We start from the raw sequence: 57,442 nt of genomic DNA on the forward strand, positions 1-57,442 counted from the left end.
GCGGCGAAGTGCGGGTTGTCGGTGAGGAAGTCCGTCATGGACACGGCCAGTGCCCCGATGAGGAGGTAGTAGGCGCCGACACCGGCCGACCAGGCGGCAAGTGGCCGCACGAGCCGCCGTACCGCGAACGCCTGGACCGAGCCAAGCAGCCTCATGCGCGGGGCCCGGCCGGAGGGAGCGCGCAGGTATCCGTCTCGGATGTCGCGCCGCCCGGCCGTAGCCGTGGCTGCGGTGGCGAGAACCAGGCCTGCGGCGAACAAGGCCAGCAGGGGCCAGATCCGGTTTCCGTCGTAGGGGCGTGCCAGGGCCGTCAGGCCGAACGGCGAGAGCCAGCGCAGCCACCCCAGGGCGGCGACACCGTCGCCGACCATCCGCAGCAGCATGCTGATGCCGAGCACTGCCACCGCCGCGCCGCTGGCTGACGCCCGGGTCGCGAACACCTGGGCCGTCATGGTGCCCACCGCGGCGAAGAACACCCCGCACAACGCCAGCCCGGCACTGTGCACGGCGGCGCCGCCCGCGGCGGCACCCGCTGCGGTCAGGCCCGCGAATGCCGCAGTGCCCGCGAGGAGCGACGCCGCGATCAGGACGGCGAGGTGGCGTGCCACCACGGTGGTGACCGGCAGCCGCCCCGCGAGCAGGACATCCCACCGCCCTGCGTCCTCCTCGCCCCGGGTGATCCGCGTTGCGGCGAGCGTCGCCCATACCGCCAGCACGACTGCCAGTGCCGTCCCGGTGCGCCACACGGCGAACCCGCCGGCGTCGTAAAGCGCGAGCGGTTCGCCGAACAGGGTGCGGATCGCCGGGTTGCCCGCCAGCGCCTCAAGGGCTGCGGCATCCGCAGGGTCCTTGACGGTGCTGCGGTGGGCGGCGACCGCCACCACCGACATCCCGGCCACCACAGCGGTCACGACGAGCGCGCCGCGTCTGGTCTGGCGCAGAGCCAGAGCCGTCACAGCCCGGCCCGCCACTTGACCGGTGCCTGTGTGCTCGGCCGGTGGAGAGCTGGGGGTCACCGCTGCGGCCCGCCGTAGTAGCCGAGGAAGATTTCCTCCAGCGAGGGTTCGCGCACCGCCAGGCTGACCACGTCCGCCTCCGCCAGCCTTTGCAGCGCGGGCCCCGGCGGGCCGGTGAGGGTGAACCTCACCGAGGCCGCGCCGGTCACCTCTACCTCGTCCACGCCGGGCACGCGGTCCAGGTCCGGTGGTGTGCCGGTGAAGCTCACCGTCACTTCGGTGCGGTGCAGCCGTCGCAGTTCCGGCACGGCCGCGACGTCCACGAGTTGGCCGGTGCGCAGGATCGCCACCTTGTCGCAGACGGCCTCGACCTCGGCGAGCTGGTGGGAGCTGAGAAACACGGTCTGGCCGTTGTCCCGGGCCTCGCGGACCGCGTGGCGGAACTCGCGTTCCATCAGCGGGTCCAGGCCGCTGGTCGGCTCGTCCAGTACGAGCAGGGGTGCCCGGGTGGCGAAGGCGGCCACCAGTGCCGCCTTCTGCCGGTTACCCGTCGAGTAGGCCCGGCCCGGCTTGGACAGGTCGAGGTCGAACCGCTCTACCAGCTCATCCCGGTAGGGCCGGTCGGTTCCGGGGCCCGTGCGGGCCAGCAGCTCCAGCATCTCGGCGCCGGTCAGTTGGGGCCACAGCGCCACGTCGGCCGGTACGTACGCCAGGCGCCGGTGCGTCATGGCGACGTCGGCCGCGTCGGTGCCGAAGATCGATGCTTGGCCGCTGGTGGGGCGGGCCAGGCCCAGCAGCAGCCGGATGGTGGTGGACTTGCCGGCGCCATTGGGGCCGAGGAAGCCGAACACCTCGCCGGCGGGAACACTCAGATCCAGCCCGTCCAACGCCAGGACACGGCCGTAGCGTTTGGTCAGGGATTGCGTACGGAGGGCGGGCGCGACCATGAGGGTCTCCAAAGACGGCGCGGCGGGCACAGGGCCCCTAATCGCCGACCAGACTTCCCGGCACTCCGCTGGTGAACATACTCGCGCGGGATCACGCCGGACAAGGCATAGGACCAAACGGCTCCGCCGCCGTCCGCCCTGCGGGGCGGACAGCGTTTCGTGGCCGCTAGCGCGGCGTCCGACCACCCGACCGAGCCGTCCACCGTCTCCGTATCCAGTCACCGGCCTCGCCGACCGCGACCAGGACAGCGGCGGATGCGGCGCACCCGGCAAGTGGTGCGGGGTACCCAAGAGCAGTGCCGGCAAGCCACAACAGACCGGTGAGGACCGCCCACCAGCCGATGACGGACCAGGCGACAACCCGCCCGCGCGGCTTCGGTGTCATCGGGCGCCGCTGTTCAGGGTGCGGAGGCGGGCCAGGCCGGCCAGCAGGCATCCGGCCGCCCCGATGATCCCGCCGGCAGCGGTCAGGGCCAGGCTCACCTCCAAAGAGGCCCCGGCGAGGCGCGGGATCGAGTTCAGGGGTGCTACGGCGTAGATGGCCAGGAGCGCCCAGCCGTGGGCCCGCACCGGCGCGAGCCGGGCCCGCAGACGGGCCGGTGCCCGGCCCGCGGCCATCGCCAGCCCAGCGGGCAGCAAGGTGATGGAGAAGATCGTCAATCCGATCCAATGCCAGATCATCGGCGTCGTTTCCTGTCGGGTGCTAGCGGCGGGCGGACGCGGCCATGACGAGGCCGGTGACGAGCAGGGCCAGCCCGATGACGAACACGGGAAATCCAGGGCCCGGCAGGAAGTACATCGCCACCCCGGCCAAAGTCACAGGCGCACCGACGGCGACCATCACCCAGGCGACCTGTCGCTCAGACAAAGGCTGCTCCTTGTTCGGCACAACGGGGGATGCGGCGGCGGGGGTTTCGCGGCCAGTGAGGAATGCGGTGAGCGCCCCGATGAGCAGCGCCCAGGCCGCCGCCGCCCAGCCGAACCTCGCACCGCCGATCAGGACCGTGGCGGCGGCGGCCGTCGCACCGGCCGCCATGGCCTTGGGGTTGGTGGCGAACGCCCACTGGCGACGGGCGCTGCCCGGGTGCTGCAGCTCCGTGAGCGCGGTCCGGACGACCAGGGCGGCGAGGATGATCATGGGGGCCAGCAGAGAGGTATCGCCGCCGGTCATCAGATGCGCTTCCCGTCCGCACGGGCCACGCCGCTCTCGGTGTCCGGCATGGAGTCGAGGACAGCCGCACCGAGGAGGACCGGACAGCCGACGGTCTCGGTGCGCAGGGCCCGGGTGATCGCCTGCCGCTCGGGAAGCGGCAACAGACCGAGGAAGGGGGGACGCGAGTGGGCGCCGGCCATGGCAGTGGGCCTCCGGGTGTGTCAGCGGCAAGAGGGCACACTGCCCCCAGGACGCCGACCAGACTTCCCGGCACACCGCGCGCCCGTTCTTGACGCGTTCTTTACACCGTATCCACCAGGCGGGCCGCTGTCTGCCCTCAGCCCTGCGCATGATCACATCGGTGTCAGGTCGTAATCATCCTTGACGGGAAGCACACCACCAGGCGGCGACGGCCGCCAGGATCAGGGCTGCGGCCGCGATCAGCTCCGGCCGCTCACCCGGCATGGCGTAGAGAGCGGCGCCTGCGATCGTGAGGACCGCGCCCATCACGAGCAGGGGCGAGGCCGGACAGCGAGCTGCACGGCGGGGCACCGCGGTCAGGACCCGGCCGGTGCTGCCTGGCCAAGGCGGGTGCGGAGGGTGGCGGCAAAGTCCTCGGCGCGGGCCAGCTGGACTCGGAGTTTGTCGACCTGCTCGCTGGCGGACTGCTCGTACTCGCGCACGCGCTTCAGCAGGTCCTCGCGCTCGCCGGCGTCGAGGCTGGTCTCGTTGTCGAGGCGGTCGGTGGCGTCGAGGAGGTCGCGCATCTGGTCGAGGGTGAAGCCGAGCGGCTTCATCCGGCGGATGACCATGAGGCGGGCGACATCGCTCTCGGTGTAGAGGCGGAAGCCGCCCTGGGAGCGGGCCGAGGGGGCGACCAGGCCGGTCTCCTCGTAGTGCCGGATGGTGCGCAGGGACAGCTCGGTCCGCGCTGCGACTTCACCGATCTGCATGTGCTTGTCGTCCACGCCCGCGGTCCTGGCCCTTCTCGTCGTGGCGGGCCGCTTCCTGAGCAGGCCCACCGATCTCTACTCTAACGTTAAGGTAGAGTTGCTGTTGTGCGGCGGCCTGCGGCCTTTCGCACGGCTGCCGTGTCGGGGCCGATGGTGCCCCCGGCGAAGACCCGATTCTTGCAGGAGCCAAGCGTGCGCGAGCCCATGACGCCCAGCGCCGCCGCCTGCCCGCCGTGACGCTTCGCCCCGGATGCGAGCTGCCCGGCCGCGTACTGCGCAGGCCCGCCGCATCCTCCCTCCCGATCTTCCGGCCCGCCTGATTCGGGCCGACCGCGGAGTGCCGACCCGGCCCCTCCGCGCTCTCCCGCACACCCCGGCCCTGCCCAGAGCAGGTGTGCCCGAGCACGACAGGTACCCGATCCCTTGTCTTCTGCTTCCCTGACGTCCCCCGTCGCGCGCCTGCGCAGCCTGCGCCCCGACTGGCTGAACAACCCGAAGGTCTGGCGCACGGAGGTCCTCGCGGGCCTGGTTGTCGCGCTCGCGCTGATCCCGGAGGCGATCTCGTTCTCGATCATCGCCGGGGTCGATCCGGCGGTCGGCCTGTTCGCCTCGTTCACCATGGCCGTGGTCATCTCGATCGTGGGCGGGCGGCGGGCGATGATCTCGGCGGCCACCGGCGCCGTCGCCCTGGTGATTGCCCCGCTCAACCGTGAGCACGGCTTCGGCTACCTCGTCGCCGCCGTCATCCTGGCCGGCGTCATCCAGGTGGCGCTCGGCGCGCTCGGCGTCGCAAAGCTCATGCGGTTCGTTCCGCGATCGGTGATGGTCGGCTTCGTCAACGCCCTCGCCATCCTGATCTTCATGGCCCAGGTCCCCGAGATGACGGACGTTCCCTGGCCGGTCTACCCGCTGATCATCGGCGGCCTGGCCCTGATGGTGTTCTTCCCGAAGGTCACCACCGTGATCCCGGCGCCGTTGGTCTCCATCGTCATCCTGACCGCCATCACGATCGCGGCCGCGATCGCCGTGCCGACCGTCGGCGACAAGGGAGCCCTGCCGTCCTCACTGCCCGTCCCGGGCCTGCCCGACGTGCCGTTCACCCTCGACACCATGACCACCATCGCCCCGTACGCCTTCGCCATGGCGCTGGTCGGCCTGATGGAGTCCCTGATGACGGCCAAGCTGGTCGACGAGATCACCGACACCCACTCCTCCAAGACCCGCGAGTCGATCGGCCAGGGCATCGCGAACATCGTCACCGGCTTCTTCGGCGGGATGGGCGGCTGCGCCATGATCGGCCAGACGATGATCAATGTGAAGGTGTCCGGCGCCCGCACCCGCCTGTCCACCTTCCTGGCCGGCGCGTTCCTGATGGTGCTGTGCATCGTCTTCGGCCCGGTCGTCTCCACCATCCCCATGGCCGCCCTGGTCGCCGTCATGGTCATGGTCTCGTTCGCGACCTTCGACTGGCATTCCATCGCCCCCAAGACCCTCAAGCGGATGCCCGCCGGCGAGATCGCCGTCATGGTCATCACCGTGGTCTGCGTGGTCGCCACCGACAACCTCGCCATCGGTGTCGTCGTCGGCTCCGTCACCGCGATGGTCATCTTCGCCAAGCGCGTCGCCCACCTCGCCAACGTCACCGCCGTCACCGACCCCGACGGAACCACCGTCGTGTACGCCGTGACCGGTGAGCTGTTCTTCGCCTCCTCCAACGACCTCGTCGGCCAGTTCAACTACGCCACCGACCCCGACAAGGTCGTCATCGACCTCTCCGCCGCCCACATCTGGGACGCCTCCTCGGTCGCCGCCCTGGACGCCATCGAGACCAAGTACGCCCAACGCGGCAAGAGCGTCGAGATCATCGGCCTGAACGACCCCAGCGCCGACCTCCACGGCAAACTCACCGGCGAACTCACCAGCCACTGACCCAGCCGCCGCGAAACCGAAGGACCCCAGAGCCACGGCCGGGGTCCTTCGTCTTCTCACAAACGACGGCCGTCTGAGACCTGCGCACGTCACGCGGCCCTGATCCCCGCGCAGCCCATCCGGGCATGCCGTCCCGCCGCCGTCACTTGATGATGGGGAAATGGATGTCACCGAGGTTCTGCTGCCCGGTGTGGGTCTGCGTTACGAGTTCACCAATCACCGCGGTGACCGGGTCGGGGTGGTGGCCAGGCGCACGGGCGAATTCGACCTGGTCCTTTACGGGGAGGAGGACCCGGACGAGGGAAGGCCGGTGCTGCAGCTCAACGGTGAGGAGGCGGACACGGTCGCGGAGATTCTTGGGGCTCCGCGGATCGCGGAGCGGTTCGCCGACCTGACGAAGGAAGTCCCGGGGCTGATGTCCGGGCAGGTCGAGGTACGGGCGGGCAGCGTGTACGACGGCCGGCCTCTGGGAGACACACGAGCGCGGACGCGGACCGGCGCGTCGATCGTCGCGGTTGTCCGGGGTGAGGAAGTGATCGCCTCGCCCACACCTCAGGAGCCTCTTCGCGGCGGGGACGTGCTGGTGGTGATCGGGACCCACGAGGGCATCGCGGGTGTGGAACAGATCATCCGGGGCTGAGCCCCGTGCGGACGCCGGTCGCGCTGCTGCTCGAGCTCGGCATCATCCTGGCCGCCCTGAGCGTGCTGGGGACGCTGGCGCGGCGCTTCACGCTCTCGCCGATTCCGCTCTACCTGCTGGCAGGCCTCGCGGTCGGCAAGGGCGGCATCGCGCCCGTGCCTGCCGCCGGCGAGTTCGTCGAGACGGGCGCGGCCATCGGAGTGGTCCTCCTCCTGCTCGCCCTGGGGCTGGAGTTCTCGCTGCCCGAGTTCGCGGTCGGCATGCGGCGGCACGTGCCGTCGGCCCTGGTGGACCTGGGGCTGAACGCCGCACCCGGGGCGGTCGCCGGATGGCTGCTGGGAATGGACGGCGTCGGGATCTTCGCCCTGGCCGGCGCCACGTACATCTCCTCTTCCGGCATCGTTGCCCGCCTTTTGGAGGACTTGCGGCGACTGGGTAACCGGGAGACACCGGCGGTTCTGTCGGTGCTCGTCATGGAGGACTGCGCCATGGCCCTGTACCTGCCGGTGCTCGCCGTGCTGGCGTCGGGCGGCCAGTGGTGGCAAGCGGTCCTTGGTGTACTTGCGGCCGTGGGCGCCGTCATCGCCGCCTTCACCGTCTCCTACCGGTGGGGCCACCATGTAGGCCGTCTCGTCTCCCACCCGGACGCCGAACAGTTGCTGCTGCGGGTGCTGGGCTTGACCTTGATCGTCGCCGCCCTCGCCGAGGCCGTCCATGCGTCGGCCGCAGTGGGTGCCTTCCTCGTCGGCCTCACCCTCACCGGAGAGACCGCGACCCGTACCCGCGCGGTGCTCAGTCCGTTGCGCGACCTCTTCGCGGCGGTGTTCTTCCTGGCCATCGGGCTGTCTGTCGACCCCGCCGACCTTGTGCCCGTTCTGCCGGCGGCCCTGGCGCTCGCGGCGGTCACCGCCTTCACCAAGGTGGCCACTGGACGGTTCGCCGCCGCGCGCGACCACGTGGGCCGGCGTGGTCGACTGCGCGCCGGGACCGTGCTCATCGCCCGGGGCGAGTTCTCTCTGGTGATCGTCGGGCTCGTCGGAACGATGCACGGCTCGCTCGGCCCCCTGGTGACCGCATACGTCTTCATTCTGGCTTTCGCCTGCCCGCTCCTGACCCGCCTCGCCGGCACCATCCCTCTCGGCAAGCCCCGTCCACCCGGTGCGAAAGACAGCGCAGCATGACCGCAATGCAGACGCTCACGACCTCCACGCCAGGCAGACGACGCTCACCGGCGACAACGTGATGACCAGGGTGAGTGTCACAGCGCTGGAGGAGGTTCGCCTTGCGGTGTCCCGCTTCCATCCCCGGTCGCGGAGCAGGAGGCGTGGCCGTCGCTCATGGGCGGCCGACGGTTCCGGAGTCGTCCATTGCATCCCTCGCTTGTGGCTGGGCCGGAATCCGGCCCGTATGCAGCATCTCGGGCATCTGCGGCTTGCGGCCGCGTCCGGTGAGGTAGGTCGCGATCGGTTCGGTGTAGCGGGCGGTCAGCGGGCCGACGATGACCAGGACCAGAACATAGGCGGTGGCCAGGGGCCCGAGGGAGGGCTCGATGCCGGCGGTGACGGCGAGGCCGGCGATCACGATGGAGAACTCGCCGCGCGCCACCAGGGTCCCGCCGGCGCGCCACCGGCCCTTGACGGAGATCCCGGCGCGGCGTGCGGCCCAGTAGCCGGTGGCGATCTTCGTACCCGCCGTGACGACGGCCAAGGCGAGCGCGGGCAGGATGACCGGGGGGATGCTGGCGGGGTCGGTGTGCAGGCCGAAGAAGACGAAGAACACCGCGGCGAACAGGTCCCGCAAAGGGCTCAGCAGACTGTGGGCGCCCTCCGCGACCTCCCCCGAGAGGGCGATGCCGACGAGGAACGCGCCGACGGCGGCGGAGACCTGGAGCTGCTGGGCGATGCCCGCGACCAGCAGTGTCAGGCCGAGGACGACCAAGAGGAGCTTCTCGGGGTCGTCGCTGGAGACGAAGCGGGAGATGACCCTTCCGAAGCGGACGGCCAGGAAGAGGACCAGCCCGGCCACGCCGAGGGCGATGGCGAGGGTGGCGCTGCCGGCGGCCAGGCTCACTCCCGCGAGCAGGGCGGTGATGATCGGCAGGTAGACGGCCATCGCGAGGTCTTCGAGGACCAGGATGCTCAGGATGACCGGGGTCTCGCGGTTGCCGAGGCGCCCGAGGTCGCCCATCACCTTGGCGATGACGCCGGACGAGGAGATCCAGGTGACACCGGCCAGGACGACCGCGGCGACCGGGCCCCATCCGAGCAGGAAGGCCATGCCGGCGCCGGGCAGGGCGTTGAGGGCGAAGTCGACGAGACCGGCGGGGTACTGGGTCTTGAGGTTGGAGACCAGGTCGCTCGCCGTGTACTCCAGGCCGAGCATGAGCAGGAGCAGGATGACGCCGATCTCGGCCCCGATGGCGACGAACTCCTCGCTCGTGCCCAGTGGCAGAAGTCCGCCCTTGCCGAAGGCGAGGCCCGCCAGCAGGTAGAGGGGTATGGGGGAGAACTGGAACCGTCCGGCGAAGCGGCCCAGCAGGCCCAGGGCGAGGATGATCGCGCCGAACTCGATCAGGAAGACAGCGGAGGAGTGCATACGCTCACTCCCGCCCGAGAATCGCGGCGGCGGCGTCGACGCCCTCTCGGGTGCCGATCACTATGAGGGTGTCTCCGCCGGCCAGCCGGAAGTCGGGCCCAGGGGACGGTATCGCCCCGGCCCGGCGCAGCACAGCCACGATGGACACGCCAGTCTCCGTTCGCATGCGGGTGTCACCCAGCACCCGCCCGTTCCAGTGGGAGATGGAGGACAGCTCGATCCGCTCCGCCACCAACCCGAGGTCGGTCGTGGAGAGCAGGTTCGGGCTGTGGTGCGAGGGCATCAACGCGTCGATCAGCGCCTCCGTCTCGCCGCCGGTCAGCTTCACCGTCAGCGCGCACTCGTCCGGGTCGTCCCGCCGGTAGGCGTTCAGCGTTCGGGCACCGTCCCGGTGGGCGATCACCGACAGGCGGCGATGCTCACGAGTGGTGAGGTCGTAACGGACCCCTATGCCCGGCAGCGGAGTACGGCTCACGCGAGGAACAGGCACGGCAAACCCCCAGGTTTCTGCTGTTGTCGGCGGAAGATGGAGGTGGACAGTGCACCTCATGTCGTCACCCTATCCCTGCGCTGGTCAGCCGAATCGGTGAAAAATGCGCGCTTGATGGAATTTGCCACGGCTCCTCTTGAGGAGGGGGTGCGGCGGGAAGTTTGACGCCGAGTCAGGCCACCCGCCGTTGGCTGATTTCTGGCCCGTGCCCGTTCCCCCCGGTTCGGGCATCATGGCGGAGGCCTCCAATCGGCGGAGGCCGCGGCGAGGGAGGAATCGCGTGGTGCGGTGGAGGCGTCTGAGTTCAGGTGCCCGCCCTGTGCCCCACCCCGTCGCACCCCCTCGGTGTGGGCAGCCTCAGGTGTCGCGGCCCTCGTCGTGGTCACCGCCCTCAACCACCTGAACGGCCACGGCGACCCCACGATCGATCTTCTCCTTCTGTCCGCACTGTGTGCCGTACTGAGCACCGGAGCCCGGCTCATCGCCGCACCGGGCACAGCCCTGGTCTCCTGGCTCGCCCTCAACGGCTTCGCCACACCACCCATGGGCGAACTGACCTGGTCCGCCGGCTACGACCTGGGCCGCCTCGGATGCCTCCTGGCCGCGGCGGGCACCGGAACCGCCATCTCCCGCATCGCCAGCGCCCGCGCCGCCTACCGCCGCCTGACCCTCCACAACCCCACGGGTTCCTGAGGACCGCGGGTGCCGCAGGATGACCTGCCCTGATCCTGCACGGTATGCACCGAGAGCACACTGCCGGAGACCGGCAGTCTTTATGCCCTCTTAACGCCGGTGGGTAGGCCTGAAGGGCGGTGCTATCCCGGCATCAAGAGAGCTTTCAGGGACGGAGCCGTGACCAGGTGGCGTGGCAGACCGAGCATCACTGGAGCGGTGCCATGAGGTCGCGGGCGAACTCGGCGACGGGGCGCGGGTCGTGCCCGGTCAGCTGGCGCACGGAGTCGGTGGTGTCGGCATTGGTGCCTTCCCCGAGGAGCGGGAAGGTGCCTACCACCCCCTCGGCGAGCCGCGGCGGCATACCCGCCCCGCACACCTGAGCAGCCACGGTGGGGCCCTTCAGTGGTCAGACGATGACTGGATGAGGAGGAGGGCGATGTCGTCGTGGCGGGGTGCGGACGCTATGGCGTAAGCGATGAGGGCGTCGGCGACGTCGTCCATGGTGCGGCCTTCGAGGTGTGAGAGCTGGCGGGCGAGGGCGGCTGTGGTGTCCTCGATGTCGGTGCCGGGGATTTCTACGAGCCCGTCGGTGTACAGGGCGAGCATGCTGCCGGGCGGCAGGGGGATCTCGGTGGTCGGGTAGCTCGCGTCGGGGTCGATGCCGAGCAGCAGGCCCGGCGGTACGTTGAGGATTTCGGTGCGCCCGCCGACGTGGCGCAGGATCGGCGGTGGGTGCCCGGCGGTGGCGAGATACGCCCGGTGCTGCGCGAGATTGATGTGGGCGATCAGGCAGCTGGTGAACAGCCCTGGATCGAGGTCGATCAGGAGGCGGTTGGTGCGGGCGAGTACGTCACCGGGGGGCGTCCCGATGGTGGCGTGCGCGTGAACGGCCGTGCGGACCTGCCCCATCAGGGCGGCGGCGGTGATGCTGTGGCCCTGGACGTCGCCGATCGCGACCGTGACCGTGGTGTCGTCGCGACGGATGAGGTCGTAGAAGTCTCCGCCGATGTCCATGCCGCGGCCGGCGGGCAGGTAGCGGACAGCCACATCGAAGCCCTGGACGCGGGGCAAGGTGTGGGGGAGCAGGACCGATTGCAGGGTGTGGGCGAGCTCGTGCTTGGTGTCGTAGAGCCGGGCCCGGTCCAAGGCTTGGGCGACTAGGCCGGCCAGTGAGGTCAGTACGGCGCGTTCTGCCGGCGCGAAGGGATTGCGCTCGGCGTAGGCGAGGACGAGGGAACCCACGACGCGGTCGGAGGCGATCAGGGGCAGAAAGGCCCAGGAGGCCATGTCGTCCAGATGCATGGCTGCGGGGTACTCGCGCTGCAGTTCGGCGAAGGTGGCGAAGAAACAGGGCGCACCGGTACTCAGGACCCGTGCAGTTGGGGTGTGGGCGGTCAGCGGCTGGGCATCGAGGAGGTCCATGAGCTCGGCCGTGTATCCGCGGTAGCCGATGTGGCGTAGCCGGCCTTCTTCCGCTGTCAGTATGGCCATGGCTTGGGGGCCGAAGGCGGGCACGATCTGGTCCGCGACGAGATCGACGACTTCCTGCACTCCGACGGCTTCGGTCAGGGCCGCGGCCAGGTGCATCAGGTGGTAAAGGGACGTCACGCTGGTCAGCTCCGCGGTAGGTAGCGGATCGCGTCGTACGTGTGACCCCTCAGGGCCTGTGGCAGGGGTGATGTGGACGCTGATACCGGAAGCGTCGGGGTAGAGCTGGAACGAGAGCCATGTGTCCGGAGGGCGCAGCGCGGTGAAGGACGTGGGCTGGCGGCTGACCACCGCGGCCCGGTAGTGGTCTTCGAAGACGGGCTCGCGCATCCACAGCAGCGCCTCCCAGGGTCGGGCTCCCCGAAGGGCTGCGGCACCGGCGCCGACGAGGTCGGTGGCTGCGGAGTTGATGAACGTGATGCGTCCGTCGAGGTCCATGGCGCAGCAGCCCACCGGCAGGCGCTCGGCGAAACTGACCCCGGCCAGCGCCTCATCCCGGTCCGGGATACGGGCGGTTGGCGGGGCCAGCATCCGTGGCGTGTCCGCCGGCAGGACAAGGTGCCCATGGTCGGCGGCCTGCTGCAGCTCCACCCACGCCGCGCGGCAGAAGGCGTCGATCGCCGCGCGTTCGGCCGGGCTCAGCTCCGGTGGGCGAAAGACGGGCCAGAGCAGCACGAGGCCGCCGACGGCGGTGCCGTTGCTGATCGGGGCGGCGGCGAGCATGAAGTCATAGGGCAGCACGAGCCCGAGCCTGGGATAGCGTCGCGCGACCTCCTCCCGACCGGCCAGCCACACCAGGCTCCCGCCCCGTACGGCATCCGCCACCGGGACCGGTGCACCAACGTCGATGCGGGCCCACGGAGCGGTGATGTGCCCCGGAGCTCCCGAGACCACCGCCAAGTGCAGGACGCGCTCACCTGGCGGAAGGAGATAGACGAGAGCCACGGAAGCCCCAGTCGCCTGGACCACTTCTGCTACGGCGGCATCAAGCTGCTCCAGGACGGCTTCCGCGCCGGAGCCTGCCCGCGGCATGTCTTCACCGCCCATCGCCTGTGGTCGGCGCGGGCCCGGGGCGCCCGAAGCGGCTGCGGGCCGCCTCGTCGCTGATACCCCAGCCGGCACCGATCTGCGCCCAGCTGGCACCGGCCTCCCGGTCCGCCATCAACGCCGAGCGCACCAAGTGCCCGGCCAGCTCCGACACCGATGCGACGGCAGCGCTATGGCACCGCCCGGCGAGGGCTGGCGCGATAGCATGCTGTGCCTGACTTTGCAAGTCTTGAATGTGCCGCATCAGGTTCGAGTCTGCTGCCACCATGGTTCGCCGCGAAGCAGCGCCCTGCCGCCATCTGCGCCGGGCACGCCAGGCCGCCTGTCGATGCGCGGCCCGGCAATACAGCCGGCCCGCCGCCCACGCAGGCTCCAGTATCCGAGCGTCGCACCAGTCACACCGGCCGTCACCCATATTTCAACGATATGCCCGCTGTGCGATGACAGGCATCCGTACGTCCAGGGTGGCGGCGCTCCGGGGGACAAGCTCGGGGCTCGGCTCAGCCGTAACGGCGGGCGGCGCACCAGAAGCCGGCCCCGCCTGCCAGAAGGAAGGTGTAGACGGCCAATACCCAGGTGTTCTCGGTCTCGAGCAGGTAGAGAGCGGCGCCGCCGGTCGTGAGGACGCCCGCGAAGGCGAACAGCGGCGTCGGTCCTGCGTCGCGCCAGAGGCTCACCGCAGCGCTCCGGGCGAGGCTCGGTGCACGGAAGAAGGCGGCATCGGGGACTCCTGGCGGACGGGGCGAGCTGCCCCAGGGCCCCATGCCCAGTGGCCTGCAGGAAGACGCCCCGCGGGTCAGTCCTATGTGCTACCCGAGCTATCGCCCTCCGGCTCCGGCCGTGGGCAGCACGAGTGGTCACGGAAACCTGGACACGCCCACCAGGATGGTTCCGGTGAGCAAGAGCCCAAAGCCCACTGCCATCAGGGAAAGGAGTACGTCCCCTGTCGGCGAGAAGGCGAACACCCCGAAAATGAAGCAGAGGCCGCTTCCCGTCAGCGTCTGACCGAGGCCATGAGGCACTGGACGGACGACCCGAGCGCGTTCCCACGGGTGGATCCACCCGGTGAGAAGCTCGACCACACCGCATATCGCTATGGCCAGAGCGAACGCGGTGAGCGCGCCCAGCCAGACGTACTGCATCTTGCCTCCTCGGTGACCGTCGTGGACAACACGCAGACCGGACAGGCATGTCCGTCATGCACCTGTCACCGGGCTGCTGCGAGGTCCGAGGAGTTCCGCGAGACCACGTCGGGTGGCCGCGATCACCACTCGGTCCTGAGCCTTGAAGACGTAGCCTGGGTGGAGGTTCCAGACGAGGCCCGGGAAGGAGTCGCGGTCGCCGTCCGGCGTCGACGCCAGGTCCGGGCGGCGTTCCTCAGGGGCCGCGGTGTCGAGGGCGATGACGCGCCAGGCCCCGGGTCGGAAGGATTCCGCGACGGTCCTTCCTTCCAGCTCGGGGTGACCGGCCACTTCTACCGCCGCGAACAGCAGGACACGGCGCTCCACGGGTATGGCCCCCAGGATCTGCCTGCCCATCATCGCTCCGGCGAAGGCGGGTGCCGCGAGGTGGGTGACGCTGCGGCTGCGGGTGAGGGCATCGGGGTGCGCGGTGCGAAGGGTGCGGTAGACGGCGGTGGCGAAGGCGTCGTCGTACAGGCGCAGAGCGACGCGTACGTCGGACCTGACGGTCCGGGCGTACAGCGCGGCTTCGAGGTTGGTGGTGTCGGAACTGGTCAGGGCGAGCAGAGCCCCGGCCTTGTGGATACGGGCACTCTCCAGGACCCCTTCCTCGGTGACGTCGCCCAGGACGACCGGGACACGCAGGGCTCGGGCGAGGGCGACTCCGCGTGCGTCCGGGTCAGCTTCCACGCACACCACCGGGATGTGCAGTTCGCGCAGCCGGGACAGGACCCGCGTCCCGATCTTGCCCAGCCCGAGGAGGACAACGTGCCCCGTCAGGCCCCGTGGCGGACGCCGGAGCGCGCCCGCGCTGCGGAAGGAGCCCAGTGCCTCCAGCGCTGCCGCCACCAGGACCGGCAGGAGCAGCATTCCGGTCAGTCCGGCGAGGAGTTGGAGGATCTGCCTTCCGGTGTGGTCGTCGACGGCGGGATCGTTGATCGCGAAGATGTCCAGCAGGATCATGTAGGCGGCGTGCACGAGATGGTCTCCGGTGACCCACCACGCCGCGACGGTCAGGACGCCGACGGCGGCCACCAGTCCGGCCAGCGACCAGCGAAGCCGCTTGGAGAAGATCGATCCCATGGGAGGCGCCGTCGTTCTCAGCCGGCGCGCGTTCGGCACGGGTCCCTCGTGGGTGACGGTCTCCAGCGCGATGATGCCGCGGCCGGTCGCCGCGGCCACCGCGCTGTCGTCGGGGAGCAGCTGGGGCCCTTCGCTCCCGCTGGCCTCCGAGCCTTCGCTGCCCGCAGGGTCGCTCGCGGTGGAGGACAGCAACGCAAGGGTGCACAGGCCGGGATCAGCGACCTCTCCCGGGCGGGGCGGTGTGCGTTCCGCGGCACGTAGCAGCAGTCCGTCGGCCTGCACCACCTTGCTGGTCCCCGCGACGGCGGTCGCGGCCAGGGCGGGTGCGGCCGTGTCGGCGTCCGACAGGACCGTGGTCGACGAGTCCAGTTCCCGCAGGTCGATACCGGGCTCCGCGACGATTGCCGCCTGGTCCAGGAGCTGTTCCAGATGCTGGCCGAGCTTGCGGTTGTACAGCCGGATCACCAGCCGCAGCCTGGGGTTGAGCCGACGGGCCACCAGTGCGGCTCGCACGTTGGTCTCGTCGTCCCCGTAGGTGAGTGCGAGGGCGGCGGCGCTCACCACGCCGGCCGCGGTCAGTGTTTCTTCGTCCGGTTCGGTCGCCTCGAAGAGCCGTACGCGCTGCGCGGCCGGGGGGTTGCCCGGGGACGGGACGGGTCGGCTGCGGGCTGCTGGTACCCGGCCGAGGAAGCGCCGGGCGAACTCTCGCTCTTCTCCGTTGCCGGGGCCGGCCTGCGGGGCACTGCTCGGCGGGGCCACGAGGGTCACGTGCTCTCGGTAGACGCCCTCGAGCTCCGCAGCCAGTCGGTGGGCCAGCCCGTCATCGCCGCAGACCACCATCCGCTGTGCGGGCTCCGGCTGTTGGCTGTGAAGAGAGATCGACACGGCCCTAGGTTGCACTGCCCCTGTCATACCTGGCCCCCCTCGTGGTCATGGCCGCCTCGGCTGATGGCCACAAGCGCATCGCATCTGCACGTGGCAACCGGCGGTGAGCCTGCCCTTCAAGGCGTGATCCTGCCCGCCTTCGTCGCAGCGTTCATTGCCGATTTCCGGCAGTCTTTACGTGCTCTTGATGCCGGTCACGATGGAACGGAACCGGCATGGCACCCTTGGGCGGAGTCAAGAACACGTCAAGACTCATGGGGGAGCGAGCGGTGGAGCGGACGGCTGCGGAGGAGTATCTGGCGGGATACGGAAAGATCCTTCTGGACGCCTGTGCCAGCGGCCGCCGACTCACCCGGGACGAGATCGAAGCCCGGCGGTCCGAGGGCGTACAGGCGGCCGAAGCCGGCCTTGCGCTGCGAGAACTCGTCCGCGCCCACCTCGTCGAGGCGCGAGAGGTTCAGGGTGCGCTGCCGGCCAGAAGTCGCGATCAGTTGCTGGCCGCCGTCGAGCAAGCCGTCGACGCGTTCGCCGAAGGCTATGAGCGGGCGCAACGGCTCGCGGTGCGACAAGAGGAAGCCGCTCGGCGTGAGTTCATCGACGACCTCCTGTACGGCGGCAGCGACTTGGGCCGCCTCGCCGAACGCGCTGAGAGGTTCGGGCTGCGGCTGTCACAGGCCCACGCGGTGGCGGTGGCCATCGGCCCGGAACCGTACGGTGACGGCTACCCGGTCGCGCGCGGCATCGAAACCGCCGTCCTGGCCCGGTTCGGCGACCAGAGCACGCTCCTCACCACCAAGGACGGACGCCTCATCTGCGTGGCGCCGGGAGACAAGCCGGAGGTGCTGGCGTTCTTCGCCAAGCAGGCGTATGCGGCGACCGACGGTGGCCGGGTTGCCGTCGGCCGCGCCCATCCGGGACCCGGTGGCGTTGTCCACTCCTATCAAGAGGCGCTGAACGCGCTCGACTTGGCGGACCGCATGGGCTTGGGCGACCCGGTGCTGCATGCCGCCGACCTGTTGGTCTATCCGGTGCTGACGCGGGACCGTCAGGCCATGGCCGACCTGGTGGAGAGCACGCTCGGCCCGCTTCAGCAGGCCCGGGGTGGTGCGCAGCCCCTGATCGACACCCTCACCGCCTACTTCGACAGCGGCTGCGTAGCGGTGGAGGCGGCCCGAAGGCTCTCGCTCAGTGTGCGGGCCCTGACGTACCGTCTGGAACGCATCCAGAGCCTGACGCAGATCGACCCCGGGGAGCCGTCCCACCGATACACCCTTCAGACGGCCGTCATCGGCGCCAGGCTGCTGGGGTGGCCCGCGAAGGAATGACGGAGCGGCTTGCTAGACGGGTCGCGCTGCACCCGGCCAGCAGGCCGCGTGAGGTGGCTCGCCCGGTCGTTGCCGAACTGGAGAGGCTAGAGAGCTGGTCACTCCCGAGCTGTGACGGTTAGGCCGCCACGGCGGCGAGCCCAGACTCGGAACCACTACCCGGGTAGGGACGGTCGAGGAGCCTGTCGACTCGCAGGACACTGCCTGGCACCGGCAAACCTGGAGCGCGAAGACCGACAGCAACGCCCCTGCTCTGACGGCCGCACCGTCGATAGAGTGACCAGGCCGCACCACGATCGGGCGACTGCTGTTAGAGGCCTCTCGCTCACAGCATGAACATTCCTGTACCGCTTGCCCATCTCCCTGGAGCCCGACCCATGAAATGGCAGTGGATTGGTCTTGCTGTCGTCACCCTCACCATGCTGCCGGCAGGCCTGGCTATGGCCGCAGACCGAGTGCCGGAGCGGCTGCGCGGCAGGCTGGCTCCCGTGAGGCCGCGCGGCTGGTGCCTTTTGCTGATCTATGCAACCGCACCCGTCAACGCGCTTCCCCGCCTGGCAGGGGCTTCTCCAGACCTCACGCTCGCGTGCACGGCAGCCGGCGGGGCCTTCGCCGTCAGCGGCTGCCTGATTCTGGGCTTCGCCACTTACACCCGTGAGCGCCGCCAGGCCGCGGCCCCTCGCGAGTGGTCCTGAAGCCGTGTCGCCCACACCGCATCGGACGGGCGCCGGGCGGCGTGAAGCCGTTTCGCTCGCCGTCTGGTGGGCCGTGCTCACCGTTGCCCTTTGGCTGCTGGGCCATGCGACGGGCTACCCGGTCGACTTCGTGTCGAGCACCGCGTCCGCCGCACTCCTGGCTGCCATCGGTGAAACCAGTGACTGGGTTCGCCGATGCTGGACGGTGCGGCGAAATCGGCGGGAAGAAGCGCCACGGCTCTCCTGAGGCTGTATGGGGCCTGTGCCCCAGTGGCAGTACCGGGAGATTCCAATCACGCTCGAGGGTATTCCGATCTTGCGGGCAGTGCCCGTTCCCGACGTGATCCCCGTGAGGCCAAGCCCAAGTCCAGGTTGCGCTTCTTTTCAACAGCCAGGGCAGTGGAGCGTCGGCGCTGCCGTGGGCGATGCCCCTTATGTTTTACTGACGGCAGTTCCGCACGCCGCATACTGCCGGATCCCAGCAAGCAGTTTCGCGGTCGTGACCGACTGGTACGGGCATCCGCATGCGAGAGGTACCGATGAACGGAAGCCCGGTGGCCCTCGCCCTCGCCCTCGCGACGGGGACCTTGCTCCTGTTGCCCTTCGCGATTGCCCTGCTCGTCGGTTGGACGCCGCCAGGGCTACGTGCGCGAGAGGTGAGGAGGCCGTATGCCCACGCGCTTTTGTATCTATACCTCCAGGTTCCGCTGAACACGCTGCCGCGGATGGCCGACTTGCCAAGGGGCGTTGTCACGGCGTGTGCAGCACTAGGCGTCGTCTGCGGCGGAATGGCGATCGCTTCTCTGGTGCGGGCCGTCAGAGCTGGTCACCGACTCGCGGCGGGCGCCGAACGGTGACTCCGACCTCTCGCCCCCCAAGCCCGGATACGGCTCCTCAACAGCGGCACCGAACTCCGCGTCGGCATGCTGCTTGCGGCCGTGGCGGCTGTACCACTCTCGCGTGGTACTTCTCCGATCGGCCCGCTGTCGTGGCGAACGTGTTGGCGCTGGCGGCCCTCGTCGTTCAGCCGAGCTCGGAAGTGGAGGCTTTCGTGTCGCGCTGGTAGATGTCGGGGATGCCGTCGGCGTCGGCGTCGAGGTTCTCTTCTTCGTACAGGCGTTTGTAGAGGGTGTTGCGGCGGCGGAGCAGTACGGCTGCCAGGACGGCGGCGGTGACGGAGGCGATGAGGACGGCCGCCTTGACGTGCTCACCTACGGCCGCACTGGGGAAGGCGAGTTCGCCGATGAGGAGGGCCACGGTGAAGCCGATGCCGGCGAGGACCGACAGTCCGAGGACATCGGCCCAGGCGAGGTCGGGGTTGAGCTCGGCTTTGGTGAAGCGGGCGGCGAGGTAGGTGCCGAGGAAGATGCCGACGACCTTGCCGACGAGGAGTCCGATGACGACGCCGAGCGGTTCGGGGCTGGTGAACACCTCTGCCAGGGCGGGGCCGGAGATGCTGACGCCCGCCGCGAAGAGGGCGAAGAGCGGCACCGCAACACCGGCGGAGAAGGGGTGCATCAAGTGCGAGACCCGGGAGGCGGGGGAGGCGGTTTCGTCCTTGTCGCGGGTGGTGCGCAAGATGAGGCCCATGGCGACGCCGGCGACGGTGGCGTGCACGCCGCCGTTGTACATCAGGGCCCAGACGGCGATGCCGAGGGGCACGTACCACCACCAGCCGCGAACGCGGTAGCGCTGGAGGAGGTAGAAGACGACGAGTCCGGCGAAGGCCCCGCCGAGCGCCCAGAGGTTGAGGTCGCTGGTGAAGAAGACCGCGATGATCAGGATGGCGCCGAGGTCGTCGACGACGGCGAGGGTGAGGAGGAAGGCGCGCAGGGCGGCGGGGAGGTGGGTGGAGATGACGGCGAGGACGGCCAGCGCGAAGGCGATGTCCGTGGCCATGGGCACCGCCCAGCCGTCAAGGCTGCCGCCGCCGGCCCAGGCGGTTGCGGCGTAGAGCGCGGCGGGCACGGCCATGCCGCAGAACGCGGCGATCACCGGGAGGGCGGCCGTGGCGGGGGTGCGCAGCTCGCCGACGACGAGTTCACGTTTGAGTTCGATGCCGGCGACGAGGAAGAAGACCGCGAGGAGCCCGTCGGCGGTCCAGTGCCCGACGGAGAGGTCGAGGCCGAGGGCGGGTATGCCGAAGTGGAAGTCGCGTATCGCCTCGTAGGTGCCGCTGAACGGGGTGTTGGCCCAGATCAGCGCGATCACGGATGCGGCGAGGAGGACGAGCCCGCCCACGGTTTCGGTGCGCAGGGCGGAGGCGATGGCCTGCCGTTCGGGCCACGGCATGAGGCCGAAGACGATACGCGGGCGCTGGTCACTCATGGGGGTGGCCTTCCGGGGGGGGTGTCGGCTGGAAATGGGCACACGGCCCCTAGGACGCCGACCAGACTTCCCGGCACACCGCGCGTCACCGGCAGCTCGGCTGCCCCTTTGACGCGTTCTTTACACCCTATGGGAGATGCCGGGATCCTGCCAGAGGGGTTCTCACCTGCTGAAACGCGGATGAGCGGGCTTGTACACGCCGCGCGAGGCGTGTACAAGCCCGCTCAGGAGCCGGGCCGCGGGGCGGTCAGACGGTGGTCTTCACCAGCTCCTGGTCGTCGTCCTCGTCTGCTTCGGTGTCCGTGTCGAGACCGGCGTCGCGGCGGCGGACGAACTCGAGGAACTTGTCCAGCTCCCGCTTGACCACGGGGGCGAGCAGGTACAGGCCGATGATGTTGATGACGGCGAGCATGAAGAGCACCGCGTCGGCCATGTCGATCAGGGTCTGCAGGGTGAGCAGCGAACCGGCGACCGCGAACAGCGTGTAGAAGACCTTGAAGGTCAGCTCGCTGGTCTTGCTGCGGCCGAAGAGGTGGGTCCACGCCTTCATGCAGTAGTAGCCCCAGGTCAGCACGGTGGAGATGGCGAACAGCATCACCGCGATGGTGAGGATGTACGGGAACCAGGGCAGGACCGTGCCGAAGGCGTCCGACGTGATCGTTACGCCGCCGACGCCGCCGTTCTGGCGGGCTTCGCCCCAGCTGGCCGGGTTGGCGATGACGATCGTCAGGGCGGTCATCGTGCAGATGACCACGGTGTCGATGAACGGCTCCAGCAGCGCGACCAGGCCCTCGCTGGCGGGGTGCTTGGTCTTGACCGCGGAGTGCGCGATCGGAGCCGAGCCGAGACCGGCCTCGTTGGAGAACGCGGCCCGCTTGAAGCCGACGATCAGCGCACCGAGGACACCACCGACGACACCCTGCGGGTTGAAGGCGCCCTCGATGATCGAGGAGATCGCGGACGGCACCGCGGAGACGTTGACCAAGATGACGACCAGGCAGGCGGCGATGTAGATGCCGGCCATCGCCGGGACGAGCTTGCTGGTCACGGAGGCGATCGAGCGGATTCCGCCGAGCAGGACGATGCCGACCAGGGCGGCGATCAGGATGCCGAAGAACAGCGCGCCGGCCGAGGAGCCCATCATGCCGCTGTCGCCGCCGGTGACGGAGACGAGCTGGGCGTAGGACTGGTTGACCTGGAAGAGGTTGCCGCCGAAGAGGCCGAAGAACAGGATCATCACGGAGGCGAGGACACCCAGCACCTTGCCCAGCTTCAGGCCCTTGGCGCCGAAGCGGTCGGCCAAGCCCTTGGGCAGGTAGTGCATCGGGCCGCCGGAGACGGTGCCGTCGGCGTGCACCTCGCGGTACTTCACACCGAGGGTGACCTCGACGAACTTCGTGGCCATGCCGAGCAGGCCACAGAGGATCATCCAGAACGTCGCACCGGGTCCACCGATGGACACGGCGACGGCGACACCGGCGATGTTGCCGAGGCCGACGGTGCCGGAGACGGCCGCGGTCAGGGCCTGGAAGTGGTTGACCTCACCGGCCGAGCCTTCCTCGTCGTACTTGCCGCGCACCACGTTCACCGCGAGGCGGAACTTGCGTATCTGCACCAGGCCGAACCAGCCGGAGAAGACCAGACCGGCCACGACGAGCCAGGCCACGATCAGCGGGATCTGTGTCCCGTTGACGGGGACGGAGTAGAAGACGATGTCTCCGAGCCACTTGGCGATGGGCTCGAAGAATCCGCTGACGGCTTCGTCTACGGAGGTGGTGATGGTGTCGAGTGACATCTGGCAAAACCTCGATGGCGCAGAGCCGGCGCAGTGCGGTGCGACGGCTGTGGATGCGGGCTTTGAGCGAACGCCGTTGTCCGGTCGGCGACCCTGGTCGTCTCGGTCCGTGGACTCGGAGCGGGACTTCCCTGGTTCGTACGTGGCCGGTGCGTGCCGGCTCTCTGCATGCGGCGAGGGGTGGTGCCGAAGCGGAGTTGCGTATTCATAGCACGGCCTTTACGAGATCTTTAGTGATGCAGATCACCGCTGCGGGCGGATGGCGTGCAATTCCCAGGGCCGGTGATGCGATCGTTATCCGGATTTGAGGTTTTGCTGAGCGGACGCGGCATGTGTGGCGAGGCCTCCGGGAGGCCGGCCACGGCGCTGAGGTGACGCGTGACGGGGTAGGGGAGTCCGCATGAACTGGCTGATCACCTTTGCGGGCGCGGCGTTGGTGCTCTTGGTCCTGCGGGACGTGTTCCACACCCTGTGGCACCCCACGCGCCACGGCGGTCTCAGCCGCCTGGTCATGACGGCCCTGTGGCGGCTGGCCGCCTCCTTGCCGCTGCGCAGCCGGGCCTCAGGGCTCGCGGGCCCCGTCGCCATGGTGATCGTGGTCGTGGCCTGGGCCCTCACGGCGGTTCTGGGATGGGCCCTTATCTACTGGCCGCGCATGCCGCGGGCGTTCACGTACGCCACCGGACTGGAGCCGGCCGACCACGCGGGATTCGTGGACGCCCTGTACGTGTCGCTGGTCCACATTTCCACCCTGGGGCTCGGCGACATCGCGCCCGCCGAGGGTTGGCTCCGCATCCTCGCCCCGATGGAGGCCCTCGTCGGTTTCGGCCTGCTCAGCGCCACGGTGGCATGGACGCTCGGCATCTACCCCGCGCTGGCCCGCCGCCGCGCCCTCGCACTCAGGCTCTCTCACCTCGCCCGCACCCATCCCACGACCGAGCAGATCGACGCCGCGGCGGGCGCGGCCATCCTCGACGGCCTGGCCGGGTCCGTCACCGTGGTCTCCGTCGACTTCCAGCAGTACGCCGAGTCCTACTACTTCCATGACGGCGACGACCGGACCTCTCTCGCCCGCCAGATCACCTGCGCGATGAACCTGGCGGACCAGGCCGCGAGCGCTCGTCATCCCGACGTCCGGCTGTCCGCTGCCGTGCTGCGGGCAGCGCTGGACGACTTGGCCGCCATCCTCGACGAACGCTTCCTTCACACCCGGGGCCCGGCACGGGAGGTCTTCGAAGCCTTCGCCCATGACCACGGCCGCCATACCGGTGAGGAAACGTGATGTGACGCTCGTCGGCCCCTCATTCCCGTCGGTCGTGCTCGGTTCGGGCGGCGTGTCGCCCGCTCGGGAGGGCGAGCAGGTGGCGAGGATCCGTTGCCCGGGTGATGGCGCCCTCCACCGCGGCGACCCGGTCGGCGAGCAATCCGAGCGCGGCGACCGCCCGGGTCAGCGGGTCGTCGTCCCGGCCTCCGAGGGCCTGGGCCCGGACGTACGCGGCGGTGACCCCCGCCCAGCGCTTCGCCTGGTTCGGGGTGAGGGTGCCGCGGAGGGAGGCGAGCTTGAGGAGGTTGGCCTCGGTCTCGGTGGTGAGGGTCTGGGCCTCTCCCGTGTAGTGGTCGTCGATGAGAGCGGTCAGCTCGGCGTCGTTCATGGCCGGCGAGATCCGGGCTGCGATCTTGTTCATGTTGCGGTAAGAGCCCTGGAGCCGGAACGGCGGCTCGGCCCGGCCCGCGTCGCTCTGAGCCGCGGAGGCGATGTAGGCGGAGTTGACCGCGAGGACCGTCTTGCGGGCGGTGAGGAGGTGACGCAGTACCGCAAGGATCCGGTCCAGTTCTCCCGCGGGATACGGGTGGGCCAGCTGGTCACGTCGAGCGGCGGGATCCCCGCCGGCGAGGCGGACAAGGAGCTCCAGGTCCGTGCGGTCGCGTCCGGCGAGCGGGGCGAGGACGGGGTTCGAGGTGAGTGCGTTCTCGACGAAGCTGAGCGCGAAGGCATCTTCCTTCCCCGTGAGGACATCGCCGAGGTTCCAGACGTCGGCACGGTTGGCGAGCATGTCGGGGACGCGGAAGTGCTGCCCGGACTCGGTGTACGGATTGCCGGCCATGCACACGGCGAACCGCTTGCCCCGCAGGTCGCGGCCGTCCAGGGTACGGGTCGTGTCGCATAGCGCAATGAACTTCTGGAGCAGTTCCGGCGAGGTGTGCTGGATGTCGTCCAGGTAGAGCATCACGTTGTTGCCGGCCTCCAGCGCGAAGGCGATCTTCTCCAGTTCGCGGCGGGCGGTGGCGTCTGGGGCGGCTTCAGGGTCGAGGGAGGTCGTGCCGTGTCCGAGGGAGGGGCCGTCGATCTTGACCAGGAGCAGTCCAAGGCGGTCGGCGACGTACTCCACGAGCGTCGTCTTGCCGTATCCGGGCGGTGAGATGAGCATCAACAGCCCGCTGCTGTCCGTGCGCTTGTCCTTCCCGGCCGCTCCGATCTGCCTGGCGAGGTTCTCGCCGATGAGAGGGAGATACACCTCGTCGACCAGTCGGTTGCGGACGAAGGAGGACATGACCCGCGGACGGTGGGCATCGATCCGGATCCGCTCGTTCTCGGCCGCGGAGAGGACGCCGCGCTGCCGCTGGTAGGCGCGGAAGCCCGGGACGTCCACCGCGGCGAAGTCGGTGGTACGGGCGAGGAATTCGTCCAGGCGCAGGACGAGGGAATGTCCGCTGATCCGGGGGTGGGCGCCGAGCAGCCCGGATACGGTCGCGGTGGCGCTGCCGGTGGCGTCGTAGCGGTCCAGGCCGGAGCACAGTTCGATGGCGACGGCCTCGGAGATGTCGTCGTAGTCGATGTCCTCGCCGCAGGCCGCCGCGTAGGACGTGAGCCAGCCTTCGACGAGCTGGCTGCGGGCGGCGAGGTCCGGGAGGGTGGCGAGGTCCTCGTCGTAGGGCGAGGCGCCCACGCTGCGGCGGAACTTGTCGAGGAGGGTGCGGGCCGTGGAGGACACCGCGAACCCGGCCGGTTCGCAGGCCAGCTCCTCGAAAAGGTACCCGGCTGCGCGGGCGGGCTCGGTCGTGTCGGGGGCGAAGACCGTGATCCTCCGGGCAAGTTCCACCTGGAAGGTGTCGAGCGCCGCACTGGGCCCGAAGGTGTCGCGGGCCCGGGCCAGGGAGATGGCCCGGCGGGTGAGGGAGGAGCGTTCCTCCGGGGTCGCGCCGTGTGCCCAGTACAGGGTGGCGGCCGCCCTGTCCCGGGGAGGGTAGCGCAGCAGCCCAGCGGTCTCGTGCAGGTCCAGCAGCACGCGCAGAATGGCGACCGCGTCGTGGTCGTGCACTCCTCTTTCGTAGCCCTCGTCGTACGCGGACTCGGTGGCCTGCCGGACCAGGAGATCCAGGTCGGCGGCGGCGAGCGCGGCGCTCCCGTGTTCGGCCAGCAGCCTGGTCGCCAGGTACTCGGCCCGGTAGACCCTGGCCGACTCCGACGGCAGCAGCCGGTCCCAGTACGGCCGCGTGGCGGCGAATTGCGGATCGGTGACGGGGCGGCGGTAGTCGGTGCCGGTGAGTGCGAACGCCAGGCCGTCCCCGTGCGGTACGAGGGTCAGCTCGGGGGACTGCAGGGTGACCGCGAACCGGTGTCGGCCGAGGCGGATCGTGTCGCCGCCGTCGGCGAACAGCTCCGCACGGTCGCGCAGCGCGCGCCCAGCCTCCTGACGGGCGGCCGAGAGCAGGCCCGCCAGCTCCTCCGCGCGCACGGTGTCACCCAGTTCGCGCAGCTCGTCGGCCGTGCGGCGGACCTTGGCCACCATGGGGTCGGAAGCGAAGTACGTGTGGATGCCGTCGGCGCTGTCCAGTGCCGCAGCCCGGCGGGCAATCGTCTCCAGCACGCGTCGGGCGGAGTCGGCGAGCTTCTCGGCACGCCGGGCGCGGGCGTCCTGGAGCGTCTGCCGACGGGTGGAGAAGGCGTCGTGGACCTCGGTGCGCTTCTCGGCGATCTCGGTCAGGAACCCGTCGTGCTCGGCGTAGCGCGCCTCCAGGTTCTCCAGCCGGAGCAGGAGGCGGGCGAGCTGGGACGCGCATTCCTCGGGCGTGTCGGCCGCCGTCAGGGCGGCGTTGACGGCCTGGCCGAGCAGGGCGAACTCCGCGGTGAACCCGGCGCGTCCCTCCCGGTCGAGCAGTTCCCGGAGCCGGGCCGCGACCGCGGCGAGGGCTCGGTTCACACCTGCGAGGACCTCGGCGATGCGCGTCAGGATGGCGGTACGGACGGTGGCGTCACCGGTGTCCAGATCCGCGACCACCTCGGCGAGCGCCTGAAGGCCGAAGCTCCGCTTCTCCAGGCGTTCGCGGAGGGGGACGGTCTCGGCGACGGTGGGGATCGCCCCGGCGTCGATGGCGAGCTGTCCGGCCTCGGCCGCGTGCGCGTCGAAGGCGTCCTCGCGCGAGAGGAAGGCCACGGCGCGTTGCCCGGCGGCTGTGATGTCGGCCGTAACGTCCCCGCTCAGGGTTTCGATGGCCGCGGTATCGGCGTACCGCATCTCGGCGAGCGTCAGCAGGTTTCCCTGAGCCCGGCGCAGTTCGGAGACGCGCTCGATCCACTCTTCGGCGGTCGCCGGGGACTCGCCGCGGACGCGGCGCACCAGTCGCGCGATGCTTTGGGCGGATTCGGCGAGGGCGTCGGCCGCCTGCCGGGTGAGGGCGGTGACGGTCGCGAACTCGTCGAGGACCTGCTCGGCGGTGGCCCGGACCGCCTCCAGCGAGCTGCGCAGGTCACCGGCCTCCGTGTCGCCCAGCCAGGGATGCCGGTCGGCGGTCCGGACGCAGGCGGCGAGCAGTGCTTCGTACAGCGGGCCGCCAGGCGTGGAGCCGGTCTCGGTCGCTTGCCGGGCCACGGCCAAGCAGTCGGCGATGCCCCGGACCAGGTCGGCGTTGCCGATTCGGCCGAGCGGACCGATCCCGGTGGGGGAGGGGTGGGTGTCGGAAGTGAAGGGGGTCTGCCAGGTCTGCACCGCGTGCGTTCGGGCCGGCGCGTCCGTACCGGCCCGCAGGACGACGAGGGTTCCGTCGTCGAACAGGGCGTGGCCGTGGCAGGAGATGGGCGCGGCCACCTCCTTGCGGATCACGTTGTACGGGAGCAGCAGGGTGCGGCCTTCGGCGCGGGCGTGGAAGGCGAACAGCACGTCCTCGCCGTTGGGGGAGCGGACGGTCCGCTCGAACTCCAGGCCCGATGGGTCCGCGACCGCGGGGTCGAAAGTCCGGACCGTACCGGAGCCGAGGCAGTAGCCACCCGGAAAGACGATGCCTTCGTCGTCCGGCAGCCGCCGGCAGGACTGCCCGATGCCGTCGAGTCGGACCACCGTGCCCGTCACGGAGTTGAAGACGAGGTGGCGCCGCGCTTCTTCCTTGTACGGCCGGATCCGGAGCAGGATGAGCGGTCCAACGGTGGCGTACGCGATCTCGGCGTCGGCTAGTGACTGGAGCGGTTCGTGGACGGGCTCGCGGTGGACGCCTTCCTCCGACTCGGTGTCGTCCTCGGTCTTCGCCGTGAGCGCGCCGCCGACCGTCGAGACGAAGAGGCGGCCGTCGATGGAGACGTGCGGGTGGCGGCCCTGGACGTGGTCCTCCCGGGTGGTATCTCGCCACTCCACGTCGTACGCCGGCGGGAGTGCGTGGTCGCGCTCGCCTTGGGCGTCCAGGAACCGGGCTCGGCCATCCGGGGTGAGCGACCAGCGCAGGACGCGGATGTCCTCGGCCAGCTGGCCGGTCCGGAACACGGCGAGCAGTTTGCCGTCCACCCGGCGCAGCTGGAGCAGCCGCGCTTCCCGGAAGTAGCGGTGGAGCGCGGTGAACTCCCTGACGAAGTCGGGGTCGTCGAGCAAGCCGGGGGCCGCATCGGCGGGGAGCGGGTTGAAGTCGAGGTCGTAGAGGACCAGTACGTCGGACACGACGCGGTCCGGACCGGTGGAGGCGGCACCGTTGCAGCCGAAGAGCAGGACATCTCCGACCGCGACGAGGTCGCGGGCCGTCCGGTTCTCCTTGGTGCGCAAACGGGCGGAGCCCGTGAGCGTGAGCCCGGTCGAGCCGAACTCCTCGATCCTGGCGGTGTTCAGCGCCTCCGTGCGGCGGGTGAGCTCCGTGGCCTGCGCCGTGAGTCGGTCGCGCAGCACCTCGTACGTTCCGGCGTCCATTGCGGCGTTCACCCCCGCCTTCGCCCCGGATACCGGCTCCGTCGCCGTGGCCGTACTCGTGGCCGTGGTCATCTGGTTCAGCTCCCGTCGTTCAAGGCGATGACGCGGTCGCGGAGCCGCCGCCCCCTCCGCGGCGGCTCCGCGACCACTGACCGCACCCCCGTGTCGGTCAGTTCTTGGCGGTGCCGATGACGGCGCCGTTGGCAGGGGTGACGGCACCCGCGAGCCCGCTCACCGGCACGTCGGCCAGGCCCAGTTGGCGAGCCTTGGCGATCAGCTCGTCCACCTGGCCCGAGCCGCCGGGCATGAGCTTCATCAGCAGCGCGGACACGGTCAGGTTCTGCACGTCAGATGTGGAGACCGAGCCCAACACCTTGGTCAGGTCCCCGGTGAAGGACCCGGAGCCGTCCAGCCAGGGCTCCGCCAGCGTCCGAGCGGTCTGGGAGTTGTCCATGAACCCGTCCACGGCCCGGCCCATCGACATCGCCCCGACGATCCGGTCGAAGAACGCCGACTCGCCGCCGATGATGCTGATGTCGGCGCTCTCCAGCCCCGTCGCCAGCACAGTGGCCTGGGCCTCTGCGATCTGCCGCTGCATGTCCAGCCCTGCGAGCCGGATCTCCTTCTCCGCCTCCAGCCGCAGCCGGTACTCCTCGTGACCGCGCGAGGCCTCGTCCAGGGCGGCCATGGCCGCAGCCTTCTCGGTCAGGCCCTCGGCCTCCGCCTTCAGCTTCTCGCCGATCGCGGTCGCCTCGGCCAGCGCCATCTCGCGGGCGCCGTCGGCCTCCGCCTTCAGCCGGGCCGTCGTGGCCCCGGCCTCGGCCCGGCCGGTCTTCTCGATCGCGTCCGCTTCCTTCTCCCGTACGGCCATCGCGGCAAGACCCTCGGCGGCGGCCTCCGCCTGGATGCCCTCGGCGAGACGGATCTTGGCGCGGGCGTCGAGTTCTGCGGTCTTGTTGCGGGCCTCGGCGAGGGTGAGCTCCTCTGCCGCACGGTGCACGGCCGCCTGCTCGGCGGCCTCCGCGGCCTTGATGTCCTTGACGAGCCGCTCCTGGGCCTCGGCCTCGGCGGCGATGACCACGGCCTGCCGTGTGCGTTCCGCCTCCTCGACCGTTCGGAGCCGCTTGATCGACTCCTCCTGCTCGGCGACCGTACGGTCCACCGCGACGCGTTCGCGCACGACCTCGGCGATGTCCCGCTTCTGGATCTCTACCTCCTTGTCGGCGGAGATCCGAGTCAGTTCCGTTTCCCGCTCCCGCGCGATGACCTCCAGCTGCCGGTCCTTCTCGATGCGCTCGTTCTCGATGGCGATGACCCGCTCGCGGTTCTTCTGCGCGACGGCCACCTCTCGGGCCTGGTTCTCCCGCTGGATACCGAGCTGTTCCTCCGTCTTGAGGAAGGCTCCCTGCGCTCGCAGGCGCTCCTCCTCCACCACACGGGCCGTCTCGGCTTCCTCACGGGCCCGCACGGTGTTGATCTCGCGGTGCTGCTTGGTCTCTGCGTCGGCCTGGCGGCGCTCCAGTTCGAGGATGGCCTCGCGGGCGTCGACGTTCTGCCGCGTGATCTCCTTCTGCTCGTGCTGGCGGTACTCGTTGGTGCGGACGTTCTCGATGGCCGTCAGCTCGGTGATCTTGCGGATGCCCTGGGCGTCCAGGATGTTGCCGGCGTCCAGCTGTGCGAGGGGCGTCTGCTCCAGGTAGTCGATGGCCGCGTCCTCCAGGCTGTAGCCGTTGAGGTCGATGCCGATGATCTGGATGATCCGGGACCGCAGTTCCTCGCGCATGGTGTAGAGATCGGTGAAGTCCATCTGCTTGCCAACGGTCTTCAAGGCTTCGGAGAACTTGGCGCTGAACAGTTCCTGCAGGGTCGCCTTGTCGCTGGCCCGTGCGGTTCCGATGGCCTGCGCGACCTTGATGACGTCCTCGGCGGTCTTGTTGACACGGACGAAGAACGAGATCCGGATGTCGGCGCGGATGTTGTCCTGACAGATCAGACCGTCGCGACCGGTACGGGAGATCTCGATGGCCTTCACCGAGATGTCCATGACCTCGGCCTTGTGCAATACCGGCAGCACGACTTGGCCGGTGAAGGTCACGTCGACCTTCCGCATCTTCGAGACGATCAGGGCCTTCCCCTGCTCGACCTTGCGGAACAGCCGGGTCACCACGAGCAGCGCGGCGATCGCGACGACGAGCACGGCGATGACGAGCGTGCCGAGGCCGGTTGAGATGGCATCCACGAGAACTCCCCCATGAAAGGTGCGTAGCTGAGATGTGGCGGGCAGGCCCTGAGGCCGCACCGCCGCCGCTGTGAGCCGTCGAACGGCGCTACCGGAACGAGCGTTGGCTCGGCCCCGGCGTGAGGCGGGGCGACGACGCAGTCGAGCGCCTGGGCGGACTGCCCTGGTGAGGCCGTGCGCTTCTGGTGCGCTACTGGGCCGGACCCGTCTTCCCCGGTCCGACTGCCGCGTTCAGACGGTGGAGCAGCGCCGATACGGTCCGGGTTCGTCGGGGAGGAGAAGGGTCGGTGACCCCGAAGCGGCCTTGGTGTACTCGTTCACGCGCCCCCCTCTATGACCAAACCGTTTCCGGGGCCCGGCATCACACGCTTGGGCCAGCCCCTGTCTGGGCAACATCTTGGACCAGGCGCGACGCAGCTCACACTGCCGATGACCGGCAATCTTTACGCCGTTTTGATGCCGCTGCGAAAGGCAGGAATCACGGGCGAGGACGTGTGGCGGCTCATGGCACCGACACCGACCGAAAGCGAGGATGGCCCTATGCCGATGCTGACGGAGTTGCTGGTGAAGGAGGTGGGGGTCCCCATCGGCGCCGCACGTGAGGTCCTGTGGACATCCACCTTCCGTAGTCACCGGTGCTTGGCGACGGCCTACCGCGAGGGCAGGATCCCGCTCGCCGGCGACGCCGCGCACATTCACAGTCCGTTCGGCGGCCAGGGGATGAACATGGGTCTGGGCGATGCCGAGAACCTGGCCTGGAAACTGGCGCTCGTAGCCGACGGCCGGGCCGAGGACGGCTTGCTCGACACCTACGAGGAGGAACGCAGGCCCATAACCCGTGGGGTCTTGGCCTCCACGAGCGCCGTGACGGGAGTGGTCCTCGGGCAGGCCGCGTTGGCCCGGACTCTGCGCGATCACGTGTTCGTGCCCTTGCTCCAGGCCTTCGGTGCCGCGTCGGCTCTGGGAGAAGTCATCTCAGCTGACCCTCACTACCGGAGGGGCCCGCTCAGTGCCGACCGGGCACTTCCGCGGCTCCGGTCCGGTGCCGGGCGATCGAGCATCCGACAGACGGCACCACCACGCGCCTGTACACGGAGCGGCGGACGAAGTGGGCTCTCCTCGCACCCGCCGCGGCGGGCGCCGAATACGAGGCAGCGGCCCGTCGGCACCTCGGCGCGGACCACGTCACGGCCCTCAGCGCGGCGCAGACCAGGCGGATGATCCAGGAGTTACGGGGAGCAGGGGTACCAAAACACCACCGTCGAGGAGATCGCCACTGCCGCGGGGTCTCACACATGACGTTCTCCCGGCACTTCCCCACCAAGGAGGCGGCCGTCAAATCTGACGACTACGACGCCCTCATCGTCCACCTCGTTCAGACACGGCCACCGCACGAGGACGGCCTCACCGCCCTCCGCAACTCGCTCGCCCAGGGCCTGGAAGGCGGTCTACGGCACCGGCAGGGACACCCTGCTCGCCCGCACCCGCCTCATCTTCGAAACGCCTGCGCTGCGAGCCCGCACCTGGGAGACCCAGTACGCGCCTCAGCGGTTGTTCGCGGATGCTCTCAGGTCACGAAACCCGGAGGAGAGTGATCTTTCCACCCGTGTCACTGCCGCGTCCGTCCTTGCCGCAGTGACCACGGCCCTCGCTGGGTGGAGAGTGACGGCTGCCTATGCTGGTCGACGAGTCGGTCAGCGCCTTGCGGCCCACCTGACGGCTCGTTGTGATCAGCCCCTGGCGTGAGGCGAGCACGGCTGGCGGCAGGCGGCGCGGGGAAGCACGGTGATGCATCGAAGGGCCGACGGCCGTCAGCCTGACGGATCCGTATATGGGGGCTCCGGCCGATGGTCACGTTCCGCATTCGTGGGGGGTGACGGGAGTGCGCCGGTGGCGGCGCCGTCGGCTTCCGCCGCATCGGCGAGGGCCTCTGCGGCGGCTTCCGCCGCTTTCGCCGCGTCATTCGCGGCCTGGACGGCCAAGTCGTCCGACGACGTCGGGCGGGTGGCCTCGGACTGAGGGAGGGCCTCGCTGAAGGCGCGGGAGACGCTCTGGAGGGCGGACGTCACCTCACCGGGAATCACCCAGAAGGTGTTCCCCGGGCCCTGAGCGAGTTGGGGGAGTACCTGGAGGTACTGGTAGGCCAGCAGTTTGGGGTCGGGGTCGTTGCGGTGGACGGCCTGGAAGACCTCGTCGATGGCTCGTGCCTGGCCCTCCGCCTTGAGGATGTCGGCGGTCCGGTTTCCTTCCGCGCGGAGCACCGCGGCCTGCTTGTCGCCTTCGGCGGTGAGGATCTGGGACTGACGCTGCCCCTCGGCTCCGAGAATCGCGGCACGCTTGTCCCGCTCGGCCCGCATCTGCTTTTCCATAGCGTCCTTGATGGACTGCGGCGGGTCGATGGCCTTGATCTCCACCCGGTTGACCCTCAGCCCCCACTTGCCGGTGGCGTCGTCGAGTACCCCACGAAGCTGGTTGTTGATGGTGTCCCGCGAGGTCAGCGTCTTTTCCAGGTCCATGGATCCGACCACGTTGCGCAGCGTGGTGACCGTCAGCTGTTCCACCGCCTGGAGGAAGCTGGCGATCTCGTAAGCGGCCGCACGAGGATCCGTGACCTGGAAGTAGAGGACGGTATCGATCTCGACGACCAGGTTGTCCTCCGTGATGACCGGCTGAGGCTTGAAGGAGACGACCTGCTCGCGCAGGTCGATCACCGGGTACACGCGGTCGATGTAGGGGATGACTACATTGAGTCCGGGCTTCAGGGTGCGGTGGTAGCGGCCGAGCCGTTCGACGTTGCGGGCACGGGCCTGCGGGACGATGCGGACCGCGTGGATCACGGTGAGAACCGCGAAGACCGCGACCAGCAGGCCGGCGATGAGGAACGCCGAGATCTCCATGGTTCACTCCCGGGGGTAGACGAGCGCGGTGGAGCCTTTGATCTCGATGACGTCGACGGTCGTACCGGGAGGAATGACCTGCGTCTCGTCGTAGGCGCGGGCCGTCCATTCCTCGCCACCGATGCGGACCCTGCCGCTCAACCCCGTCACCTCGACGGTCACGTACGCGGCTCCTCCGACCAGGGCCTCTACGCCGAAATGCTCGCTTTCCCGTGGCATCAGGCGACGCATGGCGACCGGGCGCACGAACATCACACCGGCGGTCGCCACGAGTGTGAACGCCAGGAACTGCCACGGGAGTGGTAGTCCGATCGCCGCGAGGGCGGCCGTGACCAGCGCGGCGCCGCCGAGCAGCCCGAGTGCGGCGGTGAGAGTGAAGATCTCCGCCATACCCAGGAGAACTGCGGCGATCAACCAGATCAGCCATGGGTCCATTGCCTACGCCTCCCGACGGGACGAAGGAGAACACCACCTGTGTATCTTTTATGGCATTTTACCCGGTTTATGGACGGAATCGGAGCCAGGCAGAGCTCAACGGCGCGGCGGCCCCGGATGCCAAAGAGATGAGTGACCAGCATCAAGAAGGCATCGAAGACTGCCGGGCGCCAGCAGTGCGAGTGGGTCGTCCCGGAGTCACGATGAACAGGTCGGGGTGCGGACGGGCAGACTCTGGCAGGGGCCGCAGCCGTGAAGGTGTCAGGAAGCACGGCGGGAAGAGCTCCGGTGACGAGAGATCCGAGTCCGGCAACGTCATCCTGGGGAGGGGCATGGCCAATCGTGTTCATGCGGCGGTCGGGGCAGGTGGATCCGCTGCCTGTTCTGCGACGAAGGCACCTTCCGCAAGCGGGAAGGGCTGCTCAACAGTACGGGGATGGAATTCTTCAGCCTGGCCTGGGCGAACGAGTCGGCCACAGCGCTGATCTGCTGGTCCTGCGGGCACGTGCATCTCTTTGCGAACCGCGACATAGAGTTCCGTAGGGCTGGCAAGTGACACTTCGCGCCGCCCCGGTAGCCCCTTCGGCGATCAATGGAGAAGGGAGCGTGGAATGCGGCGCATCAGGGGAGCGAACGAAACGAACCGGCCCGAAAATGCCAGCGGCGCTCCTCGCCCACAAGAACGGGAAGCCCACGTGCCCGCCCGTGCCGGTCAACCGGCCACGGCAGCCATGACCAGCGCAACAGCCGCACCGCACAGCAGCACCACAAGTGGCCATGCCAGCGGGCCGCGCCCGGTACGCCTGCGCCACAGCACCAGCCACAGCGCACATGCCGCCACGAACACGACCGTCACACCGCTCAGCTCGCCCTCTCGCCACGCCACCCGCACGGCGCCGGGGTCAGCACCCCATACAACGAGCGCAACGAGGACGCCCACGGCCAGCGCGCACACCGCTTCCAGCAGCCTGCTCATACGGTGCCCTTCTCCTCCGGCGCGTCCGCCAGGTCAGTGCGGAGCCGGAACGGACGGCTTGACCTCGACGGTCTCCGTCCTTCCCGATGATCCAAACGAAACGGCCTAGCTAGCTAGTTCACCTCACCAAGGATCCGCTCAGTCCGAGGTCGCGAGGAGGTAGCGCATGACGGCGGTGGCGGACACCACTCCCAGCAGCCTGGCCTCGTTGTCATCGCCGTGTTCCATCACGGCCACGAGCGGGATCTGCTTGCGGGCCATGACGGCAGCCATCTGAGCGGCGCTCGCGTCCGGCCCCACATACTGCGGGCCGAATCCGCGACGGGGCAGCCAGTCCCTGATGGACCGCTCCCCGAGGGTCGCTGCCAGCCGTTCCGCCGGCTCGTCCCGGAGGACGGCTGCACGCAGCGGGTCGTCCAGAGCTGGGTCGGGGACGAGCTGCTGCACCAGCTGGGGCACGGGAACCACGGCGTACGGCATCCCGTGCGCATCGAGTACGAGCAGCGCGGGGAGGCCGTGCTCGGTCACCAGTCGGACGGCGGCGTTCGTGCTGTCGTCCGTCGTGACGTACGGGTAGGGAGCGGCGAGCTTACGTGCGGACACGAGCGGTCTCCTGGGCGTGTGCGGCTGCTTCGGCCGGTGTGCCGCCGGGGATTCCCGTGATGTCCTCGACGTGGAAGAGCCGGGCCACCGGGACGTCGGTGCTGCTGTGCGCGATGATCGAGAAGGCGATGCACACCGCGATGAGTGTGTAGGCCTGTTCGCCCTGGGGGATTCCGGCCTGGAGGACGAGCAGGCCGTACACCACCGAGGCGAAGCCCTTGGGGCCGAACCAGGCGGCGACCAGCTTCTCCCGGCGCTCCAGCCGCGTACCGAGCAGCGACAGGAGAAGCGAGGCCGGCCGTATCAGGAAGATCGCCAAGAGTACGGCCACGTATCCGCCCAGGGACAGGTCGCCGAACAACTGCGGGGTCAGCAGGGCACCGAAGACCAACAGCGCCGCAAACTTCGCCAGTTCTGCCAGAGACTCGCCCAAGGGCTCGAAAGCGGCCTTCGGCTCCGGCGAGACCGTGGCGAGAACCGCGCCGGCGGAGAAGGCCGCGAGGTAAGGGTTGGCGTGAGTGAGGTGGCAGAGCCCGTAGAGGATGATTCCGGTGGCGAGCGGCAACAGCGGTTGCAGCTTTGGCTCGGCACCGAGGAACTGGAGCCGGAGGAGGCCGGCCACGACCAGCGGCAGGATGACTCCGAACGCGAGACCGAGGCCCAGCTCCAGGCCGATCATGCCGATGGACGCCTCGGAGTGGGCTGCCGTCGGTCCGGCAGCGGCGATGAGGACCAGTACGACGGGCAGAGCAAGCCCGTCGTTGATCCCGCTTTCGACATTCAGCAGTTGCCGGAGCTTGGTCGGAACTTCCTTGCGCCCCACGATGGCAGAGGCGAAGACCGGGTCGGTCGGCGCCAGCACGGAGCCCACCAGGAAGGAGGTCGTCCAGTCCATGCCGGCTACGTAATGGGTCACCAAAGCCATGCCGACCATGGCCATGGGCATGCCCAGGCCGAGCGCGCGGGCGGGGTTCTTCCAGTTCTCCCGGAGTTTGGGGAACGAGACGTGCATGCCGTCGGTGAACAGCACGGCGAACAGCGCCAAGTCGGCTGTGACGGCGACGATTTCACTGTCGGCGGTGATGTGCACCAGGCCGAGGAACCCGTCACTGACCAGTGCTCCGCCCAGAAGGAAGAGCAGCGAAGTGGAAAGAACGGTCCGGGCGGCGAGCCCGGACAGCAGCACCGCCACAAGCAGTGCCACACCAAACACGGCAACAAGAACCATGACGGAAGCCCCCTGGTCTTCGAAGAGAGTTGTCCCCTGATCGCCGACCAGACTTCCCGGCACGCCGTGCGCTACTTTATACGACTCTTACGAGCTCTTGGCGAGATTCTGACGGCAGTTCCGGACGGGAATCGCTGCCGGAATCCGGCAGGTAGCCGAGAGCGTGAGGCCGCACATCGTGGGCAGCCGCACCAGAGAGGTACCGATGAAACGAAGCCCTGCCCGTCCCGCCCGCGCCGTGGCGAGACGCTTTCTGCTCCCCCTGACCGGCGCCGAGTCGACCGGTCGGCCCGCTTTGCGCGGGCGGTCGGCGGCCCGGCCGTACGCCTCTCACGTATCGCATCTGGCGGGTGGCCGATGACCGCGAGGATCCGCACCCGTCTGCGTGCCTGGCTGGGAAGAAACACGAGCGAATTTCGCGCGGGCGTACTGCTCGTTGCCGTAGGTGTCCCCGTGTCCGTTGCCGGAGCTGCTCTGTACGTCCTGCCTGAACCCGACTTTCCCCTACTCATGATCGGGCTGTCCTGCCTTGTCACCGGGCTCGTCATGGTGGGAGCGAACGCCACGCGGCGCAGCCGCCGCTGATCCCGTGTGAGAGGCGGTCCTACGCGCCCTGTCGCGGCGGCACCTCCTCGAGTCGCACGAACGGGATCTCGCCCCCCGCACGGCGGAAGGCCTCATCGGTGCCTTCCACATCGAAGGCGAGGTACCGGCACAAGGTGAGGGCCGCGCCAGGATGCCGCGCCGCGTACTCCGACATGATCGACGCGCCCTCATCAGGGGAAAGAAAGTGGGCGTTGACCGGATAGAACGTCCGGCCGACCTGGATGGTCACCTTCGGGATGTGCCGCAGGTTCCGGTACCACTGCGCACGCGCACCGAAGCCCGATGCCACTGTCCACGTGCCGCGCCCGGGATTGTGGGCCACGACTTCAAGACATACCTCGCGGGTTTCTCCGGACACCAGGCCAGTGTGCTGGAGCACGAGTAGCCGCTTGCCGAAGACAGGCCCCAGCCCGACGCGGAAGAGGAGTAGCGGGAGCCGGGCGATGCGCCACCTCCACCCGGTAGGCGGAGCTGGATGGTCGCGGAGCCGGGGCGGCCTTCTCATCTGGAACCCCTGCGGGTGCGAGGGGAGAGTGGACCGTCCGAAGCGGGTAGGTAACAGTTCAACGGGGAAGTGCTTTGGATGCAGAACTTTTGCATAGGCTAAACCTGACAGGTGGCGGGTTTCCCTTCAACCTCTCACCGAGGTGTCGGTCAACGGCGTTTTCCTTCGTCGACCAGGTTCGCACAAGGCACCGGAGCGCCTCATGGATCCCGACCAGTCACCATCGGCAACTGCCGGAACCACCCTGCGGGTGCTGCCGTACGCCGTAATGGCGGTTGTCGCGGTGGCCGACGTGACGGCGGGCCCCGGCGTCGGCCTCCTTCCCCTGGTCTCGCTGGGGCCCGCCTTCGCCGGCCTGGCCGGGGGATGGCGCCGGACCGCGGCGGTCGGAGTCCTCGCACTCGGTCTGTGTCTCGGGCTCGGTCTGTACGACGGCCTCTTCGACAACCGGCGCGGCTACACGGCGATGGCGGCAGTCGCGGGCGTGACCGTGGCCGGAGTGGCCGCGGCGGTGATGCGCCGTCGTAGGGAGGACGAGCTCGCGAGCGTCCGCTCGATCGCGGAAGTCGCCCAGCGCGTCCTGCTCCGGCCCGTGCCCCGGCTGGCCGGACATGTGCGCGCGGCGGTGTCCTACACCTCCGCCGTTGCGGAGGCGCGGATCGGCGGGGATCTGTACGAGGTGGTCCAGGTGGCAGGTGGCGTACGGGTGATCATCGGCGATGTGCAGGGCAAAGGGCTGGAGGCGGTGGAAACAGCCGCGACTGTGCTCGGGGCCTTCCGGGAGGCCGCGTACAACGAGCCGGACCTGTCCGCTGTCGGTGACCGAGTCGAGTGCGCCGTCCGCCGAACCGTCGATCAAGAGGGTGATGGCGAGAAGTTCGTCACCGCCTTGCTGGCCGAGATCACGGAAGACCGGGGGACGGTGTTCGTCAACTACGGTCATACCCCGGCTCTGGTGATCCGCCGTGACCGCGGGACCTTCTTCGCCGATCCACCGGAGCACGCCCTGCCTCTGGGGCTCACCGGTGACGGTGAGCGGCCGACGCCGTACCAGGTCGATTTCGGCCCCGGAGATCAGCTGCTGCTCTATACAGACGGAGTCACAGAGGCGCGTGGCGTCAGCGGTGACTTCTACCCGCTGAGGGAGCGGACGGGACTCCTCGAGGGCCCTGACCCGCAGGAAGCGCTGAATGCGCTGCGCGCAGACGTCGTGTCCCATGCGGGCGGCCCGCTGCACGACGACGCTGCGATGCTGCTCCTGCGCTGCCGATAGTGGGGCGCTCGTGGGTGTGCTGCGGCCGAGCGGTACAAAGAGGTATGACCGATTACCCGCGGCCCGCAGCCACCGCTCCCGACGAGCACGATGTCGACGATGTCACCCGCGCCGTACTGACCGCGTCCAGGTTGCTCGTGGCGGTGTCGGCGCGGTCGCTGGCGGCCATGGAGGACAAGGTCACGGTTCCCCAGTTCCGCATGCTTGTCGTCCTCGCCACCCGTGGGGCGACGAAGCTCGTCGTCCTCGCGGACCAGCTCGGTGTGAGCCCGTCCACGGCCATGCGGATGGTCGACCGGCTGATCACCGCCGGCTTGGCCGATCGCCGGCACAACCCTGAGAGCCGCAGGGAAACGATGTTGACCGTCACGGACAGCGGGCGGCGGCTCGTCGAGGACGTGACCGCCCGCCGCCGGGCCGACATCGCGGTGATCGTCGAGCGGATGGAGCCCGCCCAGCGTTCGGCTCTGGTGACGGCGCTGACCGCGTTCAGCGAAGCCGGGGGTGAGCCGCCGGTGACCCATCCGGATGTCCTGCCACACCCCCTCGGCTGGACCGACCCCCCTCGCTGACCGGGCGAGCGCCTTGCGTGGAGTCCCTCCACCCCTGCGTCCTCATGTGAACCAGGCCTGGGTGGACAGCTCGGGGTTCAGTCCGTGGGCGGCCCGCCCGAGCAGTACCGCCGAGGAGATCAGCCCCACATGGCTCAGAGCCTGGGGGAAGTTCCCGAGGAACGCTCCGGTACCGGGATCGATCTGCTCCGGCAGCAGTCCCAGTTCGTTCGTGTAGGAGCACAGGTGCTCGAAGAGGGCTGTGGCCTCTTCGACTTGCCCCTGTCCGACGAGATTGTCCACGAGCCAGAAGCTGCACAGAAGGAATGCCCCTTCGGGTCCTCCCACACCGTCGGGAGATTCCTCGGGCAGGTAGCGGTACAGCAGCCCGCCACCGGCATTCAATCGCTCGGCTACGGCCCGGCAGGTCGCGGCCATCTTGGGATGGTCGGCGGGCAGTACGCGGCGCAACGGCAGGGCCAGCAATGAGGCGTCCAGGCCGCCGCCCGGCCCCAGATGCTCGGTCAACGCCCCCAGTTCCGGGTCCCACGCATCGGTGAGGATGCGCCGGGTGATGGCCAGGGCCTCCTGCTCCCAGGACAGAGGGTCTCCTGGCAGGCCCAGCCGCCGGGACAGCCTTGCCGCCCGGTCCAAGGCGACCTGGCACATGGCGGCCGAGTAGGTGAAGGGTCGCGGTGGCGAGCGAACCTCCCAGATCCCGTGGTCGGGACGGGCCCAGGCGTCCCGGCTCGTCTCCGCCAGTGCTCGCAGCCGCCCCCACAGGCCAGGAGCGATGGTGCCGCCGGTGGCAGCCCACTGGAAGGCGCAGTCGAGAACCTCACCGAACACGTCGTGCTGGACCTGGTGGGAGGCATCGTTGCCCCAGCGCACCGGTGCCGAGCGCCGGTATCCCGACAGCCGAGGGTCCACGATTTCACGCGGCGCCACATGGCCGTCGATGTCGTATACGACGTGCGGTCTCCCGGGGGTGTCCACGGCGTCCAGCACCCAGGTGAGAAACCCGCCGGCTTCCTCAGGCAAGCCGATCCTGCGCAGTGCGAAGACCGTGTACGCGGCGTCGCGCACCCAGGCGTATCGGTAGTCCCAGTTGCGGTCGCCGCCGATTCGCTCAGGTAGGGATGAGGTAGCAGCTGCGACGATCGCGCCGTTGGCGAAGTGGTCGAGGAGCTTCAGCGTGATCGCTGACCGGTGAACCAGATCTTTGCGCGGAACCTCCAGGTGGAGAGCGCCGCTCCAGCGGCGCCACGCCCGTACGGTGTCCGCAAAAGGATCCGCCGCCGTCGGCGCTCCGGCACCCGGCTCCCACTGGAGAGCCACCCAAAGCCGGTCTCCCTCACGCAGCGGCAGCACGGCAGGCCAGGCAGCCAGCGGCCGCGACCAGCGCAGCGCGACTTCGACCCGTTGCTCGGGGCAGGAAAGCCGCAGGCCGTCTGCGGTGGGACGTACGGAGGCGCCACCGCGCGGTTCCAGGCTCAGGATGATCTCGGGCCGCCCGTGCAGCACCTCCACCATCCGCAGGAAGGTCCCCGTCCCCGCGGGGGCATCCTCCTCCAGCACAGCCCCGGCGCGCAGAAGCATGCCGTCCGAGATGCGTACCGTCCCGGCCGGCGAACGAATCTCTGTGACGAGCACGGCGGTGCCGGGCAGGTAATGCTGTCGCGCTTCCTCCGCCCCCGTTACGACGAACCGGAACTCCCCGCCCTCTTCACGGTCGAGCAAGGGACACACCAGCGGAGGCGAATCGAATCTCGGTACGCACAGGAACCCGACCGACCCGTCGTGTGCCACCAGGGCGCAGGTGGCTCCGTCCCCGACAATGCCGTGCTCCTCAATGGGTGGGTATCCCTCCACCTGATGGAGCGGACGCCAGTCACCCATCGCTGACCGCTACCTCGGCGAGAGCGACCTCGCGCGGGGGTGGCGGGTGCACGGAGCCGACGGGTGTACTCCACCGAGCTGAAGTCGGACGGGTCGTCCGCCGACTTGGAGGACGCCCCGTCGGCCATCCGGAGGGAGCATTGCACGAGGGTGGGCCACTGCTGGTGGGCACGGGTCTCACCTCCTCGCTACAGCACCTCTTACCCAAGGGGTACCCACACCGCAGTCGGGGTACCCCCTGGGTAAAGGTGTTGCCACTGTCGGCCTCGGAGCGGGCAGGAGGCCGCCGCGATGGATTGCTACGACTGCCTGGCGAACCCGGGCACGGCCAACACGGCGGTGGCGGTGCACGAGGTGCATCTGGCCGCGGGGCTCGGCAAGAGCACTACGTGCCCACCCGCCAAGCGGGTCGTCCGTCCCGCTTGCGCCAAGGCGGAGCGAAGCCTCTGAAGCGTGGCGGCAGGGCAGGGAGGTGCTCGCCGTGGACCGGGAACACGAGAGGCGGGTGCTGGCCGAGATCGAGAGTCGCCTGCGCGAGGAGGCTCCCGGTCTGGCTGTACACCTGGACCGCTTCTCCGCAGGGTCCGACCCCGACGTGCGGCGGACGCGCCGTCGGAAGGTTGCCATGGTCCTCCTCTGCCTCTTGATCGCGGCCTGGTTCGCAGCCCTCCTCCTCGCTTCCAGAGGGGGCCCGCAGCCGGCCGACGGGCGAGTCGATGGTGCGCTGGCCCCCGTGGCCGCGGTGGTGGCCGAGCGGAGCGCCCCCAGCGAATCCGGGAGGTGAGAGAGAACGCGATCACTTACGGTTGGGTACTGCGCTGACTGCGAGCGCCGATGAGGGCTCACGCGAGCAATGCCCAGACCAGGCCCCCCTTCGGCCGCCTGCTGCCAGCCTAAGAGGCCCAGTAGGACGGCCATGACAGCCACTGCCGTCAGGGAGTAGTGCTGCGCGAGGAACCTCCCCTGCCGACGTCCGTGACCTGGTGCTTTGAAGTCGGCGATGGCCGTCCTGATCGCGAGTGCCCCCACGATGATGGCGGCACCCAGGAACGCGGCGGTTGTGGAGCTGCCCAACAGGGATCCCGTGTTCGTCATACGGTCGGAAGGTGAGGTTTGCGAGTCCTGCCAGTAGACGTCGTGGATGCCAGCGGTCCCCGGCGTGGGAGAGCGGCCCTGGCGGGAACCTGCTCCGAGGCGTCGGCGATAACGGGCATACTGCCCACGCTCAGCGCACCGCCCGGAGAAATGCCCGGGTGCGTTCGTGCTGCGGCGCCTCGAACAGCTGCTCCGGGGGGCCGGACTCCAGGACCCTGCCGTGGTCGAACATGACGACCCGGTCCGAGATGTCCCGGGCGAACCCCATCTCGTGGGTCACGCACAGCAGGGTGACGTCGGTGGAGGCGGCGACGTCGCGCAGGACGTCCAGCACCCCCGCCACCAGCTCCGGGTCGAGTGCGGAGGTCACCTCGTCGAGCAGCAGGACGTCCGGCCGCATCGCCAGGGCGCGGGCGATGGCCACCCGCTGTTGCTGCCCCCCGGACAACCGCGTCGGGTGGGCGTCGTGCTTGTCCTCCAGGCCCACCAGGTCGAGCAGCGCCCGGCCTCGCTCGGCCGCCTCCTCCCGGCTCAGGCCCAGGACGTGGACCGGGGCCTCGGTCACGTTCTCCAGAACCTTCATGTGCGGAAACAGGTTGAACTGCTGGAAGACCATGCCGATCCGCCTCCGGGGCGCGGACAGGTACTTCTCGTCGGCCGGGGCCAAGGAGCCGGCCCGGCCGGCAGGCATGTGGGAGTACGGCCGCCCGTCCACGTGGATGACTCCCTCGGTGACCCGTTCCAGGGTCATCAGCAGCCGCAGGACGGTGGTTTTGCCCGAGCCGCTCGGCCCGATCAGGGTCACGCGCTCGCTCCGGCCCACGCTCAGGTCGAGCCCGTCGAGCACGGTGTGGTCGCCGAAGCGTTTCACGACCCCCTCGAAGCGGACCATCTCCGGGCGATCGGCCCCGGTATCAGCGGGCAAGGCGGTTCTCCAGACGTCGCATCAGTACGGATGTGGGGTAACTCGCCAGCAGGAAGACGAGCGCGGCGAGGGTGAACGCCTCGAGGTAGGCGAAGTGGACGCTGCCGAACTCGTTCGCCCGGTGGACCATCTCCTGGACCGCGATCACCGAGAGGAACGGCGTCTCCTTGAACATCGAGATCACGTAGTTGCCGAGAGCCGGAATCACGTTGCGGACCGCCTGGGGCAGCACCACGGCCCGCCACACCCGGCGCCTGGGCAGCGACAGCGCGACCGCCGCTTCCCACTGACCCTTCGGAACCGCGTCGATCCCCGCCCGGTACACCTCGCTGGTGTACGTCGCGTAGTGCACGCCCAGTACCACGATGCCCAGTGTCAACGCGTTCAGGCCGGGGACGAGCACCCAAGCGGCGAAGAGCTGGATCATCACGGGTGTGGAGCGTATGAAGTCGGCGGCCAAGCGCAGGGGCAGGGTGATCCAGCGGGTCGAGGTGCGCTGGATCACGGCGAGCACCAGCCCGAGCGATATCGCCACGGCCGAGCCCAGCACGGTGGCGTACAGGGTGGTTCTGAACCCGCTCAGGACCACGGGCAGGCCCTCGCGGGCCGTCTCCCAGGACCACATCAGGCACCCCCGGTTCCCTGTCCCAGGCGGGACTTCGCAGCCGACTCCACTGCCTTCATGAGGGCGTTCAGGACGGCGGCGAGGGCGTAGTAGATGACGAGGATGGCGAGGTAGGCCTGGGCCGTGTTCCCGGTCAGCGACCGCAGCTGGTCCATCTCGAAAGTCAGGTCGGCGATGGTGATCAGGGACAGGAGGGGCGTGGCCTTCAGCATCTGGATGAGGAGGTTGCCGAACGGCGGGATCATCTGGACCCAGGCCTGCGGCAGGATCACCCGCCGCATGCGCTGCCACGGGCTCATTCCCAGAGCGACAGCCGCCTCCCACTGGGCACGGGGGACCGCGTTCAGGGCACCGCGCACGACCTCGGAGCCGTAAGCGCCGAAATTGAGACCGAAGGCCACGACGGCGCAGGCCATCGGATCCAGCCGGAAGCCCAGCACCGGAAGGGCGAAGAACAGCCAGAAGAGCTGCACGTACAGGGATGTGCCCCGGAAGAACTCGACGGTGATCCGGGTGGGTCCGCGTACGAGCAGGCGCGGTGAGCGCGCCAGGAAGCCGAAGACGAAGGCCACCACCAGCGCCACCGCGGCGCTGAGCACGGTCGCCTGGACCGTGACCCGTACGCCTTCGGCGATGCTGGGGAGCGAGCGGGTGAACTCGGTGACGAAGTCAGCCATCCGAATTCACCGTCAGACCTTGCACAGATCGGCGGTACGCAGGGTGGCGGGTGGGATCTCCCGCGTCGTGAACCCGTACGCGCCGATCAGCGCGACGTACCGGTCCGGATCACCGGTGATCTTGGCGAGTTCCGTGTTGAAGGCGTCCCGGAGTCCGGTTGCCCGGGGGCGGAAGACGGCTCCGCCAGGGCTGTACTGCTTGCGGCCGTCCACCTCCGGGACGAAGGGTTCGAGGACCTCCACGGCCGCCCCGGCATTCGTCCTGGCCAGCCAGCGCAGGGAGATCCCCGTCAGGACGAACGCATCGATGCGCCCCGCCACCAGCGCGTCCAGCCCGTCCTGCTGTTTGGCCAGGGACTTGATGGCGGGCTTCGCGACCCCTGCCCCCTTCGCGTACGCCGCTTCGACCGCGGCGGTCAGCACGCCGACCGTCACGCCGGCTCCGGCGCAGGACTTCAGGTCGCTCAATCCTCTGGGGTTCCCCTTGGGCACCATCAGGGCGGTGGGCGAGACGAACTCCGGCTCCGAGAAGATCACTTTCGCGCAGCGTTCGGGGGTGATCGCCATGCCCGCGCTGACGACGTCGAACCGGTCGGCGAGCAGCCCCGGGATCAGTGCGCCGAAGTCGGTCAGGGTAGGGCGCATCTCGGCCACGCCCAGCGCCGAGAAGATCTCGCGGTGCAGCGTCGGTGCCTCCCCGGCGAGCTCGTTGCCGTCCTTGAAACCGTACGGCGCCTCGCCCGCGAATCCCACCCGTACGAATCCCTGCTTGCGGAGCTTCGCCAGAAGGTTGCCCTCGTCCTGGGGGGCGCCCGTGCCGGCCTCGGTACGAGAACACGCCGTGACCAGCCCCGGCGCCAGGGCCAGGCCGCCCAGCAGGCCGGTACGGGAGAGGAACCCTCGTCGGGAGAGGGGTCGGGGGGAGGGCATGTCGTTCCTTCCGGCAGTGCACAGGGGCGGCGTGTGGATGGTCAACGTGGCGGGACGGGCGCGGGCGAGGCGGCCACGGGTGTCAGCGCACCGGCGTGAAGTCTTGGGACGCGATGAAGGACGGGCGGCGCACGGGAGCGGCGAAGGGTGCCTCCGGCTGGTTGTGCACGCTGTTGAAGACGAGGAATACGTTGCTGCGCGGGTACGGCGTGATGTTGTCCCCCGAGCCGTGCATCGCGTTGCAGTCGAACCAGGTCGCGGAGCCGGCCTTGCCGGTGAAGAGCTTGATGCCGCACGCCGAGGCGAACTTGGTCAGGGCGTCGTCGGAGGGCGTCCCGGCATCCTGCATCTGGAGCGACTTCTTGTAGTTGTCCTTCGGGGTCGCTCCGGCGCAGCCCAGGAAGGTCCGGTGCGACCCCGGCATGATCATCAGGCCGCCGTTGGTTGCGTAGTTGGGCGTCAGCGCGATCGACACGGAGACGGTCCTCATTTGTGGCAGGCCGTCCTCGGCGTGCCAGGTCTCGAAGTCGGAGTGCCAGTAGAAGCCGCTCGCGCCGAACCCGGGCTTGACGTTGATGCGGGACTGGTGCACGTACACGTCGGAACCCAGGATCTGGCGGGCCCGGCCCACCACGCGCGGGTCGGCGGCCAGTCGAGCGAACACCTCGCTGAGCCGGTGGACCTCGAAGACGGACCGGACCTCCTGCGACTTTGGCTCGATGATCGAGCGCTCGTCCTCACGCGTCCGGGGGTCGGCGATGAGCCGGTCCATCTCGGCCTTGTAGCTGTCGACCTCCTCCGGAGTGATCAGCTGGTCCACCGGGAGGAATCCGTGGCGCTCGTAGCTTTCCAGTTCGTGTGCCCAGAAGGGGCCCACGGTGCCCGGCTCCGACCAGACGACGGGGTCCTTGCGGCCGATGAGCACCTCTTCGGCGCCCCTGGTGGGGTACAGGTCGGTGGTGAGGGTGGGGAACGTGGTCATGGTGGTGTCTGCCTCTCCTCTTCCTTGGGCCGGTCAGCCCTGGTCCGGCTCGGTGAGCAGCGGGTATGTGCCGTTCTGGTCGTGGTCTTCGCGGCCGGTGACCGGTGGGTTGAAGACGCACAGGCAGCGGAAGTCGCTCTTGACGCGCAGGGTGTGCCGCTCGTGTCCGTCGAGCAGGTACATGGTTCCGGGTGTGATGGTGTAGACCTCGCCTGTCTCCTCGTCGGTGAGTTCGGCCTTGCCCTCGGTGCAGACGACGGCCTCGACGTGGTTCGCGTACCACATCGATGTTTCGGTTCCGGCGTAGAGCACGGTCTCGTGGAGGGAGAACCCGACGCGTTCGCGGGCGAGGATGATGCGCTTGCTCTCCCAGGTGCCCGACGCCGCCTTGACGTGGCGTTCGGTTCCCTCGATGTCCCTGAACGAGCGGACGATCATGGTGTGGTGCCTCTCTTGGGCGTGGGTGGCGTTCAGGCGGTCTCGTGGACGGAGCGGGCCAGGATGTCGAGTCCCTCGTCCAATTCGTCGCCGGTGAGGGTGAGGGGCGGGAGCAGCTTGACTACTTCCCCCTCGGGGCCGGAGGTCTCGACGAGCAGGCCGTGTTCGAAGGCCTTGCGGCAGACGGCCTCGGCCCGCTGCTTGTCGGTGAATTCGATCCCCCACACCAGTCCGCGGCCCCGGTAGCTCGCGCCGCTGCGCTCGTGGTCGGCGCAGAGGCGGCGCAGGGCGCTCTCAACGCGTCCGCCGTGCACCAGAGTTTGCTGGCGCAGGGCGCCGTCGCCCCAGTACGCCTGCAGGGCGGCCGTCGCGGTCACGAAGGCGGGGTTGTTCCCCCGGAAGGTCCCGTTGTGCTCACCGGGCTCCCACAGGTCCAGTTCCGGCTTGAACAGGCAGAGGGCCATGGGCAGCCCGTATCCGCTGATGGACTTGGACACGGTGACGATGTCCGGGACGATGCCCGCCTCCTCGAAGGAGAAGAAGTCCCCCGTCCGGCCACAGCCCATCTGCACGTCGTCGACGATGAGCAGCATGTCGCGCCGACGGCAGAGGTTCGCCAGGCCCCGCAGCCACTCGGCGCGGGCCACGTTGACACCGCCCTCGCCCTGGATCGTCTCGACGATGACGGCGGCGGGGTGGTTCAGCCCCGAGCCCTGGTCCTCCAGCAGCCGTTCGAACCAGAGGAAGTCAGGGACCCGGCCGCCGAGGTAGTTGTCGAAGGGCATCGGAGTGGCGTGCACGAGCGGGATGCCGGCGCCGGCCCGTTTGAAGGCGTTGCCGGTCACGGCGAGAGAGCCGAGCGACATGCCGTGGAAGGCGTTGGTGAAGGAGACGACCGATTCACGCCCCTTGACCTTGCGCGCCAGCTTCAGGGCCGCCTCGACGGCGTTCGTTCCGGTCGGGCCGGGGAACATCACCTTGTAGGGAAGGCCGCGCGGCTGGAGGACGGCCGACTGGAAGGTCTCCAGGAACGCCCGTTTCGCGGTGGTCGACATGTCCAGTGCGTGAGTGATGCCGTCCCGCTCGATGTACTCGAGGAGGGCGCTCTTGAGCACTGGGTTGTTGTGGCCGTAGTTGAGGGATCCGGCGCCGGCGAAGAAGTCGAGGTAGGAGCGGCCCTGCTCGTCGTAGAGCCGACTGCCGCTGGCCCGCTCGAAGACGACCGGCCAGGCGCGACAGTAGCTGCGTACCTCTGACTCCACGGTCTCGAAGACGGTCGGGGCCGGGGCGGTGATGGTCAACGTATGCTCCAGTGCAGGTGTGTTGCGGTGCAGCCGCAGGCGGGCAGGCCCAGACCGGCTGGGGTTCAGAAGGACAGCGGACCGATGCGGTACAAGACCTCTTCCTCGTGACCTTCGCCGGGGAACTGGCCGCTTCCGAAGAGGACTTCGCGCCGTACCTGCCCGCCGTGCCGCTCGGCGTAGGAAGTGAACAGCCGCTCCGAGGCCGCGTTGCCGGGCGTTACGGTCGCCTCCAGGCATCGCAGGCCGCGCTCTTCGGCAACCCGCCGGGAAAGTGCGTCGAGAAGCGCGCCGGCGACACCCAGCCCCCTCAGGGACTCGTCGACGGCGATCTGCCAGATCAGCAGTGTCCGCGGCGCCTCGGGGCGCAGGTAGCCGCTCACGAAGCCGACCGGCTGCCCGGAGGCGTCCCGGGCCACCGCGGAGGTGTCGGCGAAGTCGCGGCACCACAGCAGGTAGCTGTACGGCGAGTTGAGGTCGAGGGCCTTGGAGTCGCGGGCGATTCGCCAGAGGGTGGCTCCGTCACTGACGGTCGGCCGATCGAGGTGAAATCCCGGGGGAAGGGCGCAGGCGTTGTCTCGGTAGTGGGCCGGTTCTGCACGAGCGGTGGTCATGCGGGCCGAAGTTACCCAGCAAAAAATGAAATTGCATGGGGTCGATGGGTTACCTGAAGCTTGACTGTGTGGTATTTGATTCGCCTCGAAGAGGGTGATCTGCGTAGCTGTTCGGTGAGGCAGACTGATGAAAAACAGGTCATTCTGCCCCATATGCTTTCAAGGTAACGAAACTGCAACACATTTGCTTCATGCTAAGTTTGAGTCTTGAACGTTATGGCATTGTCGGCTACTCGAAGGTTTGAGGAGAGACTGCCTGGATAGCGGGGCGCCATCGGCGACCGTGGCTTCCGACAATGGTGATGAGGTGTGGTCCCCGGGGCGGGCCCGGACCTATGGCCCGGCTGGACCAGCGGGAAGAGCCCACCCAGGCCATGCGTGATTGGCGACCACCGGGCGGAGCCTCCGGCTGTGTGGCGGTGGGCGCCTTGAAGTGACGGGGGCGGTTGCCGAGCTATTGGCTACCCCTACCCCTACCCCATCCGCTTCTCCGTAGTAACGTTCCGTGACACTAGGTGGGATGCCCGGTGCGCGTTGTGTCAGGGGCAAAGAACTCCGCACGCGTGATGCTGGTCCGGGCTGGTCTCAACCCGGCTTGTGCTGATCGTGGAAGACCAGACCAGGCGCTGCCTGGCCTGGCAGCGTGAGCTGGAAATCCCCGATCAGTCATGGAGGGTGAGGAATCCCCTCCCAAGCAGCGTTGGGCCGATCTTCTCGGCGATCCTGCTCAGCTGCGCCGGCCGAGGGCTTCCGGTCCGAGTTCCCCCTGCACGCCTCTTCGCGAGAGTTTCGAGCTGTGGAGCACCTGTGGTGACACGGCATCTGAACCACCCACCGAGTGGTCAAACCTGGAACTTGCGGACGATGTCATAACGGTCGGCCGTAACTTTGGCATGCTGCAAAGATGTTATCGCCTTGTTACTATTCGCGTGATCGCAATGGTTCGCGGCGCTTTGTCCGTAATTCCTGTGCGGCTCGCCACTTTTGAGGATGTAAAGGCCTCCTGGTGGTTATCACTTGCAACTAGCTGGTGCAAGCGTTTCGGCCCATGCGTTTTTGCATCCTGATGGGTAACTTCGGCCCGTATGACCACTGCCCGCACTCCGGCCGACCGCCGACGGGCGGCCCGGGTCGGGTTCCGCCGTCGCGCTTCCTGCCGCCCGTTGCCGTGTCGCGCCGGTCCGTCCCGCGTTCCCGTCCGATCGCCCTTCCCGGCGATGCGCTGGACGCGCCCCGGCCACACGGACCTGTCATGCCCTGCTACTCCGTCTCGGCGTGGGCATTGCGTGAGGCCGCGGAGCCGACGCCAGCCCTTCAGAAGAAAGTCACTTGAATCTTGTTGATACGAAAGACCATTCACGCGGATGGGACCTGGCGCGATGCTCTGAGCGGTGAAACCCGCGACATCCTTGACCCGGCGGACGGGCAGCCCTTCGCAGTGGTGGCCGAGGGGGGCGCGGCGGACGCCGACGCCGCCGTAGCCTCGGCGCGCGCTGCCTTCGACTCCGGTGTCTGGCCGGGTGTTCCGGTGGCCGATCGGGCTGCGCTGCTGCGCCGGGTCGCCGACCTGCTGGTGCGCGACCGCGAGGAACTCGCGCTGCTGGAGAGCCGCGACGCCGGCAAGACCCTCGAGGAGGGACGCGTCGACGTCGACTGCGTGGCCGACGCCTTCCGCTACTTCGCCGATCTGGTTCTGGCGGAAGGTGCGGGACGTGTCGTGGACGCGGGCAGCGACACCGTGCACAGCGTCGTAGTCCACGAGCCGGTGGGGGTCTGTGCGCTGATCACGCCCTGGAACTATCCCCTGCTCCAGGCGAGTTGGAAGATCGCGCCGGCCCTGGCGGCCGGGAACTCCTTCGTGGTCAAGCCGAGCGAGATCACCCCGCTCAGCACGGTGGCGCTGATCGCCCTGCTGGCCGAGGCCGGCCTGCCCAACGGAGTCGCGAACCTCGTGACCGGCCCCGGCCACACGGTCGGCGCCCGCCTTGCAGAGCACCCTGACGTCGACCTGGTGTCTTTCACCGGCGGCCTGGCCAGCGGCGTGAAGGTGGCGCAGGCGGCGGCGCCCGGTGTCAAGAAGGTGACCCTGGAGCTCGGCGGCAAGAACCCGAACGTGGTCTTCGCCGATGCCTGCGACACCGCGGTCGGCTTCGACACCGCGGTCGACCAGGCCCTGAACGCCGCGTTCATGCACAGCGGCCAGGTCTGTTCGGCCGGTTCCCGGCTGATCGTCGAGGAGTCGCTGCGGGCGCGTTTCGTGGCCGAGCTGAGCCGCCGGGCCGCCCGGATCCGGCTGGGCCGTGGTACCGAGAAGGGCGTCGAGTGCGGGCCTTTGGTCTCACTGGGTCAGTTGGAGCGCACTGAGGAGTACGTCGCCTCCGCGCTCGCCGAGGGAGCAGTACTCCGCAGCGGGGGAGCCCGCCCCGAGCCGTCCGAGACCCGGCCGGCCGGCGGCTGGTTCTACGAGCCGACGGTCCTCGACCGCTGTCACCGCCGGATGCGGGTGGTCCGCGAGGAGGTTTTCGGCCCTGTTCTGACGGTGGAGACCTTCCGGACCGAGGATGAGGCGGTGGCTCTCGCCAACGACACCGAGTACGGGCTCGCGGGCGCCGTCTGGACGGCCGACGCGGCACGGGCCCGTCGGGTGGCCGGCCGGCTGCGCCACGGCACCGTGTGGATCAACGACTTCCACCCCTACCTGCCGCAGGCCGAGTGGGGCGGCTTCGGCAAGTCCGGCATCGGACGCGAGCTCGGTCCCTCCGGGCTCGCCGAGTACCGCGAGGCCAAGCACATCTACCAGAACCTGGCGCCCCGTCCCGTCCGGTGGTTCACCGGCTGACTCCCGGATGGCCCCGGCTGCGCCCGCCTGCGCCGCCGAAGCCTGACAGCGCCAGAAGCCCCCGCCCCTCTTGGAGTGACGCATCATGTCCGACCACATCTACGACTACGTCATCGTCGGCGGCGGCACCGCCGGTTCGGTGATCGCCTCCCGACTCACCGAGGACCCGGATATCACCGTCGCCGTCATAGAGGGCGGCCCCTCCGACGTCGACCGCCCCGACGTACTCACCTTGCGACGCTGGATGGGCCTGCTCGGCGGCGACCTGGACTACGACTACCCGACGACCGAACAGCCCCGCGGCAACTCCCACATCAGGCACAGCCGCGCCCGCGTCCTCGGCGGCTGCTCCTCGCACAACACCCTCATCGCGTTCAAGCCGCTGCCGTCCGACTGGAACGAGTGGGCCGCCCTCGGAGCCACCGGCTGGGACGCCCCCGCGATGGAGCCGTACTTCGGGAAGCTCCGCAACAACATCGTCCCGGTCGCCGAGAAAGACCGCAACGCCATCGCCCGCGACTTCGTCGACGCCGCACAGGACGCGCTGGGCGTGCCGGTGGTCGAGGGCTTCAACCGGCAGCCCTTCCACGAGGGTGCCGGCTTCTTCGACCTGGCATACCACCCCGAGGACAACAAGCGGTCCTCCGCCTCGGTCGCCTATCTGCACCCCTACCTGGACCGGCCGGGTCTCCACTTGCTGCTGGAGACCTGGGCCTCCCGGCTGGAGTTCGAGGGCGTCCGCGCCACCGGCGTGCGGGCGCGGACCAAGGACGGCGAGGAGATACTCGTCCAGGCATCGCGCGAAGTAGTCGTTTGCGCAGGTGCGGTGGACACTCCGCGGCTGCTCATGCACTCCGGCATCGGCCCGCGCGCTGACCTGGCGGCGCTGGGCATCGAGGTCCGTCATGACCTGCCGGGAGTCGGCGAGAACCTGCTCGACCACCCGGAGTCGGTGATCGTCTGGGAGACCCATGGCCCGATTCCCGAGAACTCCGCGATGGACAGCGACGCCGGACTGTTCGTGCGCCGCGACCCGAGCTCGGCCGGGCCCGACCTGATGTTCCACTTCTACCAGATCCCGTTCACCGACAACCCGGAGCGGCTGGGCTACGAACGGCCCGCACACGGCGTGTCGATGACACCGAACATCCCCAAGCCCCGCAGCCGCGGCCGGCTCTACCTGACCAGCGCCGACCCCGAAGTCAAGCCGGCCCTGGACTTCCGCTACTTCACCGACGACCACGACTACGACGCCCGAACCCTGGTCGACGGGATCCGGATCGCGCGGAAGATCGCGGCGACCGAGCCGCTCGCATCGTGGCTCGGCCGCGAGGTCTGCCCCGGCCCCGAGGTCACCGGGGACGCGGAGCTCAGCGAGTACGCCCGTAAGGTCGCGCACACCGTGTACCACCCGGCCGGCACCTGCCGGATCGGCGCCGAGGACGACGGCCTGGCCGTGGTCGCCCCCGACCTGACCGTCAGGGGCCTGGAGGGCATCCGGATCGCCGACGCCTCCGTCTTCCCGACCATCCCCACCGTGAACCCGATGATCGCCGTCCTGATGGTGGGGGAGAAGTGCGCCGACCTGCTTGTACCAGACGCCGCCCGGAAGGAGGCCGTCTGATGGACGGTCACGATCCCGTCTTCTCGGTACGCAACCTGTGGAAGGTTTTCGGACCGAAGGCCGAACGCGTGCCCGGCGACCCCCGGCACGCCACACTGTCCGCGACGGAGCTTCGTGAGCGGACCGGCTGCACGGCGGCCGTCCGGGACGTCTCATTCGACGTCCGCCGGGGCGAGGTCTTCGTCGTCATGGGCCTGTCCGGCTCCGGCAAGTCCACACTGGTGCGCTGCCTGACCCGACTGATCGAGCCCACCTCCGGTGAACTCGCCATGGACGGCGAGGACGTCCTGGCCATGGACCAGACCCGGCTGCGCGAGCTGCGCAGGCACCGTGCCGCGATGGTCTTCCAGCACTTCGGACTGCTCCCGCACCGCACCGTCCTGGACAACGTCGCGTACGGGCTGGAAATCCAGGGCGTGGCGAAGACCGAGCGCAGGGCACGGGCCCGCGAGGTCGTTGCGAAGGTCGGCCTCGACGGGCTGGAGAACCGCCGCCCCGACCAGCTGTCCGGTGGCCAGCAGCAGCGGGTGGGCCTGGCCCGCGCGCTCGTGACTGATCCCGAAGTCCTGCTGTTCGACGAGCCGTTCAGCGCCCTCGACCCGCTGATCCGCCGCGACATGCAGGAGGAAGTGGCCCGGCTGCACCGGGAGGAGGGACGGACCATGGTGTTCATCACCCACGACCTCGCGGAGGCGCTCAAGCTGGGTGACCGGATCGCGCTCATGCGCGACGGCGCCATCGTGCAGCTCGGCACACCGGAGGAGATTGTCACCCGGCCGGCCGACGACTACGTCCGGGATTTCGTACGCGACGTGCCCCGCGAGCAGATCGTCCCGGTGTCCCGGGCGATGCGCCCGGCCGTCGGCGACGAGGCCCAGCAAGGCGCGGTGCTCGCCCCGCACGCCACGGTCGCCGAGGGCATCGCCGCCGTCGCCCGGGACGGCGTACCGGCCCGGGTCGTGGAAGACGGCAGGACGCTCGGTGTCGTGGACCACGCGCGGCTGCTCGCCGTGGTGGCCGGACTGGATCCGGCCGAGGCCGGCCCTTACACCGGCCCGGCAGGGAACGCGGACGTGGGTCCGGACGCCGACGCGGATCCGGCTACGGACGTGATGACCGCATGACCACCACCACATCCTGCCCGCCCGTCGGCAGCGACCGCCCCCGGGCCCGCGGCGAGGCGCCCGCCCCCCGACGCGGCAGGCGCCCGTCCAGACCCTCCGCCCCGACGGTGCTCTTGGCTATTGCCGCGCTGCTGCCCACCGCCGCATTGCTCGCGGACGGCGGCTGGCCGCAGGCGCTGTCCGTGGACCTGGTCCCCGCGCTGGATTCCTTCGCCGACTGGGTGGTCGACAACCGCGACAGCCACCCCCTCTTCCTCTACTTCCTGCTGCACCTGTCCAACGCGGCCACCGACTCGGTCGACTGGGTCCACGGGCTGCTCACGTCGGCCGGCTGGGTGGGTGTGCTGGCCGTGGCCGCGGCACTTGCCTGGTACGCGGGCGGTGCGGGCCGCAAGGGAGCCGGGCCCGCCCTCGTGGCCCTCGGCTCACTGGCGGGGTGCGGCCTCCTCGGGCTGTGGGAGCAGGCGAGCGAGACGCTCGCCCTGATGCTGGTGTCGGTCGTCGCCGCCTGCGCTCTCGGGCTGCTGCTCGGCCTGGCCGCCGGGCTCTCCGACACGGCCCAGCGGATCCTGCGCCCGGTGCTGGACACCATGCAGGTTCTGCCGTCCTTCGCCTACCTGCTCCCGCTCGTCCTGATCTTCGGCATCGGCACCCCGTCGGCACTGATCACCACCGTGATCTACGCGACGCCCCCGATGGTGCGGATGACTGCCCTCGGGTTGCGCGGCGCGGACCCTGCCGTCCTGGAGGCATCGCGCTCCCTGGGTTCGACCCGGTGGCAGCGACTGCGGACGGCGCGCCTGCCCATGGCCCGGCCGCAGCTCTTCCTCGGCCTGAACCAAACCATCATGATGGCCCTGTCGATGGTTGTCATCGCCTCCGTCGTGGGCGCCGGCGGCCTCGGGGAGAGCGTCTACCAGGCTCTGAAAACTCGGGACTTCGGCCAAGGCCTCACCGCCGGACTGGCCATCGTGCTCATCGCCGTCTGGCTGGACCGGACGACCGCGGCGGCCGGAGCCCGTTCCGGAGCCCCGGTCGGCCGCTGGGCCATCGGGCTCGCCCTCGCGGTGGCCGCTGCCGGCGTGTTGGTGGGCACTCGCCTGGCGTCCGGCTGGCCCGAAGCCCTGACCGTGGACTTCGCCGCCCCGCTGAACACAGCCGTGGACTGGCTCGTCGGCACGGTGTACCAGGACGTCCCCGTCCTCGGCGGCACCTCGGTCTGGGCCGGCAACTTCACCAGCTGGGTACTCAACCCGCTGGACACCGGGCTGCAGACTCTTCCCTGGTGGTCCCTGCTGCTCCTGGCCGGCGCGGTCGCCTGGCTGGTCGGCACCTGGCGCGGCGCGCTGACCGCCGTACTCGCCCTCTCCTGCACCGGAGTGCTGGGCATCTGGAGTAAGTCCCTCTACACGCTGTCCCAGGTCCTGGTCGCCGTCGCCCTCACCCTGCTGCTTGGCTTCGCCATCGGCACGCTCGCAGCCCGCGTCCCGACGGTCGAGCGCCTACTGCGCCCCGTGTTCGACGCCATGCAGACGCTGCCACAGTTCATCTACCTCATCCCGGTCGTGCAGCTCTTCAACGCCGGCCGGGTCGCCGCGATCACCGCGGCGGCCGTGTACGCCCTGCCCGCGGTGGTGCGGGTCACCACCCAGGGCCTCAAGCAGGTGAGCCCGGCCACCATGGAGGTGTCCCGCTCGCTGGGCGCCACCACCTGGCAGCAGATCCGCGACGTTCAGTGGCCGCTCGCACGCCCTGCCCTGCTGGTCGCCGCGAACCAGGGCGTCGTACTGGTCCTCGCGGTCGTCGTCATCGGCGGCCTGGTCGGCGGCGGAGCGCTCGGCTTCGACGTTGTCAAGGGCCTCACCGCGGGTGAGCTGGGCACCGGCCTGACAGCCGGCGCGGGCATCGTCTGCCTCGGCCTGGCCCTCGACAAACTGACCCAGCCGGCCGCCGGATCGCCTTCCGCCTCCGCCCGGCACTGACCGACGCGCGCCGCACCCGGTCCGCGCTCCCGGTATTCACCTCCGTACGAAAGGCAGTCCAACATGACCGCACACACAGCACACACCACGCACTCCCGCACCGACGGCATCGTCGTCGACGCCCGCCAGCGCGCCCGGTCCCGCGGAACCCGGACCGGGATCGCTGCGGCCGGCGTGCTCGCCCTGCTCACCGTCGGCGCATGCGGGGCCGCCGACACCGGCGGCGACTCCAAGACCGTCAACCTGCACACCCCGTCATGGGTCGGTGCGGAGGTCAACACCGCCGTCGCGGCATACCTGCTGGAGCACGAGCTCGGGTACACGGTCAAGACCAAGCAGATGGACGAGACCCCCGCCTGGGACGCGATGAGTCAGGGCAAGATTGACGCGATCCTGGAGGACTGGGGCCACCCCCAGGAGGAGAAGCGCTACGTCGAGGGCAACAAGACGGTCGTCACGGCCGGCCAACTCGGCGTGACGGGCCACATCGGCTGGTTCGTCCCCAAGTACGTCGCCGACGAACACGCGGACATCACCGACCACAAGAACCTCAACAAGTACGCCGACCTCTTCAAGACACCCGAGAGCGGTGACAAGGGCCAGTTCATCAAGGGCGACCCCTCCTACGTCTCCCACGACAACGCTCTGATCGAGAACCTCGGCCTGAACTACAAGCCGATCGAGGCGGGCGCCGAGGCCACACACCTGGCTCAGCTCGAGCAGCTGTACAAGAACAAGAAGC

General features: G+C 69.3%; 50 protein-coding genes (1 of these 50 cut by a window edge). 17 read left to right on the forward strand and 33 right to left on the reverse strand.

All coding sequences use genetic code 11. The annotated features are described in order from the left end of the window. From AC6CKD_RS33370 to AC6CKD_RS33400, 7 genes are all read right to left on the reverse strand, one after another. On the reverse strand, nucleotides 1-956 hold a 956-nt coding region (locus AC6CKD_RS33370), incomplete at its 3' end, for an efflux permease Rv1217c-related protein (protein WP_498332555.1). A gap of 56 nt (nucleotides 957-1,012) precedes the next feature. Next, nucleotides 1,013-1,903, reverse strand: coding sequence for an ABC transporter ATP-binding protein (locus AC6CKD_RS33375; RefSeq protein WP_498332556.1), 891 nt, complete (start codon nucleotides 1,901-1,903; stop codon nucleotides 1,013-1,015). A gap of 381 nt (nucleotides 1,904-2,284) precedes the next feature. Then, complete coding sequence (locus AC6CKD_RS33380) at nucleotides 2,285-2,584, reverse strand: hypothetical protein (protein WP_498332557.1); 300 nt, start codon at nucleotides 2,582-2,584, stop codon at nucleotides 2,285-2,287. A gap of 22 nt (nucleotides 2,585-2,606) precedes the next feature. Continuing rightward, entirely contained in the window at nucleotides 2,607-3,074 is a 468-nt protein-coding gene (locus AC6CKD_RS33385) for a hypothetical protein (protein ID WP_498332558.1), read from the reverse strand. Beyond that, entirely contained in the window at nucleotides 3,074-3,256 is a 183-nt protein-coding gene (locus AC6CKD_RS33390) for a hypothetical protein (RefSeq protein ID WP_498332559.1), read from the reverse strand. The genes AC6CKD_RS33385 and AC6CKD_RS33390 overlap by 1 nt, the downstream gene beginning before the upstream one ends. A gap of 175 nt (nucleotides 3,257-3,431) precedes the next feature. After that, the gene (locus tag AC6CKD_RS33395; RefSeq protein ID WP_498332560.1) at nucleotides 3,432-3,563 is read right to left on the reverse strand and encodes a hypothetical protein; all 132 of its coding nucleotides are present in this window, start codon (nucleotides 3,561-3,563) and stop codon (nucleotides 3,432-3,434) included. A gap of 50 nt (nucleotides 3,564-3,613) precedes the next feature. Then, nucleotides 3,614-4,024 carry a MerR family transcriptional regulator gene (locus AC6CKD_RS33400; RefSeq protein WP_498332561.1) on the reverse strand — a complete coding sequence of 137 codons (411 nt, stop codon included), beginning with the start codon at nucleotides 4,022-4,024 and terminating at the stop codon, nucleotides 3,614-3,616. Between the two features lie 408 nt (nucleotides 4,025-4,432). Between AC6CKD_RS33400 and AC6CKD_RS33405 the strand changes: the two genes are divergently transcribed. From AC6CKD_RS33405 to AC6CKD_RS33415, 3 genes are all read left to right on the forward strand, one after another. Continuing rightward, nucleotides 4,433-5,938 (forward strand): SulP family inorganic anion transporter, encoded by a 1,506-nt coding sequence (locus AC6CKD_RS33405; protein WP_498332562.1) that lies wholly within the window; start codon nucleotides 4,433-4,435, stop codon nucleotides 5,936-5,938. Nucleotides 5,939-6,098: 160 nt separating this feature from the next. After that, nucleotides 6,099-6,578: a cation:proton antiporter regulatory subunit gene (locus AC6CKD_RS33410; protein ID WP_266906159.1), complete on the forward strand. Its 480-nt coding sequence runs from the start codon at nucleotides 6,099-6,101 to the stop codon at nucleotides 6,576-6,578. Nucleotides 6,579-6,583: 5 nt separating this feature from the next. Then, nucleotides 6,584-7,759: a cation:proton antiporter gene (locus tag AC6CKD_RS33415; protein WP_498332563.1), complete on the forward strand. Its 1,176-nt coding sequence runs from the start codon at nucleotides 6,584-6,586 to the stop codon at nucleotides 7,757-7,759. Nucleotides 7,760-7,913: 154 nt separating this feature from the next. On the opposite strand, the gene AC6CKD_RS33420 is transcribed toward AC6CKD_RS33415, so the two are convergent. Next, nucleotides 7,914-9,173 carry a cation:proton antiporter gene (locus AC6CKD_RS33420; protein WP_498332564.1) on the reverse strand — a complete coding sequence of 420 codons (1,260 nt, stop codon included), beginning with the start codon at nucleotides 9,171-9,173 and terminating at the stop codon, nucleotides 7,914-7,916. 4 nt (nucleotides 9,174-9,177) lie between these two features. Further along, complete coding sequence (locus AC6CKD_RS33425; protein WP_498332565.1) at nucleotides 9,178-9,663, reverse strand: cation:proton antiporter regulatory subunit; 486 nt, start codon at nucleotides 9,661-9,663, stop codon at nucleotides 9,178-9,180. A gap of 345 nt (nucleotides 9,664-10,008) precedes the next feature. On the opposite strand from AC6CKD_RS33425, the gene AC6CKD_RS33430 reads away from it, so the two are divergent. Next, the gene (locus AC6CKD_RS33430; protein ID WP_498332566.1) at nucleotides 10,009-10,356 is read left to right on the forward strand and encodes a hypothetical protein; all 348 of its coding nucleotides are present in this window, start codon (nucleotides 10,009-10,011) and stop codon (nucleotides 10,354-10,356) included. Between the two features lie 187 nt (nucleotides 10,357-10,543). Here the strand turns inward: AC6CKD_RS33430 and AC6CKD_RS33435 are convergent, their stop codons facing one another. From AC6CKD_RS33435 to AC6CKD_RS33455, 5 genes are all read right to left on the reverse strand, one after another. Beyond that, nucleotides 10,544-10,726, reverse strand: coding sequence for a hypothetical protein (locus AC6CKD_RS33435; RefSeq protein ID WP_498332567.1), 183 nt, complete (start codon nucleotides 10,724-10,726; stop codon nucleotides 10,544-10,546). 11 nt (nucleotides 10,727-10,737) lie between these two features. Continuing rightward, entirely contained in the window at nucleotides 10,738-12,858 is a 2,121-nt protein-coding gene (locus AC6CKD_RS33440; RefSeq protein WP_498332568.1) for a PP2C family protein-serine/threonine phosphatase, read from the reverse strand. A 515-nt stretch (nucleotides 12,859-13,373) separates the two neighbouring features. Further along, the gene (locus AC6CKD_RS33445) at nucleotides 13,374-13,550 is read right to left on the reverse strand and encodes a hypothetical protein (RefSeq protein WP_498332569.1); all 177 of its coding nucleotides are present in this window, start codon (nucleotides 13,548-13,550) and stop codon (nucleotides 13,374-13,376) included. A gap of 180 nt (nucleotides 13,551-13,730) precedes the next feature. Continuing rightward, entirely contained in the window at nucleotides 13,731-14,015 is a 285-nt protein-coding gene (locus AC6CKD_RS33450; protein ID WP_498332570.1) for a hypothetical protein, read from the reverse strand. Nucleotides 14,016-14,069: 54 nt separating this feature from the next. Continuing rightward, nucleotides 14,070-15,977: an NAD-binding protein gene (locus AC6CKD_RS33455; protein WP_498332615.1), complete on the reverse strand. Its 1,908-nt coding sequence runs from the start codon at nucleotides 15,975-15,977 to the stop codon at nucleotides 14,070-14,072. Between the two features lie 299 nt (nucleotides 15,978-16,276). Here AC6CKD_RS33455 and AC6CKD_RS33460 point away from each other — a divergent pair, with 299 nt between their 5' ends. Together AC6CKD_RS33460 and AC6CKD_RS33465 are read left to right on the forward strand one after the other, a co-directional pair. After that, on the forward strand, nucleotides 16,277-17,347 hold the full coding sequence (locus AC6CKD_RS33460) for a PucR family transcriptional regulator (RefSeq protein ID WP_498332616.1): 1,071 nt from the start codon (nucleotides 16,277-16,279) through the stop codon (nucleotides 17,345-17,347). Between the two features lie 377 nt (nucleotides 17,348-17,724). Then, nucleotides 17,725-18,042 carry a hypothetical protein gene (locus tag AC6CKD_RS33465; protein WP_498332571.1) on the forward strand — a complete coding sequence of 106 codons (318 nt, stop codon included), beginning with the start codon at nucleotides 17,725-17,727 and terminating at the stop codon, nucleotides 18,040-18,042. A gap of 1,023 nt (nucleotides 18,043-19,065) precedes the next feature. Here the strand turns inward: AC6CKD_RS33465 and nhaA are convergent. Together nhaA and AC6CKD_RS33475 are read right to left on the reverse strand one after the other, a co-directional pair. Continuing rightward, complete coding sequence (gene nhaA, locus AC6CKD_RS33470) at nucleotides 19,066-20,370, reverse strand: Na+/H+ antiporter NhaA (protein WP_498332572.1); 1,305 nt, start codon at nucleotides 20,368-20,370, stop codon at nucleotides 19,066-19,068. A 247-nt stretch (nucleotides 20,371-20,617) separates the two neighbouring features. Further along, complete coding sequence (locus AC6CKD_RS33475; protein ID WP_498332573.1) at nucleotides 20,618-22,165, reverse strand: alanine/glycine:cation symporter family protein; 1,548 nt, start codon at nucleotides 22,163-22,165, stop codon at nucleotides 20,618-20,620. Between the two features lie 400 nt (nucleotides 22,166-22,565). Here AC6CKD_RS33475 and AC6CKD_RS33480 point away from each other — a divergent pair, with 400 nt between their 5' ends. Next, complete coding sequence (locus AC6CKD_RS33480) at nucleotides 22,566-23,447, forward strand: potassium channel family protein (protein WP_498332574.1); 882 nt, start codon at nucleotides 22,566-22,568, stop codon at nucleotides 23,445-23,447. A gap of 19 nt (nucleotides 23,448-23,466) precedes the next feature. On the opposite strand, the gene AC6CKD_RS33485 is transcribed toward AC6CKD_RS33480, so the two are convergent. After that, entirely contained in the window at nucleotides 23,467-28,404 is a 4,938-nt protein-coding gene (locus tag AC6CKD_RS33485) for a DNA repair ATPase (RefSeq protein ID WP_498332575.1), read from the reverse strand. 97 nt (nucleotides 28,405-28,501) lie between these two features. Then, the gene (locus AC6CKD_RS33490; RefSeq protein WP_498332576.1) at nucleotides 28,502-30,571 is read right to left on the reverse strand and encodes a flotillin family protein; all 2,070 of its coding nucleotides are present in this window, start codon (nucleotides 30,569-30,571) and stop codon (nucleotides 28,502-28,504) included. Between the two features lie 504 nt (nucleotides 30,572-31,075). Between AC6CKD_RS33490 and AC6CKD_RS33495 the strand changes: the two genes are divergently transcribed. Continuing rightward, complete coding sequence (locus tag AC6CKD_RS33495) at nucleotides 31,076-31,792, forward strand: FAD-dependent monooxygenase (RefSeq protein ID WP_498332617.1); 717 nt, start codon at nucleotides 31,076-31,078, stop codon at nucleotides 31,790-31,792. 249 nt (nucleotides 31,793-32,041) lie between these two features. After that, nucleotides 32,042-32,317 (forward strand): acyl-CoA-like ligand-binding transcription factor, encoded by a 276-nt coding sequence (locus tag AC6CKD_RS33500; protein WP_498332618.1) that lies wholly within the window; start codon nucleotides 32,042-32,044, stop codon nucleotides 32,315-32,317. Nucleotides 32,318-32,382: 65 nt separating this feature from the next. Here AC6CKD_RS33500 and AC6CKD_RS33505 read toward each other — a convergent pair whose 3' ends face one another. The 6 genes from AC6CKD_RS33505 to AC6CKD_RS33530 form a co-directional block, all read right to left on the reverse strand. After that, the gene (locus AC6CKD_RS33505) at nucleotides 32,383-33,468 is read right to left on the reverse strand and encodes an SPFH domain-containing protein (RefSeq protein ID WP_498332577.1); all 1,086 of its coding nucleotides are present in this window, start codon (nucleotides 33,466-33,468) and stop codon (nucleotides 32,383-32,385) included. 3 nt (nucleotides 33,469-33,471) lie between these two features. Then, nucleotides 33,472-33,903, reverse strand: a complete 432-nt coding sequence (locus AC6CKD_RS33510) for an NfeD family protein (protein ID WP_498332578.1) — start codon at nucleotides 33,901-33,903, stop codon at nucleotides 33,472-33,474. A 712-nt stretch (nucleotides 33,904-34,615) separates the two neighbouring features. Further along, a complete protein-coding gene (locus tag AC6CKD_RS33515) occupies nucleotides 34,616-34,879 on the reverse strand; it encodes a hypothetical protein (protein WP_498332579.1) in 264 nt (87 codons plus the stop codon). Between the two features lie 138 nt (nucleotides 34,880-35,017). Further along, nucleotides 35,018-35,482, reverse strand: a complete 465-nt coding sequence (locus AC6CKD_RS33520) for a CBS domain-containing protein (RefSeq protein WP_498332580.1) — start codon at nucleotides 35,480-35,482, stop codon at nucleotides 35,018-35,020. Continuing rightward, nucleotides 35,469-36,710, reverse strand: coding sequence for a cation:proton antiporter (locus AC6CKD_RS33525; RefSeq protein WP_498332619.1), 1,242 nt, complete (start codon nucleotides 36,708-36,710; stop codon nucleotides 35,469-35,471). Before AC6CKD_RS33525 ends, AC6CKD_RS33520 begins: the two co-directional genes overlap by 14 nt. A 604-nt stretch (nucleotides 36,711-37,314) precedes the next feature. Beyond that, nucleotides 37,315-37,674 (reverse strand): nitroreductase family deazaflavin-dependent oxidoreductase, encoded by a 360-nt coding sequence (locus tag AC6CKD_RS33530; protein WP_498332581.1) that lies wholly within the window; start codon nucleotides 37,672-37,674, stop codon nucleotides 37,315-37,317. Nucleotides 37,675-38,023: 349 nt separating this feature from the next. Here AC6CKD_RS33530 and AC6CKD_RS33535 point away from each other — a divergent pair, with 349 nt between their 5' ends. After that, nucleotides 38,024-39,094: a PP2C family protein-serine/threonine phosphatase gene (locus AC6CKD_RS33535; RefSeq protein ID WP_498332582.1), complete on the forward strand. Its 1,071-nt coding sequence runs from the start codon at nucleotides 38,024-38,026 to the stop codon at nucleotides 39,092-39,094. A gap of 44 nt (nucleotides 39,095-39,138) precedes the next feature. Beyond that, nucleotides 39,139-39,666: a MarR family winged helix-turn-helix transcriptional regulator gene (locus tag AC6CKD_RS33540; RefSeq protein WP_498332583.1), complete on the forward strand. Its 528-nt coding sequence runs from the start codon at nucleotides 39,139-39,141 to the stop codon at nucleotides 39,664-39,666. A gap of 42 nt (nucleotides 39,667-39,708) precedes the next feature. Here AC6CKD_RS33540 and AC6CKD_RS33545 read toward each other — a convergent pair whose 3' ends face one another. Beyond that, a complete protein-coding gene (locus AC6CKD_RS33545) occupies nucleotides 39,709-41,544 on the reverse strand; it encodes a glycoside hydrolase family 15 protein (RefSeq protein ID WP_498332584.1) in 1,836 nt (611 codons plus the stop codon). 481 nt (nucleotides 41,545-42,025) lie between these two features. On the opposite strand from AC6CKD_RS33545, the gene AC6CKD_RS33550 reads away from it, so the two are divergent. Next, entirely contained in the window at nucleotides 42,026-42,328 is a 303-nt protein-coding gene (locus tag AC6CKD_RS33550; RefSeq protein ID WP_498332585.1) for a DUF3040 domain-containing protein, read from the forward strand. Between the two features lie 441 nt (nucleotides 42,329-42,769). Here AC6CKD_RS33550 and ehuA read toward each other — a convergent pair whose 3' ends face one another. The 8 genes from ehuA to ectA form a co-directional block, all read right to left on the reverse strand. Further along, nucleotides 42,770-43,531 carry an ectoine/hydroxyectoine ABC transporter ATP-binding protein EhuA gene (gene ehuA / locus AC6CKD_RS33555; protein ID WP_498332620.1) on the reverse strand — a complete coding sequence of 254 codons (762 nt, stop codon included), beginning with the start codon at nucleotides 43,529-43,531 and terminating at the stop codon, nucleotides 42,770-42,772. Nucleotides 43,532-43,553: 22 nt separating this feature from the next. Continuing rightward, entirely contained in the window at nucleotides 43,554-44,189 is a 636-nt protein-coding gene (gene ehuD, locus AC6CKD_RS33560) for an ectoine/hydroxyectoine ABC transporter permease subunit EhuD (RefSeq protein ID WP_498332586.1), read from the reverse strand. After that, nucleotides 44,189-44,866, reverse strand: coding sequence for an ectoine/hydroxyectoine ABC transporter permease subunit EhuC (gene ehuC, locus AC6CKD_RS33565; protein ID WP_498332587.1), 678 nt, complete (start codon nucleotides 44,864-44,866; stop codon nucleotides 44,189-44,191). The genes ehuD and ehuC overlap by 1 nt, the downstream gene beginning before the upstream one ends. Nucleotides 44,867-44,878: 12 nt before the next feature. Then, on the reverse strand, nucleotides 44,879-45,796 hold the full coding sequence (ehuB, locus tag AC6CKD_RS33570) for an ectoine/hydroxyectoine ABC transporter substrate-binding protein EhuB (protein WP_498332588.1): 918 nt from the start codon (nucleotides 45,794-45,796) through the stop codon (nucleotides 44,879-44,881). Nucleotides 45,797-45,878: 82 nt separating this feature from the next. After that, nucleotides 45,879-46,778: an ectoine hydroxylase gene (gene thpD / locus AC6CKD_RS33575; RefSeq protein WP_498332589.1), complete on the reverse strand. Its 900-nt coding sequence runs from the start codon at nucleotides 46,776-46,778 to the stop codon at nucleotides 45,879-45,881. 33 nt (nucleotides 46,779-46,811) lie between these two features. Further along, on the reverse strand, nucleotides 46,812-47,216 hold the full coding sequence (locus tag AC6CKD_RS33580; protein ID WP_498332590.1) for an ectoine synthase: 405 nt from the start codon (nucleotides 47,214-47,216) through the stop codon (nucleotides 46,812-46,814). 32 nt (nucleotides 47,217-47,248) lie between these two features. Beyond that, nucleotides 47,249-48,517 carry a diaminobutyrate--2-oxoglutarate transaminase gene (ectB, locus tag AC6CKD_RS33585; RefSeq protein ID WP_498332591.1) on the reverse strand — a complete coding sequence of 423 codons (1,269 nt, stop codon included), beginning with the start codon at nucleotides 48,515-48,517 and terminating at the stop codon, nucleotides 47,249-47,251. A gap of 65 nt (nucleotides 48,518-48,582) precedes the next feature. After that, a complete protein-coding gene (ectA, locus tag AC6CKD_RS33590) occupies nucleotides 48,583-49,131 on the reverse strand; it encodes a diaminobutyrate acetyltransferase (protein WP_498332592.1) in 549 nt (182 codons plus the stop codon). 1,336 nt (nucleotides 49,132-50,467) lie between these two features. Here ectA and AC6CKD_RS33595 point away from each other — a divergent pair. The 5 genes from AC6CKD_RS33595 to AC6CKD_RS33615 all read left to right on the forward strand — a co-directional run. Then, nucleotides 50,468-51,970, forward strand: coding sequence for an aldehyde dehydrogenase family protein (locus AC6CKD_RS33595; protein WP_498332593.1), 1,503 nt, complete (start codon nucleotides 50,468-50,470; stop codon nucleotides 51,968-51,970). Between the two features lie 85 nt (nucleotides 51,971-52,055). After that, nucleotides 52,056-53,594, forward strand: coding sequence for a GMC family oxidoreductase (locus AC6CKD_RS33600; RefSeq protein WP_498332594.1), 1,539 nt, complete (start codon nucleotides 52,056-52,058; stop codon nucleotides 53,592-53,594). Further along, nucleotides 53,594-54,718, forward strand: coding sequence for a quaternary amine ABC transporter ATP-binding protein (locus AC6CKD_RS33605; protein WP_498332595.1), 1,125 nt, complete (start codon nucleotides 53,594-53,596; stop codon nucleotides 54,716-54,718). Before AC6CKD_RS33600 ends, AC6CKD_RS33605 begins: the two co-directional genes overlap by 1 nt. Then, nucleotides 54,715-56,700, forward strand: coding sequence for an ABC transporter permease subunit (locus AC6CKD_RS33610; RefSeq protein WP_498332596.1), 1,986 nt, complete (start codon nucleotides 54,715-54,717; stop codon nucleotides 56,698-56,700). Before AC6CKD_RS33605 ends, AC6CKD_RS33610 begins: the two co-directional genes overlap by 4 nt. Before the next feature lie 63 nt (nucleotides 56,701-56,763). After that, nucleotides 56,764-57,442, forward strand: the 5' portion of a protein-coding gene (locus AC6CKD_RS33615; RefSeq protein ID WP_498332597.1) for an ABC transporter substrate-binding protein. The gene runs 335 nt beyond the window's last position; the window shows 679 of its 1,014 coding nt (coding positions 1-679); it begins with the start codon at nucleotides 56,764-56,766; the stop codon falls past the right edge of the window.

It is taken from the genome of Streptomyces sp. GQ60 (assembly GCF_059758875.1).

Coding starts and splice junctions, on each gene's coding strand:
- AC6CKD_RS33375 (WP_498332556.1), bottom strand. CDS start 1,903: ATGGTCGCGCCCGCCCTCCGTACGCAATCCCTGACCAAACGCTACGGC.
- AC6CKD_RS33380 (WP_498332557.1), bottom strand. CDS start 2,584: ATGATCTGGCATTGGATCGGATTGACGATCTTCTCCATCACCTTGCTG.
- AC6CKD_RS33385 (WP_498332558.1), bottom strand. CDS start 3,074: ATGACCGGCGGCGATACCTCTCTGCTGGCCCCCATGATCATCCTCGCC.
- AC6CKD_RS33390 (WP_498332559.1), bottom strand. CDS start 3,256: ATGGCCGGCGCCCACTCGCGTCCCCCCTTCCTCGGTCTGTTGCCGCTT.
- AC6CKD_RS33395 (WP_498332560.1), bottom strand. CDS start 3,563: ATGGGCGCGGTCCTCACGATCGCAGGCGCCGCTCTCTACGCCATGCCG.
- AC6CKD_RS33410 (WP_266906159.1), top strand. CDS start 6,099: ATGGATGTCACCGAGGTTCTGCTGCCCGGTGTGGGTCTGCGTTACGAG.
- AC6CKD_RS33420 (WP_498332564.1), bottom strand. CDS start 9,173: ATGCACTCCTCCGCTGTCTTCCTGATCGAGTTCGGCGCGATCATCCTC.
- AC6CKD_RS33440 (WP_498332568.1), bottom strand. CDS start 12,858: ATGCCGCGGGCAGGCTCCGGCGCGGAAGCCGTCCTGGAGCAGCTTGAT.
- AC6CKD_RS33450 (WP_498332570.1), bottom strand. CDS start 14,015: ATGCAGTACGTCTGGCTGGGCGCGCTCACCGCGTTCGCTCTGGCCATA.
- AC6CKD_RS33455 (WP_498332615.1), bottom strand. CDS start 15,977: ATGGTGGTCTGCGGCGATGACGGGCTGGCCCACCGACTGGCTGCGGAG.
- AC6CKD_RS33460 (WP_498332616.1), top strand. CDS start 16,277: ATGGGGGAGCGAGCGGTGGAGCGGACGGCTGCGGAGGAGTATCTGGCG.
- AC6CKD_RS33465 (WP_498332571.1), top strand. CDS start 17,725: ATGAAATGGCAGTGGATTGGTCTTGCTGTCGTCACCCTCACCATGCTG.
- nhaA (WP_498332572.1), bottom strand. CDS start 20,370: ATGAGTGACCAGCGCCCGCGTATCGTCTTCGGCCTCATGCCGTGGCCC.
- AC6CKD_RS33475 (WP_498332573.1), bottom strand. CDS start 22,165: ATGTCACTCGACACCATCACCACCTCCGTAGACGAAGCCGTCAGCGGA.
- AC6CKD_RS33480 (WP_498332574.1), top strand. CDS start 22,566: ATGAACTGGCTGATCACCTTTGCGGGCGCGGCGTTGGTGCTCTTGGTC.
- AC6CKD_RS33485 (WP_498332575.1), bottom strand. CDS start 28,404: ATGACCACGGCCACGAGTACGGCCACGGCGACGGAGCCGGTATCCGGG.
- AC6CKD_RS33495 (WP_498332617.1), top strand. CDS start 31,076: ATGGCACCGACACCGACCGAAAGCGAGGATGGCCCTATGCCGATGCTG.
- AC6CKD_RS33505 (WP_498332577.1), bottom strand. CDS start 33,468: ATGGAGATCTCGGCGTTCCTCATCGCCGGCCTGCTGGTCGCGGTCTTC.
- AC6CKD_RS33510 (WP_498332578.1), bottom strand. CDS start 33,903: ATGGACCCATGGCTGATCTGGTTGATCGCCGCAGTTCTCCTGGGTATG.
- AC6CKD_RS33515 (WP_498332579.1), bottom strand. CDS start 34,879: ATGAGCAGGCTGCTGGAAGCGGTGTGCGCGCTGGCCGTGGGCGTCCTC.
- AC6CKD_RS33525 (WP_498332619.1), bottom strand. CDS start 36,710: ATGGTTCTTGTTGCCGTGTTTGGTGTGGCACTGCTTGTGGCGGTGCTG.
- AC6CKD_RS33535 (WP_498332582.1), top strand. CDS start 38,024: ATGGATCCCGACCAGTCACCATCGGCAACTGCCGGAACCACCCTGCGG.
- AC6CKD_RS33540 (WP_498332583.1), top strand. CDS start 39,139: ATGACCGATTACCCGCGGCCCGCAGCCACCGCTCCCGACGAGCACGAT.
- AC6CKD_RS33545 (WP_498332584.1), bottom strand. CDS start 41,544: ATGGGTGACTGGCGTCCGCTCCATCAGGTGGAGGGATACCCACCCATT.
- ehuA (WP_498332620.1), bottom strand. CDS start 43,531: ATGGTCCGCTTCGAGGGGGTCGTGAAACGCTTCGGCGACCACACCGTG.
- ehuD (WP_498332586.1), bottom strand. CDS start 44,189: ATGTGGTCCTGGGAGACGGCCCGCGAGGGCCTGCCCGTGGTCCTGAGC.
- ehuC (WP_498332587.1), bottom strand. CDS start 44,866: ATGGCTGACTTCGTCACCGAGTTCACCCGCTCGCTCCCCAGCATCGCC.
- ehuB (WP_498332588.1), bottom strand. CDS start 45,796: ATGCCCTCCCCCCGACCCCTCTCCCGACGAGGGTTCCTCTCCCGTACC.
- thpD (WP_498332589.1), bottom strand. CDS start 46,778: ATGACCACGTTCCCCACCCTCACCACCGACCTGTACCCCACCAGGGGC.
- AC6CKD_RS33580 (WP_498332590.1), bottom strand. CDS start 47,216: ATGATCGTCCGCTCGTTCAGGGACATCGAGGGAACCGAACGCCACGTC.
- ectA (WP_498332592.1), bottom strand. CDS start 49,131: ATGACCACCGCTCGTGCAGAACCGGCCCACTACCGAGACAACGCCTGC.
- AC6CKD_RS33600 (WP_498332594.1), top strand. CDS start 52,056: ATGTCCGACCACATCTACGACTACGTCATCGTCGGCGGCGGCACCGCC.
- AC6CKD_RS33605 (WP_498332595.1), top strand. CDS start 53,594: ATGGACGGTCACGATCCCGTCTTCTCGGTACGCAACCTGTGGAAGGTT.
- AC6CKD_RS33610 (WP_498332596.1), top strand. CDS start 54,715: ATGACCACCACCACATCCTGCCCGCCCGTCGGCAGCGACCGCCCCCGG.